Origin of the sequence: Tateyamaria omphalii, assembly GCF_014651375.1 — a bacterium.
GTDB lineage: Bacteria > Pseudomonadota > Alphaproteobacteria > Rhodobacterales > Rhodobacteraceae > Tateyamaria > Tateyamaria omphalii.
In genome coordinates this window covers 460,159-501,244 of the sequence record NZ_BMWT01000004.1, presented here as the reverse complement: position 1 = coordinate 501,244, position 41,086 = coordinate 460,159, and the positions used below count along the sequence as shown (strand labels likewise).

The 41,086-nt window shown below is 54.3% G+C and carries 39 protein-coding genes and 2 pseudogenes (1 of these 41 cut by a window edge); 16 read left to right on the top strand and 25 right to left on the bottom strand.

Translation table 11 applies throughout. From position 1 onward, the window contains the following. Positions 1 to 306 precede the first annotated feature (306 nt). From IE087_RS16385 to IE087_RS16365, 5 genes are all read right to left on the bottom strand, one after another. On the bottom strand, positions 307 to 582 hold the full coding sequence (locus tag IE087_RS16385) for a hypothetical protein (protein WP_189370433.1): 276 nt from the start codon (positions 580 to 582) through the stop codon (positions 307 to 309). A gap of 107 nt (positions 583 to 689) precedes the next feature. Beyond that, a complete protein-coding gene (locus IE087_RS16380) occupies positions 690 to 1,253 on the bottom strand; it encodes a hypothetical protein (RefSeq protein WP_189370432.1) in 564 nt (187 codons plus the stop codon). A gap of 181 nt (positions 1,254 to 1,434) precedes the next feature. Next, entirely contained in the window at positions 1,435 to 2,004 is a 570-nt protein-coding gene (locus IE087_RS16375; protein ID WP_189370431.1) for a TetR/AcrR family transcriptional regulator, read from the bottom strand. Continuing rightward, complete coding sequence (locus IE087_RS16370) at positions 2,001 to 2,522, bottom strand: dihydrofolate reductase family protein (RefSeq protein WP_229801417.1); 522 nt, start codon at positions 2,520 to 2,522, stop codon at positions 2,001 to 2,003. Before IE087_RS16370 ends, IE087_RS16375 begins: the two co-directional genes overlap by 4 nt. Before the next feature lie 263 nt (positions 2,523 to 2,785). Continuing rightward, entirely contained in the window at positions 2,786 to 3,499 is a 714-nt protein-coding gene (locus IE087_RS16365; protein WP_189370429.1) for a helix-turn-helix transcriptional regulator, read from the bottom strand. An 86-nt stretch (positions 3,500 to 3,585) separates the two neighbouring features. On the opposite strand from IE087_RS16365, the gene IE087_RS16360 reads away from it, so the two are divergent. Continuing rightward, positions 3,586 to 4,530 carry an alpha/beta fold hydrolase gene (locus IE087_RS16360; RefSeq protein ID WP_189370428.1) on the top strand — a complete coding sequence of 315 codons (945 nt, stop codon included), beginning with the start codon at positions 3,586 to 3,588 and terminating at the stop codon, positions 4,528 to 4,530. A gap of 120 nt (positions 4,531 to 4,650) precedes the next feature. On the opposite strand, the gene IE087_RS16355 is transcribed toward IE087_RS16360, so the two are convergent. Further along, the gene (locus IE087_RS16355) at positions 4,651 to 5,037 is read right to left on the bottom strand and encodes a RidA family protein (protein WP_189370427.1); all 387 of its coding nucleotides are present in this window, start codon (positions 5,035 to 5,037) and stop codon (positions 4,651 to 4,653) included. Between the two features lie 63 nt (positions 5,038 to 5,100). On the opposite strand from IE087_RS16355, the gene IE087_RS16350 reads away from it, so the two are divergent. Then, entirely contained in the window at positions 5,101 to 6,108 is a 1,008-nt protein-coding gene (locus IE087_RS16350; protein WP_189370426.1) for a GlxA family transcriptional regulator, read from the top strand. Positions 6,109 to 6,184: 76 nt separating this feature from the next. Here the strand turns inward: IE087_RS16350 and IE087_RS16345 are convergent, their stop codons facing one another. The 3 genes from IE087_RS16345 to IE087_RS16335 are packed head-to-tail and all read right to left on the bottom strand — an operon-like array spanning position 6,185 to position 8,143. Continuing rightward, positions 6,185 to 6,583, bottom strand: coding sequence for a CopD family protein (locus IE087_RS16345; RefSeq protein ID WP_189370425.1), 399 nt, complete (start codon positions 6,581 to 6,583; stop codon positions 6,185 to 6,187). Continuing rightward, a complete protein-coding gene (locus IE087_RS16340) occupies positions 6,580 to 6,873 on the bottom strand; it encodes a DUF3817 domain-containing protein (protein WP_189370424.1) in 294 nt (97 codons plus the stop codon). Before IE087_RS16340 ends, IE087_RS16345 begins: the two co-directional genes overlap by 4 nt. Positions 6,874 to 6,919: 46 nt before the next feature. Then, positions 6,920 to 8,143: a multidrug effflux MFS transporter gene (locus IE087_RS16335; RefSeq protein WP_229801428.1), complete on the bottom strand. Its 1,224-nt coding sequence runs from the start codon at positions 8,141 to 8,143 to the stop codon at positions 6,920 to 6,922. A gap of 164 nt (positions 8,144 to 8,307) precedes the next feature. Here IE087_RS16335 and IE087_RS16330 point away from each other — a divergent pair, with 164 nt between their 5' ends. Next, entirely contained in the window at positions 8,308 to 9,195 is an 888-nt protein-coding gene (locus IE087_RS16330) for a LysR family transcriptional regulator (protein ID WP_189370422.1), read from the top strand. Between the two features lie 152 nt (positions 9,196 to 9,347). Here IE087_RS16330 and IE087_RS16325 read toward each other — a convergent pair whose 3' ends face one another. From IE087_RS16325 to IE087_RS16315, 3 genes are all read right to left on the bottom strand, one after another. Beyond that, positions 9,348 to 10,376, bottom strand: a complete 1,029-nt coding sequence (locus IE087_RS16325) for a zinc-binding dehydrogenase (RefSeq protein WP_189370421.1) — start codon at positions 10,374 to 10,376, stop codon at positions 9,348 to 9,350. After that, entirely contained in the window at positions 10,373 to 11,119 is a 747-nt protein-coding gene (locus IE087_RS16320; protein WP_189370420.1) for a DUF1499 domain-containing protein, read from the bottom strand. The genes IE087_RS16325 and IE087_RS16320 overlap by 4 nt, the downstream gene beginning before the upstream one ends. Before the next feature lie 62 nt (positions 11,120 to 11,181). After that, positions 11,182 to 12,069, bottom strand: a complete 888-nt coding sequence (locus IE087_RS16315; protein WP_189370419.1) for a LysR family transcriptional regulator — start codon at positions 12,067 to 12,069, stop codon at positions 11,182 to 11,184. Positions 12,070 to 12,973: 904 nt separating this feature from the next. Here IE087_RS16315 and IE087_RS16310 point away from each other — a divergent pair. The 7 genes from IE087_RS16310 to IE087_RS16280 all read left to right on the top strand — a co-directional run bounded on the left by IE087_RS16310 (position 12,974) and on the right by IE087_RS16280 (position 21,452). After that, complete coding sequence (locus IE087_RS16310; protein ID WP_189370418.1) at positions 12,974 to 14,509, top strand: hypothetical protein; 1,536 nt, start codon at positions 12,974 to 12,976, stop codon at positions 14,507 to 14,509. A 37-nt stretch (positions 14,510 to 14,546) separates the two neighbouring features. Further along, positions 14,547 to 15,509 (top strand): phosphatase PAP2 family protein, encoded by a 963-nt coding sequence (locus IE087_RS16305; RefSeq protein ID WP_189370417.1) that lies wholly within the window; start codon positions 14,547 to 14,549, stop codon positions 15,507 to 15,509. Between the two features lie 5 nt (positions 15,510 to 15,514). Next, positions 15,515 to 17,209: a S8/S53 family peptidase gene (locus IE087_RS16300; protein WP_189370416.1), complete on the top strand. Its 1,695-nt coding sequence runs from the start codon at positions 15,515 to 15,517 to the stop codon at positions 17,207 to 17,209. 255 nt (positions 17,210 to 17,464) lie between these two features. Further along, positions 17,465 to 17,932, top strand: coding sequence for a hypothetical protein (locus IE087_RS16295; protein ID WP_189370415.1), 468 nt, complete (start codon positions 17,465 to 17,467; stop codon positions 17,930 to 17,932). 220 nt (positions 17,933 to 18,152) lie between these two features. Next, positions 18,153 to 20,117, top strand: coding sequence for a phosphatase PAP2 family protein (locus IE087_RS16290; RefSeq protein WP_189370414.1), 1,965 nt, complete (start codon positions 18,153 to 18,155; stop codon positions 20,115 to 20,117). Positions 20,118 to 20,133: 16 nt separating this feature from the next. Next, a complete protein-coding gene (locus tag IE087_RS16285) occupies positions 20,134 to 20,454 on the top strand; it encodes a hypothetical protein (RefSeq protein ID WP_189370413.1) in 321 nt (106 codons plus the stop codon). Between the two features lie 137 nt (positions 20,455 to 20,591). Next, positions 20,592 to 21,452, top strand: coding sequence for a hypothetical protein (locus IE087_RS16280; RefSeq protein WP_189370412.1), 861 nt, complete (start codon positions 20,592 to 20,594; stop codon positions 21,450 to 21,452). A gap of 344 nt (positions 21,453 to 21,796) precedes the next feature. Here IE087_RS16280 and IE087_RS16275 read toward each other — a convergent pair whose 3' ends face one another. The 3 genes and pseudogenes from IE087_RS16275 to IE087_RS23580 form a co-directional block, all read right to left on the bottom strand. Continuing rightward, positions 21,797 to 22,693, bottom strand: a complete 897-nt coding sequence (locus IE087_RS16275; protein ID WP_189370411.1) for a DMT family transporter — start codon at positions 22,691 to 22,693, stop codon at positions 21,797 to 21,799. 185 nt (positions 22,694 to 22,878) lie between these two features. Beyond that, positions 22,879 to 23,409, bottom strand: a pseudogene (locus tag IE087_RS16270) (MOSC domain-containing protein); the annotation flags it as partial. A gap of 27 nt (positions 23,410 to 23,436) precedes the next feature. Further along, positions 23,437 to 23,577 (bottom strand): hypothetical protein, encoded by a 141-nt coding sequence (locus tag IE087_RS23580; RefSeq protein ID WP_229801416.1) that lies wholly within the window; start codon positions 23,575 to 23,577, stop codon positions 23,437 to 23,439. Between the two features lie 211 nt (positions 23,578 to 23,788). On the opposite strand from IE087_RS23580, the pseudogene IE087_RS16265 reads away from it, so the two are divergent. Then, positions 23,789 to 24,420, top strand: a pseudogene (locus IE087_RS16265) (tyrosine-type recombinase/integrase). Positions 24,421 to 24,549: 129 nt separating this feature from the next. On the opposite strand, the gene IE087_RS16260 reads toward IE087_RS16265, so the two are convergent. Beyond that, positions 24,550 to 24,840 carry a hypothetical protein gene (locus IE087_RS16260; protein ID WP_189370410.1) on the bottom strand — a complete coding sequence of 97 codons (291 nt, stop codon included), beginning with the start codon at positions 24,838 to 24,840 and terminating at the stop codon, positions 24,550 to 24,552. Beyond that, positions 24,840 to 26,276: a phage minor head protein gene (locus IE087_RS16255; protein ID WP_189370409.1), complete on the bottom strand. Its 1,437-nt coding sequence runs from the start codon at positions 26,274 to 26,276 to the stop codon at positions 24,840 to 24,842. The genes IE087_RS16260 and IE087_RS16255 overlap by 1 nt, the downstream gene beginning before the upstream one ends. A gap of 367 nt (positions 26,277 to 26,643) precedes the next feature. Between IE087_RS16255 and IE087_RS16250 the strand changes: the two genes are divergently transcribed. Continuing rightward, positions 26,644 to 27,276 carry a tyrosine-type recombinase/integrase gene (locus tag IE087_RS16250; protein WP_189370408.1) on the top strand — a complete coding sequence of 211 codons (633 nt, stop codon included), beginning with the start codon at positions 26,644 to 26,646 and terminating at the stop codon, positions 27,274 to 27,276. Between the two features lie 174 nt (positions 27,277 to 27,450). Next, a complete protein-coding gene (locus IE087_RS16245; RefSeq protein WP_189370407.1) occupies positions 27,451 to 28,902 on the top strand; it encodes a GIY-YIG nuclease family protein in 1,452 nt (483 codons plus the stop codon). Positions 28,903 to 29,249: 347 nt separating this feature from the next. Here the strand turns inward: IE087_RS16245 and IE087_RS16240 are convergent, their stop codons facing one another. The 8 genes from IE087_RS16240 to IE087_RS16205 all read right to left on the bottom strand — a co-directional run bounded on the left by IE087_RS16240 (position 29,250) and on the right by IE087_RS16205 (position 37,343). After that, a complete protein-coding gene (locus IE087_RS16240; RefSeq protein WP_189370406.1) occupies positions 29,250 to 29,966 on the bottom strand; it encodes a hypothetical protein in 717 nt (238 codons plus the stop codon). A gap of 1 nt (position 29,967) precedes the next feature. Further along, the gene (locus IE087_RS16235; protein WP_189370405.1) at positions 29,968 to 31,902 is read right to left on the bottom strand and encodes an AAA family ATPase; all 1,935 of its coding nucleotides are present in this window, start codon (positions 31,900 to 31,902) and stop codon (positions 29,968 to 29,970) included. Continuing rightward, the gene (locus IE087_RS16230) at positions 31,889 to 32,413 is read right to left on the bottom strand and encodes an ABC-three component system middle component 5 (RefSeq protein ID WP_189370404.1); all 525 of its coding nucleotides are present in this window, start codon (positions 32,411 to 32,413) and stop codon (positions 31,889 to 31,891) included. Before IE087_RS16230 ends, IE087_RS16235 begins: the two co-directional genes overlap by 14 nt. After that, complete coding sequence (locus IE087_RS16225) at positions 32,401 to 32,820, bottom strand: ABC-three component system protein (RefSeq protein WP_189370403.1); 420 nt, start codon at positions 32,818 to 32,820, stop codon at positions 32,401 to 32,403. The genes IE087_RS16230 and IE087_RS16225 overlap by 13 nt, the downstream gene beginning before the upstream one ends. 377 nt (positions 32,821 to 33,197) lie before the next feature. Further along, complete coding sequence (locus IE087_RS16220) at positions 33,198 to 34,394, bottom strand: CaiB/BaiF CoA transferase family protein (protein WP_189370402.1); 1,197 nt, start codon at positions 34,392 to 34,394, stop codon at positions 33,198 to 33,200. Then, positions 34,394 to 35,902: a tripartite tricarboxylate transporter permease gene (locus IE087_RS16215; protein WP_189370401.1), complete on the bottom strand. Its 1,509-nt coding sequence runs from the start codon at positions 35,900 to 35,902 to the stop codon at positions 34,394 to 34,396. The genes IE087_RS16220 and IE087_RS16215 overlap by 1 nt, the downstream gene beginning before the upstream one ends. A gap of 3 nt (positions 35,903 to 35,905) precedes the next feature. After that, on the bottom strand, positions 35,906 to 36,376 hold the full coding sequence (locus tag IE087_RS16210; RefSeq protein WP_189370400.1) for a tripartite tricarboxylate transporter TctB family protein: 471 nt from the start codon (positions 36,374 to 36,376) through the stop codon (positions 35,906 to 35,908). 4 nt (positions 36,377 to 36,380) lie between these two features. After that, a complete protein-coding gene (locus IE087_RS16205) occupies positions 36,381 to 37,343 on the bottom strand; it encodes a tripartite tricarboxylate transporter substrate binding protein (protein WP_189370399.1) in 963 nt (320 codons plus the stop codon). Positions 37,344 to 37,469: 126 nt separating this feature from the next. On the opposite strand from IE087_RS16205, the gene IE087_RS16200 reads away from it, so the two are divergent. The 3 genes from IE087_RS16200 to IE087_RS16190 all read left to right on the top strand — a co-directional run. After that, positions 37,470 to 38,360, top strand: coding sequence for a LysR family transcriptional regulator (locus IE087_RS16200; RefSeq protein WP_189370398.1), 891 nt, complete (start codon positions 37,470 to 37,472; stop codon positions 38,358 to 38,360). 436 nt (positions 38,361 to 38,796) lie between these two features. Next, complete coding sequence (locus IE087_RS16195) at positions 38,797 to 40,686, top strand: SLC13 family permease (RefSeq protein ID WP_189370397.1); 1,890 nt, start codon at positions 38,797 to 38,799, stop codon at positions 40,684 to 40,686. Between the two features lie 326 nt (positions 40,687 to 41,012). Beyond that, positions 41,013 to 41,086 carry the start of a beta strand repeat-containing protein gene (locus IE087_RS16190; RefSeq protein ID WP_189370396.1) on the top strand. The gene runs 3,637 nt beyond the window's last position, so the window shows 74 of its 3,711 coding nt (coding positions 1–74); it begins with the start codon at positions 41,013 to 41,015; its stop codon lies off the right edge, out of view.

Genomic DNA, 41,086 nt, shown 5'->3' with positions numbered 1-41,086 from the left:
GTTCGCAGAAATAGGCAAAGCCTAACCTGCTGGGTGAAGCAGCCGGTACATCCCATTACCAGACATTGGCCGAGGTATCTCGATGCTGCGGTGCGGCCCGTCGAACCAGCCGTTCGCTGCACAGGCAAAATCAGTTGATGGGCGAACTCACGATTTGCGGACGAATTGGGCTTTCGCTGCAGCTGCGCGAAAGGCGGCTTCCGGTTGGCAGGACAGAAACGTGTGCGTTTTCCGCTGAGCTTTTTGTCGCTTCTAAGGTTGCTCTGACCAAACCTTGTAGTCGAACAAGGCACCGTCTTCCTTCGCTTATCGTACAGTTTCGCGAACATATTCAGCCGAACGCTGAGGATCGAAATGATTAAGCCAGTGCTCTGGCTCGGCGCCCAACGGGGCAGGCAAGATGCCGTAACCGAAGTTTCGCCGTACAGTCCCACCTTCAGCACGCATCACTTCCATTCGAGAAACGCCAAGTCCGCGCGTTGCAAGATAATCATTGAAAGCAAGCAGCTCAGCTTCGGAAATCCATTCCGTGCCTTTTCCAAATTGTGCTTGGGAAATGAGGTTTTTGAATCTAGCGTTCATGGTCACTCCAGCGGTCGGATGATTTTATCCGGTTCGTTCTCTTCCTGCCCGAGCGGCAGGTTACGATTGCTTACAGCAACGACTTTTTCATTGGGGTCCAGAACAACCTAATAGCCATCTTGGTCCGTCAGTAAGGTCATTTCTTGGCCGTTGTATCGACCCCGCCCCTCGACAATGCCGCTTAAGTCTGAGCATGGATTGGCAATAGTGTTGTCGATCTGCTCCACATCGTGGCCTTTGAGGCTAATGTATTCTTGACCGTTCCCTTTCGAGCCATGGGGCAGAATGCTGTTGCCGTCAGGTGTCGTTGTGTTTCCCGGCCGGGCTTCAACGATATTCGGCCCTGTTTCTTCTGGGATTGGGATTGAAATGATGTTGTCAGTCGGATCATCAGGGATAGGTGATCCCGTGTCGGCAGGCAGGCCCAGCTCTTCAACAGGATAGGTTTCAAGCCATTGCTCGACCCGTTCTGGGGTGAAGTCCGGCAGTTTTCTCAAACGGCGCTCGTCCTCCGTCAACTGAGGAAAAACATCGACCCGGCCGTTTGCCCAATCCTCGGGTGTGGGCTGCAACCATCCCGCCTGGAATACCTCGATAGCTTGCTCAACAAACTGTGCGATTTCGGCGCTTGCCTCAGCATCGAGACCCGTTGTCGAACCGGGGCGATACATCGCAAACAACGCCGCCGCTTGCCCGGCTATTTCAGCAGTTTCCCGGGTTCTCAGGGCGACAAAGGGCGCCAATCCGCGAAAAACGGTGTTGAAGCAATTTTGGTGTGCCCGCGCCGCAAGGTCCCCTCTTTGCTGGAGATGTCGAGCCCAAGGCGAGATGCTGCCTCTGTGGCACCGTCCGCTAGTCTTCTGTCCCATTCTGCATGCGAACTAAAATCCACTCAATACCGCGAAGGTAGTCCTTGATTGTCAACGGGTTGTTTTCACCGCTGCTCGCCGAGAAGACGAAACCGTGTGTGTAGTCAATCAGGAGGTGGAGGAGGACATTGCTCTCATCACCGTTCTCGAGCTGTTGTGTGCATGTCTGCAACTCATTGGTGATCTGAGCGAGATCTTCACTCATGAGCGAAACGTCCTCAAGAACTGCCCGCAGTAGATTGGCGTTCAGCAAGGCGCGTTGGCAGTACGCACGCAGAATTGCGTGTGCTCTCTGGGATGGGCTTTCCTCCGTTACGTTCTTTAGAGTGTCCCTGAATGCAAGGCTAACAAGGTCCGCCAGAAGCTGTCGCTTGTTTCCGGTGTGGTAGGTCACTGCCATCGGGGTGACCTTCAGTTTCTCGGCCAGTAGACGAAATGAGAGCGCGTCTGCGCCATGCTCTTGAACAATTGGCAGCGCAGTTTGCAGCACAAGCTGCTTTGAAAGACGCTGCGTTGACTTTGGGGGCCGTCCGACCGGTGACGAATTGGTCATGAAGCTTTTAACTTGTAGACCAGATCAACCATACCTGACGGAAACGGTGCAGCCGAGACCAACTCGAGATCAACGTCACAGGCCGTTTCGCCGAAGATGCGAATTCCACCTCCCAGCAGAATGGGAACCATGGTGATCTTCATATCCTGAACCAATCCCGCATTGAGAAATGACCGAATGACTGCTCCACCATCTACATAGATGCGTTTATAGCCGGCTTCGCTGAAGACTTCCCACAACTCTTGAGGACTGGCCCTCGAAAACTCCACCTTGTCTCGCAGATGCTCGGGCAACTCCTGTTTTGTCATGGAACGGCTGAGGACAACGACGGGTTTTACATAGGGCCATTCGCAAAATCCGAGAACGGTTTTCAGCGATCCACTGCCCATGACAAGAGCATCCACGCTGTCCATGAAGTCGAAAAACCCGTGGTCTTCGTTCTGAGTGGGCTGCTTGTTCAACCAATCGAGCGAATGATTTTTTCTGGCAACATAACCGTCGAGGCTCATTGCCATCATAATGTGTCCTGTGGGCATGAGATTCCCTTTCCCAAGTTATTATACATTGTATAAATACTTACCAGCCAAGTGGCGGCAGGACAACGCCAGATACAGCGCTTTGCCGAGAACACGCGGACATTCGTTTCACCCGCAGCATTTGGAGCAATGGGCTCGAAGTTGCCGCATACCAAAAAAAGCAAGCACCTTGGCCCTGGTGGCATGGCGGCGACACACCTCTCTGAGCCCAAAGTGTCGCATGCTACACGAAACTCAAATACCCTTTAAGCGTAGCGAACGGGCTGCACGCCCGCGTCGAATGTGATCCGCCGTTGTCGAAATTGCGGACTCTCAAGAACTTTGGGGCGGCTTATCCTGTCCATTCGAAAATGCCGGACATCCTCGCGACTTGTGTCCCACGCAACCAAATACCAAAGCGGCGGCAAGATGAGCATCGCCTGAGGCTCAACTCGACGCTCGGTCTTGGCGCCCTTTGCATCTGTGTAGGTGAAGACCATATGCGAACGGTCGAGAAATGCCCGCTCAAAAGCCGGGAGCAAGTCGCCGTCGACCTGCCCGACATTCGAGACATCAACTTGAGGGGCCAATGGCCCGACATAGAGGCTATCCAACAGTGTCCGGAGATCTCGCAGGTCGTGAGGTGGCAGAGCCTTCTCGATCTTGGAGAGCCCACTGTCAGCGAGGCTTGCGAAGGGGAGCGATCCTTCGGCGCGCATGCTAGCGATGCCAATTATCAAAGCGAAAACCTCTGGGACCGAGAGTCTGGCCGTGGTCTGCATTGATCCTGGGTCGAGATACAAGCCGCCCCCACGACCTTGTTCGGCGATGATAACGTAACCCTCATCCCGAAGGCTTGAAAGGTCCCGAAAGACAGTGCTGCGCGATGCACCAACCTCTTGGCTGAGGCTTTCGATGGTCGCAGACCCGCTGCGGCGGAGGCTACGAATGATGATGTTTTGTCTGGCGCGGCTCCTCATTCTCCAAACATAGAGCAGAAACGTGTCAAGATTTGACACCTTTTAGGATTAGCCAATACCGGACGAACCAAACCGGAAAAACTGATATGACCAGCATCGCTAACTTTCCCGAACCCAAGCTCATCGCGCTTAACGACGTCGACCTGGAGGTCTTTGAATTAAGGCAGGAAAATAAAGGCTATCCGATCGTGCTGTGCCATGGATGGCCCGAACATGCCTTTTCCTGGCGCTACCAGATGCCCGCTCTCGCGGCGGCAGGCTACCACGTCATCGTTCCGAACCAGCGTGGTTACGGCAATTCCTCTTGCCTGGGGGATGTGATGGAATACGACATCGCTCATCTCACTGATGATCTTGCCGCGCTTTTGGATCATTTCGGCTACGATGATGCTGTCTTTGTTGGCCACGACTGGGGTGCAAACGTTGTGTGGAGTATGGCCCTCTTGCATCCAACCCGCGTGAAGAAACTCGTCAATCTCGCGCTGCCATATCAGGTTCGAACGCCTGAGCCTTGGATCGAGTTTATGGAGGCCGTGTTTGGAGAGGACAACTATCTCGTGCACTTCAACCGCAAACCTGGCGTTGCGGATGTTATCTTGGATGAGAACACCGGGCCATTCTTATGCAACTTGTTCCGAAAGAACTTACCAGCCGTACCGCCGGAACCAGGCATGATGATGATCAACCTTGCGCTGGCCGAAAAGCCCTTGGGTGAGCCTTTAATGAGCAAAGCGGATATTGGCATCTTCGTGTCTTCCTTTGAAGAAACTGGCTTCACCGGGAGCATCAACTGGTACAGAAACATAGACCGAAATTGGAGCATTTTGGCGGATGTCGATCCAATCGTTCGGCAGCCTGCGTTGATGATCTACGGCACGCAGGACGTGATACCGCCCTCTGAAAACCTCCAGGAGTTCGTGCCTAATGTGGAAGTGGTTAACCTCGATTGTGGCCACTGGATCCAGCAGGAGAAGCCACAGGAAACAACCGATGCGATGCTTGATTGGTTGGCGCTCAAGCAAGCCATCTAAAACTATCCGTTGTCAGAGTTCTCCGAAGAACTGGAGCCGTCTCGCAATGAGGGGTCTTGTTCGGCTTCTGTTTCAGTTTAGGCGGCAACGCTTCTGTTCCGAAAGGCCGCTTTCCAGCCATCAAACACCGTCTTTCATGGCGATTGCCTGGATCTTGACTTTCGCACCAAAGGGCAGTTTTGCAGCCTCATAAACGGTCCTTGCCGGAAACTGCGAGAACCGCGTGCGACAGACTTCGTTTACGTCTGCCAGGTCGCGTTCAATATCGGCAAATGCGATATCGACATAGACGATCTCGTCCGCACCGAAACCCGCAGCGTCAGCGACCTTGAACACGAGATCAAAGGCCCGTGCGGCCTCTTCGCTTGCGGTGCCGGGTCGATATCCATCATCGTATACGGCCAATTGGCCCGAGATGTGGCACGTGTTTCCGACGACGACAGCATTGGAGATTGGAGATGGTGACGCGGGTACGCCCGGGACAGCCGTGATAAATGTTCGTGACATATGAAGGCACTCGCTTTGTGGGACTTGTTGACAGCAGCTTACGTGTCATGACTGATGTCGGGAATGAGTGCCAACCTTCAAAATCAGACAAAACGCCTTCAATCTGTTCTCATCATAGGCTTTGATGGCGTCCTGCTCATGGATGTGGCCGGTCCCACCCAAGTTTTTGCGTCAACAAACAAGATTCTGGGTTGGAAGGCGTACGAGATGTCTGTTGTCAGTGAGGACGGCAGAGATGTTGTGACAGACACCGGTTTGGCCCTACGCGCCGATGCTTCGTTTGCAGCGGTAGCGTGCGCAAACATCTTTATTGTTCCTGGTGGCCCTGGAGTCGATCAACGGCTTGATGATCCTTTACTTCAACGTTTCCTGAAGAGGGTGGAGCCTCATATGGCGCGTTTCGTATCGATCTGCTCTGGTAGTCTTCTCTCTGCTTCTGCTGGACTCTTAAACGGCAGGAAAGCCACCACACATTGGGATCGCATTGACCTTGCTCACGAGCGATTTTCAAAGGTTGACTGGCATCTGGACGAGATTTTCACCCATGACGGAAAGTTTCATTGTTCAGCGGGTGTTACAACGGGCATCGACCTAGCCCTTTCGTTTGTTGAAGAGGATCACGGAAGGAGTGTTGCGCTTGGCGTCGCTCGGGAAATGGTGGTGTTCATGCAAAGGCAGGGAGGACAATCTCAATACTCGGAACCGCTTAAGGCACAGGCGACATCAAGTAAGCGCATGAGCGAACTCTACAGTCTTATTGAACAAGACCCGACGGCGCCATGGAGCGTATCAAGGATGGCTGAGATTGCTGGGGCGACTGAACGCACACTGCATCGCGACTTCACGCAAGAATTTGGCCAAACCCCTTCGCGTTTTGTTGAAGAACGACGGCTTACGATTGCACGGCTGTATTTGGAAGGCAGCAGGAAGCCCATAAAGGAAATCGCGTCACTCTCCGGGTTCGTTACCGAACAGAAAATGCGTAGAAGTTTCATGAAGCTGCTAGGTATCCTTCCCAAGGACTATCGTGAACGTTTTGGGCTTGCGCGCGTGCGCGTCGACCCGGAATGACACCACGTCAATGAGCTATCGGTCGATCTTTGCCGAGCGCGACCTGACACGGCCTCGAACAAAACTGGCACCCGCCCTACAATGGCTTGGTCACCACCAACACGACAACAGTCGCGACTGAGAACCAGCCAATCAAAAGTCCGCGTACAGGAAAACCGCTGTGGACAACCGACGCATCTGGCGTGCGTCGCCGAAGACGCCCCGAGACTACACCATGGAAACCGGACAGACACAGCACGATAGCAATTTTTGCCCACAGCCAACCGTTGCCCAACCATCCGCCCTGTACTGCGAGTGCAAGTCCCAGGAACCAAGTGAGGATCATGGCTGGTGTGGTGACCTTGCTATCAAAAGACTTCATGCCTTGGAGGCTGTCCGACCGCGCCAGCGCGATCCCGCAATACACTACGGCCATGCTTGATAACCAAGTTAAAACAGCGATGAGATGCGCTGCTTTGATCAGCTCGTAGTTCAAGGGCCCTCTCCGTCTTCCGCCCGGGACCGCAACCACCGTTCATTGAAAAAACCGCCAAACGGCAGCAATGCTCCAGCGAACAGCTTAAGAGCTTCACGTCCGGTCACCACATCTCTCGCCCACTCTCTGAACACGGACCAGGCGAAAACCGTAAATGCGAGGCCATGAACCGGACCAACGATGGAGGTGGCGACAGCAAATCCCCCGAGATACTTCAACGGCACAGCGACAAACAAGAGCAGCAGCAACGTGATCGCTTCCGCGATGGCTGTTGTAAGGAGTAGCTTCATTGGCAGGACGCCTCCACAACAGATGAGCATTGGACCGCCTTGCTCACTACGTCTTCCCCGAAGTTCTCGGGAAGCCTACTGTTAGAGATGAGAGCCCTCCCAGCACAGCAAAACCAGCTACGAGCGAAAAAACCGTACCGTCCAGCTGAGACCCGATGAAGGATGCCAACGGGAGCGACATGAAGAGGGAAATTGAACCAATAAAGGCCGACGCAGTCCCCGCAACATGGCCAAGAGGTTCAAGTGCCAGTGTTTGCAAATTGCTGTAGATCAACCCAAGGCAGAAAAACACCAACATCAGCCAAAACATGAAAAGCCAAAGCTGTGGAACACCTTCGAAAAATAATGCAACCGCAAGGAACCCAGCCGAAAAGATGGTCAACCCGGCCAAAGCGAATCTGGTTAAACTGAGTAAGTGCAGTCTTGTGACCAAACGCGAATTCAACATCGCCGCGGCGCCGAGGGAGGCTGCCGAGAGTCCAAAATACAATGGGAACAGGTCTCCGACTTCGAAAATGTCAACGAAGACCTGCTGGGCTGTGCCGAGATAGGCCACAAATGCACCAGTTATGAGGCCCGTCGAAATCGTGTACCGAATTGCCGAAGCCGTACGGAAGATCTCGCTCAATACTGAAACGGCTTGCCCGAAACCTCGACCACTGCGACGCGACGGCGGCAAGGTTTCAGGTTGCCTCAAGGCGAACCAAATGGCCACAAGTATCGAGAGAGAGGCCAGTGCGACATGCACTGCACGCCATCCGCTAAAAAAGACCACTCCCTGGCCAATGGCAGGAGCGATGATCGGAACAAGGATGAAAACGGCCATGGAAACTGACAAAACACGGGCCATCTCCGGGCCCTCATACTCATCGCGAACAATTGCGAGAGAGATCACGCGCGGCGCAGCCGCTCCAAGACCTTGCAGAAACCTGCCGGCCAAAAGCGATGACCAATCCGGTGCGACAACGGACAGCACACAGCCGATCAAAAACACACAATAGCCAAAGTACACTATCGGCTTTCTTCCAAATTGATCAGACATTGGACCGACGATTAACTGCCCGATTGCCATTCCAAAGAAGAAGCTCACAAGGACGTATTGCACATCGCCAGGGTTTGGCAGGACAAACTCATCGCTGATTTGGCTAAGCCCGGGCAACAAAATGTCTGTTCCGAGGGCGGAGATCGCGCTCAATGATGTGATGAGCAATACATATTCGCGCGTAATTGGCCGTCTGACTACAATTGAGGACGATGCACGAGTACTCATCTTCCTTGATCGTGTTGATTGCAACTTGTTTCCTAACGTGTCGGTCCGACGTTGTTTACGTTCAAGACGAGCGGGTCTTGATTTTGGATGACACTAGTGCGTAATTGATTTCAGGATAATAATGATAAAATGGCAGACACAATGCCAATTTTTGGGACACTCTTATGAACCTGGAACGCGAACTCGAAGTGTTCGTGACTGTCGCCGAGGAAGGCAGCTTGGTCTCCGCGGCGCGCAGGCTTAAGATACCAACAAGCACCTTAAGCCGCTACCTGAAGACCTTGGAAGACTGGTGTGGAGCTTCGCTCTTTGTCAGAACAACGAGGGCAGTCTCGCTGACGCCCTTTGGCGAAGCACAACTGGATCGCGCAAGATCCATTCTCTCACTCACAAGCGAATTTCAGAACAGTGGTTCTTCAAGTGGAAGCGCTCCATTGAAAGGCAAGCTTCGGGTGACTGCACCGGATTTTGTATTTCGACGGGTTCTTACGGATGTCATCACAGAGTTTTCGATCGAGCATCCCGATCTCAAGCTAGAATTCGTTGCGACTGATCGAGCAGTTGACCTCGTCAGGGAGGGCTTCGATGCAGCACTTCGAATTGGTCCAATGAAAGACTCTTCGATGAAAGCAAAAAAGCTGCTGTCTATCAAAACCCGTCTGGTGGCGACACAGGCTTACCTAAATCGTAGATCCACTCCGCACGTCGCCGCAGACCTAAAGCAACACGAATGTATCATCGACACGGCTCCCGGTTACTTCAACAATTGGCCGATCAAGGACACGAGCGCCACGCGTGGTGTAGCAGTATCTGGCCAGTTTGTTGTCAACGACGGAGAGCTCGCTGCTGAGCTTGCTCGCGCAGGAAGGGGAATTGCTCTTCTGCCTGAAACAATAGTTGAAAAAGACCTGGGATCTGGACAACTCGTTAGTGTTCTTGACGGTGCATCGAGGCCTGAAAGCGACCTGCACTTCGTATTTCCGGCTTCCCGACATATCGACCCAAAGGTCAAAGCGTTCAAAGACGCCTGCGTGACTGCTCTTTGCTTGTAGCAGTGTTGCTAAAATCGATCTGTTCGAGAAGCGCATCTAGGTGGGCCTCTTGCCAGGCACCCAGCACGAAATTGGACCTTTTGGGAACGAACACGATTGCTGCTGCGGCGCCGGTCCCGCTGCTTTTGCAGCCTTCATTGGAGGCTTGCCGATCAAGTTGGATTGGTTAACACAACTTTGCCCACCAGCCCACCCTCGCCCAGCATTGCATGAGCTTCCGATGCTTGTGCAATGGGCACCTCAGCTGCAATAGCTGGCTTGAGACAACCGGTAGCAGTTTTCTCCAGCAAGTCAGACAGCGTATTCCGGTACCAATCCAGGTTTTCAGCCGGATAGCTCAACATGCTGGGCGACATGGGCACACGTATGCCATTCGGGAAGAGTGCAACCAGGCCCGCTGTAATCAAGCTTAATGGAATGACCGCGGCTCCATTCTTGTTGATTGATGTCATTCCCAGCATCACCAATCGTCCCCCGCGCTTAAGGCAACGACTGGACCGCCAAAGCTGACGAGGTCCGCCTATCACATCGAAAACAATGTCCAACCCGTCGTCAGTCAGGGCACTGATGCGACGTACAAAATTCTCGGTCCTGTAGTTGACCGGAATGGCACCATTTTCGGAAATGAACTTTGTCGACTTCGCACTTCCCGTTCCGTAGACATTCAAACCTGCCAAACTACTCAGCTGCAAAAGTGCAGAACCCAGGCCGCCCGCTGCTCCGTGAACAAGGACGCTCTCGCCACGCTGAGCTTTAGCGGTTTTCCCTAACGTCAGAGATGCAGTGAGATAGTTCGTCACAATCGCCGCGGCGGTTACCGGATCAAGTCCATCGGGCACCGGAACCAGTGTCTCAACCGGGCGGACGATAGCTTCGGAGTAGCCGCCACCGTGCCCGAACGTCCAGCCAGCCACCCTCTGCCCAATGCTGAAACTGGTAACATCCGGGCCAATGGCGTCTACGATACCCACTAGATCTTCGCCGGGCGTATATGGAGTTTTGGTGAACCCCAAAAACCAATGGCCGCGTATCATGAGATCGTATCCGGAGACACCAGCCGCCTCCACACGGATCCGCACTTCCCCAGCACCCGGAGTGCGCACTTCAACCGGTTTCCAGGACAAAACATCGGGACTGCCGCGCCGCTGCACTACGATGTGGTGGAATTTGATCGGGATCATGACATCGCTCCTCTTTGCATACTGGTCGGTCGTAGAGTGGCTGCTTTGTCCTGATCATCGGCGCGGTAACGCTCGTTGCCCCGGAGCAAATCTGTGAGAAACGCTTCAATGCGCTTGGCATTCTTTCCCGCGTCCACCAGCCCTTCACGGGACTTGGAGCGCATATCGACACGAGTCATCCCACCTTGCTCTGAAACCTGAATGATCACGTCATCGACAAAGCCCAAGAAGGGGGTTGTGGCCTCCACCTCAACAGTTTTCCGTACCCTATCTTGATGGATCTTGCGCCATCCGCGTTGGCAGTTTGCAGATTGAACGACCCTGTCAAAGACCTGATCCGCGGGCTCAGTCATTTTAAGCGGTTGTATGAAGGGATAGGCTTTCCGAACCTTCGACTTGAAGCTTTCCGGGTAGGCCATGTCCCGTTCGGCGTTTTCGACGACGCCAAGCGCGGCTTCAAACATGACAGGGCTGTCCACGTCGGTCGCCACATCATTGATGGCCGGATAGCTCAAGTCCCTGATCACCATGATAAGGACAATGACAAATGGAGAGGATGATAAGGCAATCAGATACCAAGATGGCGTTTGTTCGATGGAAACAAACGTGATGGCAACGGCAAGCCCGCTTAGGGCGCCGATCATGCACATCCCCCACACACGCATGGCAGGACGCCAACCCATTTGTCCAAGAGTAAGGCCAATTCCGATGATCAGGTAAGGTAAGACAGCAGCAAAGTGCATAGCAAAGGCCCCTTTCGGTTTGTCGGTAACGGGTGATTGGATCGTCGATTTGGTCTGCCAGCCTAGCGCGACAGGCAGTCCGTCAAGAGATCGAAAACCAAACGGATGCGCCTGCTCGACTGCAACTCGCGATGCGCGACCAGCCACGTGGGGATGGTGAAGGGGTCAATTTCGGTCAGCACGGGTTCAAATTCAGGAAACTCGCAGGCAATCCGATCCGTCATGATCGCTACGCCATGTCCCTGACGCGCAATCTCCCACTCTACAACCTGAGAATGCGACGCGTATCTGAAGTTCTGTTTTGTTAGCGTTAGCCCAAGCGACGTAAGATGCCCGAGCATACCTTCGATATCACCGAAGCTGACGAACTGATGCTGCGAATGATCGTCCTTCAGGCTGGGTTGACCGTAAACCTCAATGTACTTGGCGACTGCATAAAACCTTGCGCGGTCTTCGCAGACGAGCTTCGCAAATAGGTCCGGCTGTTCAGGCCGGGCATGCCGCAGTGCAATGTCGGCCTCCCGGACAAGCAAATCACTCACTGTGTTTTCCGAGAGGATGTCCAGCTCAAGGTTTGGTGCAAGGTCCTTCAGCTGATCCAACATGGGTGGAAGCACATATGCTGCGGTCATATCTGCGGCCGAAATACGTACCAAACCTTCGATGGCTTGAGCTTGGCCGGAAGCTGCAAGCGACACCATGTTCGCGCCACGGGCCATAGCCCGCACATGGTCAATAAGGTTCAGGCCGACAGGAGTAAGGGACACTGATCGTCCCGCACGCTCGAACAGCACGACTTTCAGTTCTTTTTCGAGCGCCGCAATTTGCCGGCTGATTGTTGGCTGCGTTACCCCCAGAACTTCTGCGGCGGCAGACAAGGACCGCTCTTCAGCGACAGCAAGAAATGCCCGGGCTTGGTTCCAGTCGAATGATAGAGAACTCCAATTCATGGGCAGAGTTATACAGTCAACACCTACACAAAAAACCAACGTCTTTGCGTGGTATGCTTATGAAAAACGCATACTTGACGCCCCTTCCCAAGGCTCGGCTCCAATGACCCACAGTGCCCAGAGGTAAAGATGAGCCCTGCCCCGCCCGGAGTCTCAGCGCCTAGTGCTGGTGTCGCAGTCGCTCATGCCGTCAAAAGTCAAACTCACAGTTCGCGGGGCAGAGTTGTCGGTCGATAAATTCTGTTTGCAGACATCCACGGAACTTAATTCCGATCTAGTCGGAGGTAACCTTTTGCGGCGATTCTGACGGGCGGATAAAAAGCGAACTATCTCGGTGCCGGGCATTCGTTAGCTTTTGGGCGTCCGCAACCCATAGCAGATTTCCTAGGAACGCGACACGCTGTGCATCGCTGATTACTGATCACATTGAGATTGATATCAATTAATAAATATCAGTCATGCATTGCCCCAAATGCCCGAAACCCGGTTGGAGGGGTTTACCTTGGTGAAACAGATTCGATCATCTCGTGCAATTTCCGCCAGACCGCGGAACGAGTGAAAACCTAAAATCTCACGCTCCGGCTGTAAGCCAGACACGGGGAACATACTTAAATCATTGATTTTACTTATTGAGCCAAAGATAGCGTAATTAAAGTGTGAAAACGTCGGGCTGCTCCTTAAAAAACGCCAATTTCTTTCAAAAAAGTGTTAGTTTGATAAGCAAAGCTAAGCAATTTTCAAGCCCGAAACGCAAGTGTCCCGCGAATTCTATCTTAAACTCCTTGGCCCAATTCAGTTGATCGACCCGAACGGTAGGGATCGACTTCCAGAGACCTGCGGCGAAAAGACGAAAGGGTTGCTTGCTCTTTTGGCGGTTTTGGGGGACCGGCCATGCTCTCGCGCAATGCTTCAAGACAAGCTTTGGAGCGATCGTGGGCAGAAACAAGGCCGCAACAGCCTGAAGCAAGCGCTGACCCAGCTACGAAAGGCGTTTGGTGCCGACGCGCATACGGCAATCCAATCAAATGGTGGCCCCATTTATCTGGATAGACAGAATCTTAAGATCGACATTTTCGAGAATGGCTCGGAGAGGGCAGGCAACACCATTTATCCCAAACGGGAATTTCTTGAGGGAATCGACATCGCCGATCCTCAATTCAATCATTGGCTTGTCGAGATGCGCACCAACCTGGCAGAACCCAGTTTGGAACAGAGCATTGCCGTTTCAGACATTCAGGCGGCCGCCAATGCGGCGCCCGTGAGCATCGGCCTGTTTCCTTCGGCGACAGACAGCTCTGACCTCAAAGCGCAGATCACAGCAGGCATAATCGTGGACCGGATCGCGACCGGTTTACGCTACTATGAATTGGTGGATGTCCATGACTTTCGCGAAATCGACGGTGAGGGGGATCGTGGATGCGACCTTCTTTTCTCCTGTAAAGCTGTGTCGCTTGCGGATGTCGTCTCACTTTCCTTTTCATTGCGGCGTGTCGGCGATCAAATGTTGGTCTGGTCGCGTCAGGTCAACCTCGAGCTGGCCAGCCTTCAGTCGTTTCGAGTGTCACAGGTGACGGCGGACCTTGTGGAACAGATTATCGATCGATCCTTTAAGCCAGATATCGGGATACAGTCGGAACTACACCAGGCCGCGCGCAACCTTCTTGGTGGAATAGACCGGTTGCTGCGCCGGTCGGAGCCGACGGTGGACGAAGCCATCAATCAACTGATTGTGGCGTCCGAGCTTCACCAGACAAGCTCTGCCTTTGCTTGGCGCGCTTATGCGCTGGCCCACCGCTTGGAAGCTGGGTCAAGTTGCGTGCAAGAGTTGAGAGAGCAGGCCGACGCACTGGCGGCCAAAGCGATCGAGACGGATCCCTATAGCCCGCTTTCAAGGACGTTGCTGACCCATGTCTACGGTTTCGTGGTCCGGGATTTTGATCGCGCCTCTTCGCTGATTGACCCCCTCAGACATGATGAGCCGGATCTTCCGCTTTATCATTACGTAAAGGGCTTTCTTCACGTCTACATGGGGGAATATGCGTCTGCCCGTTCGTCGGGCGAAAATGCTATGCGCCTGGGACGCAGTCATCCTTACAACTACCTTTTTAGCTGCCTGTCCCTCGCTGCAAACGCCCTGAGTGGTGATTTTCAGACCGCCATTCGGATTGGCAAGCAATCGCTCAAGCAACAATCACCGGGGACCTTCGCGTTTCCTCCAACATTGCGATATCTGGCAGCCAGCCATTCGAATGCAGGCGATGAGAGGGCTGCGGCCGAATTGTTTGGCCGCGTCCTGAAACGAAATCCTGACTTCTCGTTGGAACGAATGGACGAGCTTGGCGCTCCGTTCCCTTCGGATGACGTGCGCCAGTTTTTACGGGACAGCCTATCGGGCGCGCAACGATCATATGTGCGGTTTGGCGGCCTCATTCGGACGTAAATTTATTGGATAAAACGACAGAAAAGGGGGAATCCAGATGTCGGAGGGTTTAGACTCAAATCTTAGGCTGTCTCGTCATGGCGACCTATTGCGGGTTGAAGCAGACGACGATGCAAACGTGGTCAAATACGTGGCGCGCGTGTACAGCGGTGTCTCGAGTGGTCCGCGGGCCAACGCAAACGCCAATGCAAATGCCAACGCAAATGCGAATGCCAATGCGAACGCCAATGCGAACACTGCACCGGGATTTGCCGCAGGTCCGATGGCCTTGTCCGGCGATCGCGTGTTGCCATTCGGCAATCAGGTCATCTCTACCTGGAGCGAGGTAAGAGATCTCAGCCGGTTCGTTCGCGAAAGCCCTGACAAAGACGGCGCATCGGACGACGTCCTGCCCTATGCCTACGAAATGCTGCCCATGGATCCGCCGCCAGCGATGGAGGGCGAGGATGGAACGACAAAAGAGATAGAGGCACTTCGGGACAAGCAGAACACCCTTCGCGACGACCGGCATCGGCAAGAAGAGATCATTCGTCAGATCGCATCCAACGACCCGATGGACGTGCTGCGCAGGCTCGGAAGCGAGGAGCTGACAGGTCTGAGCGCGACGCGCGTGCTGATCTCAACAGTTCTGCAACTGTCCGAGCGCGTCGGCTATGTCTACAAGGCCGTCTACAACCGGGCGCGGCCCAGCGCGATAGATCCGCGACTGAGGCCTTTCATCGCCATCCCGCCGCACCCAGCCTATCCATCGAACCATTCCTTTCAAAATCATTGTGTTGCGTTGGTCCTGGCCCGGACGATCCCGGAATATAAAGTCACAACCGAGCTGTTTCATGTGGCCCAGCGGATTGGCGAGAACCGCGAATACGCCGGCCTTCATTACAAGAGCGACACAGAAGCAGGCCGCGCGCTGGCCGAGAAATTCGCGCCATACCTTTACTACGTCTGCCGCTACAAAATGCGCGCGGTGCAAAAGGAATGGTACGAGGGTGGGGAGTAAACGACATGGCAAATAACCAAGCCAAGGCGGCAAACGGCCAAGAGAACGACAAAACCGATGCAGGGCTGCACTATCTTTGGCACCTGCAAGCCATCGACCTGATCTCCAATGACGGGGACAAAACGCTTGTTGATGTTCCGGCGCCTGATCCGAATCCGGAAATCAGGGTCGCGATCATCGACAATGGCTGCGCCGGATTCCGAAAGGACGGTAAAGCATTCAACGCGTTCGAGCACCCCAATCTGCAAGGCACACGCTTGGTCGACCCGATTGATTTCTCAGCCTACGTGCAGGGGTTGAGATATATGGGTCAGGACAAAGACGACTGGTCGCCAGTTGGCGAAGGCCTGGTCCGGTTGGGGGACACTGCCGCGCTTGAGACGCTTTTTGCAGACGCCCAAAAAAAGGTCCGCGAAAGCCTCAAGGACCTGATCAACCAGCTCTTGAACCCGAAAAAGCAAGCCGCCAAAATGGATGTTGATGACGAAAAAAGCAGGACGGCACTGGAGACTGCCTGGTACCCGGAACTGCCCGATCCATCGGACCGCTTCGCCGCACACGGAACGTGTTGCGCGGGGCTTGTGGCGGCGAGCGCAGACGAACATGATGCGCCGACCGCGCCAAACCAGAATCCAAACGCGATCGCCTATCGGGGCGTCAATCCCGCGGCGCACATCATTCCGATCTCGACCGTCTACAATCAGGAATATTGGCCGCTGATCTGCGCGCTGTTGTGGGCCGTTGTAAAGGGGGCGGACGTTATCCTGATCCCACGCGGGATGGAGGAGATGGGGTCCAGAAACAAAGAGGCGCTAGGCCCGGAGGACCCGGATCTGCAAAACGACCTTCGAACAACGCGCTTTGTGTCTAATCCGACCAGATTTGCCGAAAAGAGACTTTTTGAGGCATTGCTCAAACATGTCTCGGACCGGATTCCTGTCGTGATGGCGGCGGGCAATGACGGCAGCACGCTTCTCAGTTACCCGGCAAGTTTGAAATTCCGTAGCAATTCCAGCGCCGCAACGATGAAAAACCTTGTTGTTGCAGGTGCCGTCACCGCGCGCGGCGAATATGCCAGTTATACGTCCGGTCTTGGCGAAAGTAAGGACGCGGTCCTGTACGCGCCCTCCGATGATGCCGAGGAAATTTCCGATCGCATGACCCGTTTCGATGACACGTCGTGGCGCGCGCGCCATCTGCCCGCGTTGAAGGAACTTAAGAAAAAGAACTGCTATTCGCCCTATGGCGTTTTGGCAATCGACATCCCTGGGCAGTATGGCTACGTGGCCGACCCCGGATCCACAAAGGACTTTGGCGAACTGCACTCGGATTTGGGGTCGGTTCTGACCGCAGACTCAGCTGCCGAACGTGCGTCAGGGGAGTCCAGTGTAGTCTACAAGAAACAGAACCTGCCACGCGCACTTTATACAACCTTTGGAGGCACATCGGCTGCGGCCTCCATCCTCGCAGGGATCATTTCCTTGTATATTCAGTATGCGCGTTTGAAAGGGGAGACGGTGTCGCCCAATGATCTTGTGCGAAAATTGGAAGACGCTCAGGTGCCCGCGCCGAACCTCGAGGATGACAGCGAGAATAGCAAAACAGCAAAAATCGTATCGGTCAAAAAGCTACTGGACAAATTTGCTCCGAGAGTTGTTGAGACACCGGACGACAAACGGCCCGACGCACCCATCGCGTAGCCTGCGGTCACGGTTTGGCGCCCGAGCGCCTAACCGCGTATCGCAGCGTCATCTCGACACAACAGCCTGCCGGGCCGCAATGAATGCGCCCGGCAGAATTGTTTCATGAGCCCTGCAGATGCACTTGGAAACATCCTGAATCACACGTGTTCACACCCTTTTTCCCGTTTATTCACAGCCTGTTAGATGCCGCATTGACACTGAGGTGTGTAGATTGAAACCGCGTGAACAACACGCGAGACAACGGAGGAAAACATGTCTGGAAAATTGAAATTTGGACGCACCTACGCGGACTTCGGCAAAGATGTACGCGGCTTTGAAAAGACGCCCGAGGTGATCGCGGTCGTCGAAGAGTTCATGGAACTCTGGGGCTATTCGCTGCTTGACCTGCTGGGGGCCGAGTTCAGCGCGCAATGGCTGCGGGCAGGCGAAAGCCCAATGAACTCCGAGGATACGCTGGATCTGATCTTTGAGATCGAAAGCCAGGGCTTCTTTGAGATCGTGCTGCGCGACGGTGATGGCACTGCATTCTATGGTGGCTACCTGTCCGGGGTCCAACACGTGCGGTTCACAGAAACCATCGTGAACGGCTACCGGACGCTGGTGACAACGGCGGGTGATGGTGCTGAAACGCTCCATGAATACACGCCCGGCATCGGATACCGGCCTGTGTTTGCAGAAGGCGTCATGCCACTGAGCGTTGCGCGCCGCTTGCGCGCGTAACAAGCAATTTCCAAAAGCCCGGGCCAATGCTGGCCCGGGACAACCCGCCTGAAATCAAGAACAGCGTTCGAACAGCGTCCAAGCTGCCGCTTGGAGGCTTGGTCGGGCTTTGTTCCAGCGCCAGATCAACGATCTGATGTGTCATGTGCACGTGCCAACGAACAGAGCCATTGTCGGCCTTTCGAACGCTGCGCTTCCAGCTTTCTATCGGAGAACTCTGATGACGAACTCATCTTTGCCCAACACTGAAGACCGCCGCGCCGATGCCAACGCGCGCCGCTCGGTCGCCGCTGAGCGATCAGGCGACTTGCCGTATCTGTCCGCCAAGGACAATGACGACGAAAACCGCTATCCTCACAGCCAGCCCGCCAGCTTCACCAAGGGCTTGCATCACGACGATTACGGACTTGTGTCAAAAACCCACTACGCGGCCTTGCGCGAGGCTCTTGTCACTGGCGACAGGCACATGGGCGGGCTGTCGATCGCGGCCGGGCCAGATCAACGTAAGTGGGAAAGCCCACTGGCCGGCAATTACTTCAACGACATCGGCGCTGATTCCGATGCGGTTGCAATGGCGCCTGCGCCCAAGCTTGGCCGCAGCGAATTGTGCGCGGAAATGGCCACCGTCTATGCGATGGCGCTGACGCGTGATATGTCCTTCGAGGATTTGCAGGACAAAAACACAGTCATTCCCGGTCTCAATACCAACGGGAACCTGGTCAAAATCCAGGACCTCGTGGAAGAGTTGCGTAAGCTCAGTTGGTTCGATACGGCGGGCAGCCCGGTGGGCTATCGCGGCAAGTCATTGACGGCGCATGAAAAGCGCCGGCGCCAGGCAGCATGGGAATCCCCGCACGAGGGCCTGACTGTGAATACACTGTTTCGTGGCTCGACCAATGGGGCAAAGCAAGGCTCATACCTGTCGCAGTTCATGCTACTGGGCACCAATGACCTGACCAAAGCAGGCGGTCGGGGCGGCGATCCCCTAAACGGCAATATCAGCTATGGTCTGCAAACCACGACCCAGGCGCAACATGTACCCGAGGCGGGCAGAGACTACATGACTGACTGGCAAAGCTGGCTGGAGGTCCAGCAAGGCACCGCATACGATCAACCCGCGCACAAGGTGTCACGGCGGATCCACACACCGCGTGATCTTGCCGGTTACGTTCACTTCGATGCGCTGTACCAGGCCTATCTGAACGCCTGTCTGATCCTGTTGGCGAACGCCGGTGAGGCAGCGAGCAATGTCAAGGTCGACCTGGGCAATCCCATTGCATCTGCGCGCGCGGTCAACAGCATGGGCTTTGCCACCTGGGGCGGGCCCCATATCCTGAGCCTGATAACCGAGGTCGCAACGCGCGGACTGCGCGCTGCACGTAGGACAAAGTTCCAGGTCCACCGCCGTGCGCGCCCAGAAGTGATCGCCGCGCGCCTGGCGCAGGTGGCCAACGACCACCACAAGGGTATGGATCCGAGCGCCGTCAAGCAGATCGAAAACATGCTGCGAGAGTTGGGTTTTGATCCTGCGACCAAGGCACTGCGAAAGGGATCGATCCTGGACTGGATCCAGCAAAGCAACTTGACCACCAACGGTGCTGGTGACGGGACATCGCCGCTTGCTGATGATCGGAACTTCCTCTTGCCGATGGCATTTATCGAGGGCTCTCCCATGCATCCGGCCTACGGCGCGGGCCATGCCACAGTCGCTGGGGCCTGCGTCACGGTCCTCAAGGCGTTCTTTGAATGTGAAGACAAGATCAGCCAGGTGATCAAAGGCGCAACTGCCCTTTATACGGTTGATGCAAAGGACAAGCTGAAGGTTTCCAAGCACGGAAACGGCGCGGACCCGACCATCGCAGAAGAGCTCGACAAGCTTGCGGCCAACATCTCGATCGGGCGCAACATGGCCGGCGTTCACTACAACTCGGACTATTACGACAGCTTGCGCATGGGCGAGCGTATCGCGATCAGCATCCTGGAGGAACAGATGTTCACCTATGATGAACCGCTTTCGCTTTCACTGACCAGCTTCGACGGGGATTTGATCGAGCTTGGCACGAATGGCCGCGCTGCGCCGAACTCTGTACGGCTTAGGATTGCAGATCCTGCCGGAAAGCCGGTTTCCAGACACGACTGGTGGACCCGCGACGTCGTTGACTATGACATCGTCGACGAAGCCTAGAGCTCGGAGTTGAAAAATGGAAAATCTCAAAGGCATACGAACCATAGGCGAATTGGTTACTCGGATCGACGCGAACGACAAGCTGGCGGCTACCTTTGGCGAAAAACCCACAGAGGTTCTGCGGGCGGCGGATATGGAGATCCGTGAAAACGCGCCATCTGTGCCGAATAACTTCGTCTACCAGGCGGCGGTTGTCTTCGTCGGGGCGACCCTCTTGGTTACGGTGATTGGTGCGTTTCTGCTGTTGGACAGTGAAGCGATCACAGAGGCGCCTGAGTGGGTCATCGCGCTCACATCAGCAGGCATTGGCGCTCTGGCAGGCATGCTCAGAGCCTGATCAGCCATCGACCCGGGTCCGTCACGCGACCGCGCCCGGGCACATATTCTTCACCAAAAAACGTTCATGCAGGACGATCCGATTGCTGGCCAACACCAGGATCAGTGATGTCCGGCTTCAAGACAGGAGCGAATAACATGACTTATCAAACCAAACGCGTGAGGCTGGGCCTCGCGGTACTTTCTATCTTGCTCTTGGCGGGCTGCGCAGACGTGTTCCTTCAAGCGGCACGGAAATCCGGACCGTTAAAGGATCAAGACCTGCGCAACTACACACAGATGCGCGCGATCGCACAGTGCCCAACGAACCCGCAAACTTGCTTTATTGATGGGGCGATCAGGATTGCGTTTTACCAGGCCGACGCCTTTGCCGCCGCCGCGCGCAATACGCAGACCGCCCAGGACCTCTTGTCCTTCGGTCTGCTTCGGGCTGCCGGCCTCGTTGCCAGCGGTGCTGCAGCGGGCGCTTCTGACGAAGTGCTGGTGGAGCGCGCAATAAGTGCCGTGGGCGTTCAGCAAATGGCGGAGCGCTACACGCCAAGATCAGCGGTCCAGGCATTGTACACAGGCGCGTCACGGATGAACTGTATCGCGCTGGCTGGTTCTCTTTACGAAGAGGTCAATCTGGCGGACCTGAGCGCCACAGACCAAGCGAATACAGTTCCTGTCCGCCTGGCATCTTTCACGATGGTCCTGGCGATGCGTGAGGTGGAATACCGGACACTTTACGGAACAAGCCGGAACGTCGAGGATTTCTCAAATCTGATTTCGGCGTTCGAAGCTGCTGTGGAAAGCGCCATGCAAATTGATACGGGGGTAGAACCGCCCTCAGATGACAATGTGGCTGGTGAGGATCTCACCACTCTCCGCACCGGCACAGGTCAACCGGCCGCGACCTCTACAGCGCTTAGGCAAAATCCGGCGCTTGAGCGGTTCTTCCGTGTTGTAAGCGGTTGCCTCGGCAATGCCGACATTCAACCAGACCTAGCCGATCCATGAACAGCCAAACAAGAGTGTGGTGCGGTCTGAGCGCTTGCCGATGCAATCGTTGTCTTTACCTTGGTTGCTTTGGCAAGTCGATGAATGAATCCTTGATCTTTGTAGAGCCATGGCGCTCAAATACCCGCTTTGTTGGCCGCACAGCGGCGCAAATCACTTTGCTGGTACAGAAGAACTGATGCTGCGTTCGCGCGTAGCGAAGAAACTCAAGCACCGGTTTTGGGCTCAGAGCAGACCTTGGGTTGTGTGCAAATCTGATCTAGCCTTGGGTCGACAAAAAGGAGCGTTGAACGTCGCCCGCGCGGGACTTTCTTGCCGTTCATTTTCCGCGCAGCTGTCCACGATCATCCTGCATTGACGATTAACGCTACCCCCGCAACCGCGCAAATCGCGCCGATCCAGGCCAACCCTGGAGGCCGTGCTTTGCCAAGGATCCAGATCATGGGCAGGATGATCAAAGGGGTCGTTGCCGTTAGCATGGCCACGACGCCAACCGGACCACTTCCCAATGCGTAGAGTTGCAAGGTCATTCCCAGCCCGGTGCCAATCGCTGCGCTCAGGAACACCTGACGCGCGACAGGTTTCGGCATTGTCCTAATCTGCGCCTTCCTTTCCGCGGACAGTACTATTGGAAGCAACAAACTGACTGATCCGGCCAGAGACCGAACGAACGTCGCTGATATCAGATCAGCGCCGTCAAGCATGACGGGTGATGCGACGAGAACGCTTCCTGCCTGTGAGAGCGCTGATGCTAACCCAAAAAGGACGCCGCTCGCCACGCTGCTGCTTTCTCCGGAAAAACGTGCTAAGGCATCTGAGTTCCGCGCAAAAATGGCTAGGACAAGACCACCGAATACGATGGCTGTGCCGAGCAAAGCAAGCTCGCTCACGACCTGCCCCAAAACAAGAAACCCAAGTACCAACGTACATGGCGCAGTAGTCGTGTTCAGCAGCGATTGAAGGGAAGGTCCAATGCGGGCCAATGACGAGTAACGCAATGTGTCCGCAAGAAAGACACCTAAAACGCCCGACACAACCAGCAGCGAAATGTCCAAGACATCGAGAGACGGATCAAAACCCGAAAAAAGAACCAGTATAGCGAAGCCGGTAGCAACAATCGACATTCGCACAAAGCTGAACACCAGCGCACCCAGGGTCCTGGCGGCATCGTAGGCAAGAAGGCTCGAAACCGCGAAACACGCCGCTGTTCCGATAGCTGCAAATATCCAGAGTGATGCCAAGAGAGTGAGCCCTGAATTAACTGTTCAGGGTCAGCTTGGAATCTCAACCTAACTTGAGGTCAAGGAGAATCTCGCTCGTTAAGATATCATTCAATGATGGTGGGTCCGGGCTCAGACCGGACCTTTAGCTAACCGTCCATCCAATGTAGTGTCAGGCTAACAAAAAGGAGCGTCTGTGATCACAGCTATATCCTGCTTCCGGCGAGCCTATCGCTCGTATCTTCTTGTCTGTTGCCCTCTGCAATCTTTGCAAAGGCTGTTTGCCATCCATCAGCGAGTTCGGGCAGTACCGCCAGTATCTCTGCATCATGTGGCGAAAAACGCTTGGTGAGACGGGGGGACGTGACGCGCGCGACGCTCCAATCCGGCTGGGTTCGCTCAAGAAGTGTGACATGATCGCCTACGCAAGCAATACCAGGTTCCAATACGCGGTAGTACCACCCCGTGCGCGATGTCTTTTGAAAAAGAGCAGCCAACCTCTTGTTTTTTATGTGTTCGTTCACTTTCCAACATGGCTGTCGTCCCTGGCTGATTTGAACAACCGCCGTACCAAGGCGTAACTTGTCACCAATGCAAACATCCCACTCCGTGATGCCGAGTGTTGCGATGTTTTCACCAAACGCCGCCGGGACTGTTCCGACTGGCAATTCGCCTTCAGATATCCAAGCTTGGTAGTGATCAGATGCGTAGTGATGAATGGCTTTATCAACCCCGCCGCGGTACTGTAGGTCCGCTTGTTCATCCTATAGGAATCCAAACTGGTCGATTTCTTGCGGACCCGGAACAAGCGATTTGCCGATGGCCGAGGGCGCCCGCCCTTCCCAACGGTTCTCGGCCTTGCCCACGAAAAGGCCGTTAATACTGCTTGAGATACTGGCAGACATTCTGCTGCTCTCCATTTTTTGGGAATTTTCTTTCTTTCGGCGTGAGATAGGCTTTCCGAAAGACGCGCGCAACACTTCCAGTCCACTGTGTGAGAATGTCCGAAAAGGGCTCACACCGGACCTCGGAGGCAGCGCAGCAATCACGTGATATGCTGCCTCGTCAACATCGGGGTGTCGTTGTGGGAGGGCATGGTGGATCAGAGGATCAGTCATGGAAACACCAAACTTACCAGCAATTCGCGCACTTCGTCCTGCATGGAACAAAGGCCGCATCGTCGGTCAGAAGCGGCCGCTGAAGCCAAAGCATGTCTGGGCAATCCGTGTACGACTTGAACGGCAGAAAACCATCGCGACCTCGCACTGTTCAATATGGCGATCGACAGTGAATTACGCGGCTGTGACCTGGTGAAGATGAAAGTCGTCGATGTAATGGCATCAGGTCAGATCAAAGAGCGCGCCTCTGTCCTGCAAAGCAAAACGCAGAAGCCCGTGCGCTTTGAGATAACCGAAGGCACGAGAGCTTCTGTCGAGAAGTAGATGGAAGATGAACTTATGGTCGGCTCAGAGTACCTTTGGCCAGGTCGCTTTCACGAGCGTTTGCACATCTCCACCCGCCAGTATGCGCGGATTGTTCGCGATTGGGTCACCTCAATCGGCCTAGAGGCGAGTGCATATGGCACGCATTCGGTGAGGCGAACAAAGGTAACCCAGATCTACAAGAAGACAGGCAACCTGCGTGCTGTTCAGCTCTTGCTGGGCCACACCAAGATGAACAGTACAGTTAGGTACCTGGGTGTTGAACTTGAGGATGCCCTCGCAATCGCCGAAGCCATTGAAATCTAGCATTTTCGGGCCGCTCCCAAAAGCGGCCCAATGCGGTGGTTGAAGTGGCTCCTTAGATGGTGCAGTTGCATCCCGCATAGCGGACATTCGCTTAGGCTAGTGCCATGCTCTCGTCACGAGCCAATGCCTTCAATTCCATTCCGGGAACGGGCCATCCTCAAAAACATAAGCGTACAACCGCTTAAGGTAACCGTAGAGCTGGTCGTCACTTGCAAACTCAATATCGACCTTCTCTTCGTAGTCCAAAGCACTTAGCTGTCGCGCGTTTAGGACGTACTCAAAGTTGCGTTTCAAGCGTTCGGACCACTCGGATTTTTCTGCGATGACCTGTCGTAGTTTCCCTGGGTCATATGTGTTGCCTCCGCAATACAGCCCTATATCCTTCAGCCACGCTTCGGTCCTAAGATCAATTCGGGTCATCAGGTTCTCCCAATCGGAAATAGTGTAACCAAAACAGGCTCCCCGTTTGGAGTAAGTTCATAGACAGCTTTCACCTGCCCACCATTAAAATCAATCGGCACGATTCCTTGGGGGTTGTTGAAACTACCTAACCTTCTTACCCCTTCGACTGCGCTCACATAGTCAGGGCCAAAAATATCCTCGATAGGTAGGACAACTTCAAATCTTGGTCGACCACGGCCGACCAGAGAAAACGCCGCATCTCTTGAAGACCGATACTCTGACGATCTACGAATAAACGCTTCAGCAACAACGAAATCTGCTTCGCTGGTTATTCTTGTTGCTCTGCCGCTCAAGGGATGAGTGCCGCCGGTCACGCCATCTGTCCTGCTTCCTGTCATCGGATCGAAACCACGCATGACCCGATCCTCAAGCATCTGGCGTGTCACCGCTCCTTCGTGCCGTTGTGGCCCGTGCCCCTGTGCCTCCAGCTCTGCAAAACGGCTCGCAACGAGTGTATCGACCTCGCGGCGGCGCGTGTTGATCATATTGTCCAACCGCGTGCGACCGGCACGCAAGGCATTCAGAGCCGCAGTTGGTCGCAGGCGGGTTAGATTGATCCCGAGCTTTGCCGCACCCGCCGTGAACGCCGTGCCACCAAGAAGAACTGACGCATCGAGGTGGGCTACGTCTTCATAGGCGCGCAGCAAGGCTTCTTCATTGGTCAGGCCCAGGCGGTCTTCAAGGTCAAGCAAGCGGAGCTCTGCGTGCTGCGCCTCGAAATAGGCGACTGCTTCCTCAGCGATCTGCTCGGCCATTTCTCGGTCCAGTTCCGCCAGGCGCTCCAGCGCATCAAGGATATTCTGGCGCGCGGTCAGCCGCTCCTGTTCTTCCTCTTCCGTGATGACACCAAACAGACGCCTATATCCGAGATAGGAAAATCGAAGCAGATCGTAGAGGCCGGTGACGGTGCCAACCAATGCGTCCTCACCGGCGCGCGCAAGTCCCCTGCCTTGTGCTTCCGATATGCGATCCGCCAGGTCCGGCGACACCGGAGGGCCTGTCAGAATAATCTGGCCATTGACGATGGCAGGTTCCGCGTAGCACCGGCAGTTATGCGCTTCACCCGGCAAACCATCCGGAAATCCGTGATCCCACGGAAAAACGCGGTCATCCCGTTCGGCATGGCTGGACCTGACCTTTGAATCGTCAGCAGATCGCCAGATGTAATGCGTGACCCCCGCTGCCCGTTGTCGCGTCTCATTCAATTCGTTCTTAAATCGCCGCAACAACCAGGCTTCGGTCGCTGCGATGTCCACTTCGATCAGCGATGCTATCTCGGCTCTGTCACGGCCTTCGCGGTCATAGACAGCCAGCGTCGCGATAAGGCGGGTCTCAAATTCATCATAGAAACGCTGCTTCAGAGGCCCTGCATTGTAACCGTCAGCGTCGCCCAAACGGTCACCCAGAAACGCAGCATTGTCCGCATCGACGTCTTCCAGAAGCTCCAGAAATCTCTGGAACTGCGGTTCCAGATTGAAGGATGTATCCTTCCGCTCAGGCGCTCGGTTCAGTCGATGTAGACTGACCGTGAATTATGATTTGCCGCCAGAACGAAGGAAACGAACAAAAGGTATATCAAGCGCCATAACCAGCCTCTGATGGAGATACGCTGATCTTCACAATTTGCAGTTATTTTTTTGGAAATGTGCCGAACGGTGCGGTGCTAACTGGCAATTCTGAGGAATTGAACTCTGATGTTAAGTTGCCGTGTCAGCGTTGGGTTGTCGTTTTGGGAGGGAAAGGCGGATCGGAGGATCAGTCATGGAAACACCAAACTTACCTGCCATTCGCGCGCTTCGCCCTGCCTGGAACAAGGGCCGTATAGTTGGTCAGAAACGCCCGCTCAAACCAAAGCATGTCTGGGCGATCCGTGTACGACTGGAGCTTGCTGAGAACCATCGCGATCTGGCGCTATTCAATATGGCAATCGACAGCAAACTCCGAGGTTGCGACCTGGTTAAGATGAAGGTCGTAGACGTGATGGCTTCGGGTCAAATCAAAGAGCGCGCGTCCGTTCTGCAAAGCAAAACCCAGAAACCGGTACGCTTCGAGATTTCGGAAGGTACCCGCGCTTCGGTAGAGAAGTGGATGGAAGACGAGCTGATGGTTGGATCCGAGTATCTTTGGCCAGGCCGCTTCCACGAGCGGTTGCACATCTCTACACGCCAGTATGCGCGGATCGTCCGGGATTGGGTCACATCGATCGGACTGGAAGCAAGCGCCTATGGGACCCATTCGATGCGACGGACCAAAGTTACTCAGATATACAGGAAGACGGGCAATCTACGTGCTGTGCAGCTCCTGCTAGGCCACACCAAGATGGACAGCACGGTCAGATACCTCGGCGTCGAACTTGAGGATGCCCTGGCCATCGCCGAAGCCATTGAAATCTAGCAACTTCGGGTCGCCTTCACTGGCGGCCCAAAGGAGACTTTGAACCCGTTCGGCAGATGCTGCGGTTGCAGCACGCATTGCGGACGTTAGCATCTTGAAGTGCTATGGTTGCTGATCAGGGCTTAACGGAAAACATTCCTGTAAACACTTAGCGAACAAGACCAAGCGGACACCATGTCGGAGTTGAAGCCACATCACCTAGAATGGTTGAAAATAGACTGGGTGATGGTCCTGGACGCGAAGTTATTGACGAGGCTCGAGTTCAACCAGCTGTTTCAGATCCGAGGTGCTTTGAATGAACGTAAGTACTACACCTACATTCTGTGGCGAAGCGATTTGGGAAAACCTGTTCCCTTTTACGTTGGGAAGGGAGTCAATCGACGAGCGGCGCAACACACCGCACCATCCGAAAACAATAACAGCCGCAAATGGAACATCCTTAAGCGTCACAAAGCTCACGGGGTCGAAGTATTTACATCGATTGCTGACACATTCGGCATTGAGGAGGATGCATATGACGCCGAAGCAGAATTGATCGACCTAATTGGGCGGAAGGATCTTGGTGCGGGCCCTTTGGCAAATCGAACTGACGGCGGGGATGGAACCCGAGGTCACATTGCTAAACGCGGTGGAGAGAGCGCTTCTGCCCGCCCGGTGGTTATCGAGGGAATATCCTATGGAAGCTTGACTGAAGCCGAAGATGCTACCGGTGTGACGGGAGGCGCACTGGCGCAGAGGATAAGATTTGGCTGGCCTGGTCATTTCTTTCAAGACGAAGGTCAGCAACCCACAGAAGAGGGCCTGCTTTTCCGCTATAAAAAGCGCGTACGTGTTCCAGAAGGCGAATTTGAGTCACTTTCAGCGGCCGCTGAGACAACTGGCGAGCCATTCAGAAGGATCTACAAACGCATCAACTACGGCTGGCCAGGCTACTATTATACCGAGGAAGGACAACGTCCGAGAGTAAGTCGCTTCAAGCCGTGTCGCGTTGACGGCAAAGACTTTCATAGCCATCAGGCTGCAGCCCAGTCTTTAGACATCTCGACCGCAGCTTTCGCAGTGCGGATTAGAAGTACCAACTATCCAGACTATTTGGATTCGACTGGAACGATTCCCAAAACTGCTCGGAACCCTTTGAACCACGTGAGAACGTGGATCGCTGGTGAGGAGTTCGACACAGCGAGCGAAGCTGCTAGGCATCTCGGTATTGAACCCGGAACTCTGATTTATCAGCTCAAGTCTTCGAACTTTCCGGATCGCATCGGTGAAGGCGTTACGAAGCACAACAGGAACGCGGCATTAGCCAAACTTGCTGTGCCTGTGACTATTCGCGGTGTCTCATATGATACTCTATCAGAAGCTAGCCGAGCTGATGGAATTGACATTAACACGCTCAAAAAGAAATGCAGAAGCCTTTCGGAACCTGAGTATTCATCCCCTGATCCCGACTTGGATTTTGTCCAACCGAAGGATGGACGGCCCGCAAAAATCCAAGTCATTGTCGATGGCGTCATATACAAATCGGTGAACGCAGCGTTCCAAGCTACCGGTATTGCTCGGGCCGAGATCAAGAAGCGCATCGACGACGACGCCTGGCCGAACTTTAAGCGCTTATATGAGCTATAGAATTCATATAGATGGACTACAAACACAGACTGACGCCACCTACATCGCCTATGCGCCTGAAAGCTGCGACTGCGGTATGGCAGATTGCTCCGAAAATCGGCAGAGAATCCAACGATGCGGACGGCCCAAAGCTGACTTTGAGCGGCGGCTTTGAATGCTAAGCTTGCAGCCCACATTGCCGACATTCGTGGCAGTTGCGGTATCTGGGCCTTCAACCCGGCTCTGCGAAACTGCTGCAACGCAGTCTGATAATCCTGTTTACAGTCGCAGGAGGATGACTTCCAGGAGTGGAAGCTCATGTTGGGTGGTAGAGTATCGCCGGTGCCCTATGCCATCCGAAATTGAGACTATGTACTGCCTTGCACACCACCCCCGGAAAACACGGTACAAAGAACCCGAACCGTGAACGCTCCCGAAGGGATGGCCAAAAGTACAGCGCCACTAACTAAGAGAAAGAAACACAAAAAGACGGCCCACCTTCTGAAGTGCCTATCTTGGGCCTGAAAGAAAGTACGCATAAGATCAAGGACGACATCTTCATTTTTGTTGTTGGCAAATTCGACAGATGCTTTGGCGATGGGGACGTTCGCAGTCAGCCAACTCGCCCGATCGCAAAGCTCCTCACCGATCCTGTTCCTCCGAAAGTTCACGGTCCGATACATGGAACGCACTCGTCTAGCAGACAAATTACTGCGTTCCCGGTCGATGAAGTCATTGCTATCGGAGTAAAGCTTGAGTTCCCTGGGTGCAGCAGTCCTAAAGACAAGAGCTGACGTTCCAAGAGCAAAAAGACCACAGTACAGCAGGTTCAATCTTTGAAAGCTTGAAATATATTGGGGGCAACTGCGTCCTGCCGGTTGCTGGCTGAGAAGCCCGCCAAAGTCACCAAACAAACCCTGCAATTCCGAATTATACAGGATGATGTACCCGACAAATGGCATCAGAACCGATATGGAAGCGACCTTTGAGGCTCCAAACCCGCGAAGAAGCATCCAATTCACATTCTCCTGCAAGAATGTTTCGTCTTGCCCTGTCACTCGAAACATTTTTTCCAGTCCGAACATCTTAGCGTGCTACTATGTTGAGTGTTCGGTTTTCATGTGAATAGTGCTTCCCAATCACGAACTCGGGGCTATCTAGCTCGGGGGCGATCATTGACGTTGCGATGATTAGCTGATGCTCTGAGTTCGCTTCCCTTGATTTTTCGGCTAGCAGCATTTGGAAGTGCCTGCTCCGATCCTGCTCCATTCCCTTATCCTCGATCGTATCCATAAGGAGAAATCGTGGGTGACCAAAGCCTGGATCGGTGGCAGCCGCAAAATGAAATGCAGCCAAAAAGCTATTTCTCAGATATACCATCGAACTGGCCGAGAAGAAGCTTTCATCGTTCACGGCGAGCCTATCACCCTCAAAATCAAATGAAACTCTATCAGCTAATTTGAATGTAGATTGTCTTTCAAGATCACGGTGCAGGAACTCAAGGACCACGTTTTCAATCATGCTTCTAGCGTGTGACTTCCGATCTATGTTTCGCTGCTTCTCACTTTCAATGGCAGCAGACAGAGCTTCGATTTCGGAAACCAGTTGGACTCTCTGGCTCTCCAGAAGTTTCATCTCCTCAACTATATTTCTTTTTGAAGAAATTTCCTCCAATTGCCGGTGCTTGTACCCTGATTGCCGGTTCAAGTCTCGCAGTTCGGACCGAAGCGAAGAAGTCGGCGTTCGTAAAGAGATCGTATAATATCGACTTGCATCTTCCCATTGCAACTTCTTTTCTTGCAACTCAGCTGCCAGTTTGTCGCGCGTTGCTTTACGATCTTTCTGAATTGCGAAAGAGCGATCTCTTTGCCGGATTGCTTCGTTCAACATTTTTGCAGACCTATCAACAACAGTTTGCTGTTGGAACGGCTGCTTACAAAGCGAACAACCGCCATCAACTTGATGGTTTTCTACGATACCCATGCAAGCGGGGCACATATCAAAGTCAAGATATTCGAACTCTTGCACGACAGTGCTGGCATTTGTCAGGTCATTGACCTTGCGCTCCATCGCTTTGATGAAGTCTCCTGCCTCAGAAATTTCCAGCTCCACCTCGTTCAGTTGTTCCGAAATAGCACCAATTTCTGTCTGAGCCTTAACAACTCGACGATAAGTTTCCTTTTGGTCATTGAGCGTAAGCCGATCGTCAAATTGCTCAGAGAATATCTGATTTTCCAACGTAGCGATTTCGTTAGCGATGATGTCAATTTCATGCTTCAACTTATTTGTTTCAGCGTCCAACCACTGTTCCGTCAGTGGTTGACCGTCTATCTGGTATCTGTCCCTCAAGGCTCGGATGCGCGTATGTACGTCCTTCTGTTCGTCCTGGGCATCCTTCAGCCGCAGCGTAGCGGAATAGAACTTGTCGCTGTAAGCGCCCATTAGAATATCACCGATGGTCGAACGTGTAACAGCGTCGTCCGGAGTTTGAAATCTAAAGATTCTTTCAGTGGATGTCAGCTGATCCGAATACAGAATGCGGAGTAGTTGATGCATTGTAATTTTGACATTCTGTTCATCTATGCGCACTTCAGGCAGCCCAAGAAGTCTAAAGAGAACTTGGCTGAAGCTCTCCTTATCGCTACTTCCTCCTCCACGTGAATACGGGTACTTACTCCACTGGTGTCGAGGCGCAGTTACAGCAGTGTCGTGATCGCCAAAGAAGATTTCCATGGGCCTCATGCGTTTCTGTTCGATTTCACGAGATAGCGATATGTGATGCCCGTTCATTTCCACGCCAAGAACCACTCGATCACAAAGCAAGGAAGTCTCTCTCCATTGGTTTTCTGTCAAATCACCGCCCAAACCAAAAAATAAGAAATCCATAATGCTGGACTTCCCGGAGCTGTTCTCACCGCTGATTATGTTTAAGCCAGAATGAAAAGCCTCAGAAAACACGGTGTGTTCACCCCGAAAAACGGTAAGATGATTAACCTTTAGGAATGGTTCATACGATGTCATATCGGAACTCTCCAAGACCACTGCGGTCCTTAAGCCCGCCGGGTCCAAATATTGGTACAGAGATTAGCTTGTTGCCTAGGAAGCCTAATAGCGTGTTGTTTTCAGAGTTGTATCGTCTAATTGCTTCCATCATTTCGCTGTTGAAAGCGGGACGTGTGACCGCCTCAATACTCTCCTCGGAAGCGGTCCAGCTGCCTGATTGAACCAGAGCTGTTCTAGCTGCGAACTGTGAGGCAAGCATTCGACGGAAAACCAGTCTTTTGTCTGGCAGCCTGTCAAACCTTGTTTGTGGGTACTTCTTGACGATAGCGTTCTTGTCTTTAAGGAAGCCGGGCATCTTAGCATACGCTGAAAAATCTCTCAGAAGCCAAGGAAATGCATGATAAAAATCTGCAATCCTCAAACTCTCAAAATCGACCACGCTGCCCTCCTCAACGTGTTCAAACAACGCCACAAAACGAAAAACGGTATGATAGGGATCATAAGCAGCAGAATACGTTAGGCTGAACATTTGCTATCCCATCTAACAAAACACTTATCAGCCAAGAAGTAGATCATGCCGCGCACGTGGCGTCGTGTCAAAGTGAAGTGTTCGAAACCAAGCCCCATGTCAGCGATGATTTTATCTACTATTTTGGATTGAATAATGCTGTCGATTTCGTCGTCTGCAATACCCTTGTGGACGATCTGGTAGCAAAAGACATCATGAATTTGCGCTAAGAAAAGTCCCAATAACTTCTGCCCAGAAGGGAAGTGTTGATAGGTCTCCAAGAGCATCTCGAACTGTTCAAGTGCGGCCGGTGCGATCAGAAGCTCTTCTGTTCGATTGGAAGAAGTAAGTTTGGTATCCAGATCGTCAGGATCGTTAGGATCGCGAGTATGAACATAGGTGTATAAGTCACCGATGAATTTCGTCATCTCTTGCCGTTTTTCGCTGTTGATCTCTGATGACAGTAGATTCAGAAGAGTTGTTACTTGGTTCATTGTCACCAAAAATGCGCTAAATATGGGTATACGACCTAGGAAATGGCCTAGATATCCGCTGTACGATAGACTCTTATGCGATGCGAGCACAACTATATGTTGCGACTGGATGATCGCTTTCGTGCCTAGACTCTGTTGTGTTTGCAAAAGCAGCGAAGGACCGGTTTCCGCCCGACGTGCTAGAGGCAGGACCTGTCACCTCACAAAACGAATAGCCGGTTTGGGCTGGGGGACGGCGTTGAAACGAGACGCGACGAAGGTTAGCAGTGAGCCCATACTGACTGAGGCTGCACGACGCACGAATGTCTGCGTCAGATGTTATTACTCTCTCCAACAACGCCTCCAATCAGCATTTCATTGATCTCCGCATCACCAAAACCAAGCTCAATTAAGACTGACCGCGTATCCGCCCCCAATTCACGCGGCGCAGCGTCTGGTGCCTCTGTGCCTGCCATATAGGGTAACCCTGGGTATCCGGCCGGACCGCGTGTCGCAAAGCGCCGCTCCAACGCAGGCGGCAGATCAAGCGCCTCGGGCAACTGGCGCAATCGCGCACAAGGTACACCGACCGCCAACAGCATATCTTCCCAGTCGGAAGCAGATTTTGTTAGCAAGACCGCAGACAGTTCACCGACAAGCGCCGATCGGTTCACGTTGCGCGCCTCGGGTGACGCAAAATCCGGGTTTCTGAGCCAATCCGCTTTGCCAACGGCATTGGCAAGCGCATGAAATTGAGCCTCTTCGTTCACGCCAAGACTGATATGCCCATCCAGACAGGGGAACGTCCCGGCAGATGGCGATCGGCTGTTGGCCGCATTCCCACGTGGTCGCGGGTTGGTCCCAGTAAGGCTGTAGTCGGTTATTGTGGACGACATTAGTGCAAATGCAGTCTCCAGCATGGACACATCGACGAAACCACCATCACCTGTCTGGCTGCGCATCATCAGAGAAGACATGACACCCAAGGCTCCGGCCAGCCCTGTGGCATAATCTATGATAGGCGCACCAGTTCGGATTGGTCCTGTGTCTGCGGTCCCGGTAAGCGCCATCAAGCCGCTGATCGCTTGAATATTGACGTCATAGGCCGGTGAATCCGACATTGCGTTATTACGACCGTAACCCGTCATCGCACAATGAATTAACCGGGAGTTGATCGCCCGCGTATGACGCTCCGTAAGTTTCAGTCGCTCCAGGGTTAAGGGGCGATGGTTCTCGACCAGTACATCTGCCGAGCATAGCAACCGTTCGAAAACTTCGCGGCCTGCGGGACTGTCCAGATCCACGGCCAGATAGCGTTTTCCTGCTCCCTGCGTCATGAATGCGGTGCTCATTCCAGCAGACACGCGGTTGTGGTCACTGCCACCCCGGTAACGCATTGCATCCCCACGACCCGGCCGCTCGATTTTGATGACCTCGGCCCCCATCTGACCGAGATAGTAGGCGCAGGCTGGTCCAGCGAGAACATGGGTCCAGTCGATCACCCGAATGCCTTTTAAAGGTGCATGCATCACGCATCCCTCAGCGCAACTGCGCGCGCCTGTTTGTTCACGCTGCGCACCCGCGCGACCATCGCGGCAATCCCGATCAGAATAAAAGCCAACGCGATCGGCCGAGTGACAAAGATCATCAACCCGGTATCACTGAGCAACAAGGCCTGTCGAAACGCCTCTTCGGCTCCTCCGGCCAACACAAAGGAAATGACGAAGGCGGCGGGATTGAACTGCAACTTGTGCATCGCCCACCCGGCAAAGCCAGCAGCCACCATCACATAGACATCGAACAGGTTGCCACGCGAGGTGTAGGCCGCCACGAACGAAGTAAGAAAGATAATGGGATAGAGTACCTGTGTCGGAATGCGCGTGATGAACCGTCCGACGTAGGCGGCTCCATAGTAGCCGATCACACCATACATCACGATACCGATCAGTCCGCAGGCGAACAGTGCAAAGACCAGCTCGCGGCTGGTTAGAAACATCGTTGGGCCGATCTGGATTCCGTGAATCAGGAACACCCCGATCAGGATCGCGCCGATGGTCGAGCCAGGAATGCCAAGCGTGAGTAGCGGCGCCATGGACGGCCCGCTGACGGCATTGTTCGCAGCCTCCGGTGCCGCGATCCCTTCGAGCGCGCCCTTGCCCCAGTCATGCGGGTTCTTCGCCCGCCGTTTGCCCTCTCCATATGCAACAAAGGCCGCTATGGCCGACCCCAACCCCGGCAGCATGCCAATGAAAGACCCGATGAAGGACGACCGGACAACGTGCGGAAGACAGGGTTTGTATTCGATCCAGGTCAAGCCGTTGCGCGCAGCGTCAGTATCATCCGTCGGCATTATTTCTGCCCTGGTCCCGCGTTCCTCGATCTGCTTAAAGACCTCCCCCAAAACGAAGATGCCGATCATCAACGGCACCAGCGAGATACCGTTGGTCAGATCGAAACTACCGAAGGTGAAGCGCTCGGTCGAACTGATCGGATCCAGTCCGATCATCGCTGCAAGGATGCCAAGTGCCGCCGAAGCCAAGCCCCGTGTCACGGATTTACCGATGACCGAGCCAATGACGATGAAAGCCGCGAAGTAGATCGCAAACAATTCCGGCGGGCCGAGCCTCAGCGCAATGGCGGCGATCCATGCGACGCCCATGATCAACAGGAGTTCGCCGGTGACGTCACCAATCACCGAAGAGATCGTCGCGACTTTCATCGCCTTGCTGGCTTTTCCTTGTCGAGCCAGGGGATAGCCATCCAACTGCGTCGCCGCGGAGGCGGCCGTGCCCGGTGTGTTGAACAAGATCGCGGCGATTGAGCCGCCGTAGCGCCCCGACTTTCCGATGACATAGAGGAACGCCAGCGCCGGTAGTGGCTCCATGTAAAACGTGAGTGGCAACAGCATCGCGATAGCGGCGGAGGCCGTCAGGCCAGGAATAGCGCCGACGATCATACCAACAAGAGCCGCCAGGAACACCCAGGCCAGGAGGATCGGGTCGCCTAACACTGTGGCAAGACCTGCGAAGATATCCATCGCTCAATAGCCTCCGATCACATCAAGTAGGTCGAACCACTGACCAAGTGGAGGGAACACCCCCAGTGCGACAAAAAAAATACCGTGATAGACAGCTGGACACAGCACGGCGGCGACGATCAGTCCAATCGGATTGCGAACGCCGAAGAGATAGAGCGCAAGCGGCGCCGCCAATGCTGTACTGACCAAGTATCCAATGACCGAGATCGACCAGACATAGACAACGGAGAGCACCAGAAGCACGCCGATGGCTGGAAGATGGTGCCGATCCATTGGCTGAGACGGCTTTGCGCCCCAGAATTCGGCGATACCGAGCAAAAACAGGGCGATCGAACCTCCGAGCGGAAAGTATCGCGCGCCCCAACGCCCGAATTGATCCAACCCGATACTCAAACTTGCCACGATGGCGCCGATCCCGACAAGGATCAGCGCCACGCCGACGGCCCGCGAGACGGGAGCGACCTTAGTGGACATCGCCCTAGCCTTGCGACTTAAGAGCGTCGATCACCGGTTGGGTCTCTTTCTGCATCTGACGCAGACGCGCGGTCGTCTCCGCCCCGCTCAGAAACGCAGGAACGTTGCCGCGTTCGCGCATCAGATCCGCAAACTGATCGGTTTCCGTGATGGCCTTCAATGCGGCTTCCATGCCGCTGATGATCTCAGGGTCTGTTCCCTTTGGTGCAAAGAACACAATGGGCGATGAAACGGCAACATAGTCGAAGCCCAGTTCAGCAAGTGTTGGTACATCGTCGCGGATCGCGTCACGCTCCGGCGCAGCAAGCGCCAGCACCCTGAGTTCGTTTTCGAACCCGGCAGCCTGTTGAATGCCGACAAAGGCGAAATCGACTTGCTCGCCGATTACGGCAGCACGTGTCGGGCCACCGCCTTTGAACGGCACATCCTGCGCTTCGAGATCGTTGCGATTAAGGAAGCTTTGGCCCGCGACCTGATGGAACCCACCACGTCCGTTGTGCGCCCAACGCAGCGATCCGGGGTTGGCCTTGGCTGCATCGACCAGATCCTGCACGCTCTGGAACGGGCTGTTGGCCGGTACGATCACCGCCGGGGTCAGGTTGCCGATCTGCGCAATGATCTCAAAGCTGTCGAAGGGATTTACATCGGTGTCGCGCAGCATCGAGGTGAGCAGGAAGGACCCCGAAGAGGTCACCATGACCGTGTTGCCGTCAGGTCTTGCTGCGGCTGCTTCGGTTGCCCCAGTTATGCCAGAAGACCCCGGCTTATTCACGATCACAAGCGGCACCGGAAGGATGCCGTCGGCAGACGCCATCGCCGCACGCGCCAAGGCATCCGTACCACCACCCGCCGAATACGGCAGAATCGCGTTGATCGGGCGTCGTGGCACCCATTCAGCCAGTGCAGGACTCGTTGCCAGAATGGCAGAGGCCGACAAGCCGGTTTTGATGAAGTCGCGTCTTTTCATGATGTCCTCCCACAGACGTCGGCGCACATTTTTGGTGGCGTCGCTCAAAGTCTCGCTGGAACTTAGCAAATGGAATAAAGTATAAAAAACGCAATTAATGCATCTATAAATCGAAAAAATCGAACCATGAATATTCGTTCCCTGCGCATCTTCGTGTACGTCATGGAAGAAGGCACCCTTGCACGAGCTGCGGCCCGCATGCACCTCAGCCAATCCGCCGCGAGTCGGCAACTCGGCCTCTTGGAACAGGAATTTGATGTCAGCTTATTCAGTCGTGACCAGAAGCGGCTGATCCCGACGCCACAGGCCGAAACCTTCTATCCTGAGGCACTGAGTCTCCTTGCACAGATCGATGATTTGCCTGCGGTTTTCGGCCAGATGAAAAGGGATGTTCGCAGCCCGCTCCGCATCGTATCCCAAACACGGATTGCGAATGGCCTCGTTCTTCCGGCCATCGCTGAGTTTGCCGCAACACACCCCGAGCAACCGGTGAAACTGGAGGTCATGCTGCGGCGGGATTTGGGGCGCCGAATCCTGCACCAGCGGTTTGATTTATGTGTTTCGGCGCTACCTTTGCCCGTGGATAAGCCAGACGCCGTGCGGCTGGGAGCAACCACCCTTTGCGTTGCGCTGGCCCATGGACACCACCTCACATCGCAAAGTTCCATCGGAGTGCAAGACTTGCGTGGCGTCCCTTACATTGCGCTTGATGACTCAACTGTGCTGCGCCGTCTCATTGATCGCAAGGTCACCGGGCTGGACGAACCCACATATGAAGTCTCTGTCGGTACTGCAGCCTATCGGCTGGTGCATCAGGGTCTTGGCTTCGCTTTCGCCGATCCTGTATCACTCGACCCCGAACTCTCGGAGGGTATTGTATTGGTTCCGTGGGAGCAGAAACTAACCCTGGAGTTTGGGTACTTCGTGGCGGCGCCACAGGTGACAGAGCAAGCCGCTCACGCTTTTGGCGAAATCCTGAGGCGGCAGTTCACACGCAAGTCTGGCGAATTGAAATAGCTGCGATTGTGGAAATTGGCATTGAATCTCATGCGTTCGGTTGTGCGGCTGATCGACCAGCGTAGGCCAGAGATCAATATCCGGTTTGGGCAAAAAACAGCAATTTGGTCAGATTGCAGACTCCGCTGATATGGGTTTGGAAACAGATATCGGAACAACCGCAGCAAGTCCGTTCACGCACCACTGACTACCGATCGCAGAGTTCAACGCAATGGTATTGCGCGGCAGTTCGGCAACCAGAAAGAGCCAAGTGATCATCCACGCTTCGTTGACAAGAATAATCACAATCTCAGTAGAAGAGCATCGATAGCGATTGCTTTCACTGCCGTTGGGCGAAGAATGGCATTCTGAAACTGACCGCTGGCCGAAAACAAGGGCAGGACTGGACCTATGCGTATCGTGAAACCGCCGCTAAGCTGGGAAGCGGGGAGAAACGATGGAAGCGACGGTTCTGACGTTGGAAATGATGGTAGTCTTAGGGCTGCTGTGTTTCACTGTATTTCTGTTTGTCTCCGAGATCATTCGCATCGACTTGGCCGCAATCCTTGTCATGGTGATCTTGGGCGGATTAAGCACTTTACCCGGGCTGGAAAGCCTCTCAAACCGAGCCGAGCTTTTTTCGGGGTTTTCTTCGAACGCGGTCATCTCGATCGTCGCTGTTATGATTATTGGGGCCGGGCTGGATAAGACTGGCCTTATGTCCAAAGTTGCCACGCTGATATTGAAACGCGGCGGCACGACCGAGCCGCGGATTATCCCGATCGTTTCGGGCACTGTCGGTGTTATCAGTTCTTTTATGCAGAACGTCGGTGCGGCAGCCTTGTTCCTGCCCGTCATCAGCCGCATATCCGCCCGGACAGAAATACCCATGAGCCGTTTGGCCATGCCAATGGGGTTCTGTGCGATCCTTGGCGGAACCATCACTATGGTCGGGTCCTCTCCGCTGATCTTGTTGAACGATTTGCTCATCGCTGCGAACCCCACCTTGCCAGCCGATCAGCAGATGGAGCCATTCGGCCTGTTTTCGGTCACGCCCATCGGCGTGATGTTGGTCCTGACTGGTGTTCTCTACTTTGTGTTTCTGGGCCGATGGATCTTGCCCGGTCGGCGGGGGCGAGGCGAAGACGCAGGTGCCGCGCGGTCGATGCAAACATATGTCGAGAACACCTATGGCCTGCGCGCTGACATGTTCGAAGTGCGCGTGCCCGAAGGGTCAATCCTGATTGGTCAGACTTTGGCCGATATCATGGTCGCGCACCATATCTATATTCTTGGCACGTCTTACCGGGGTCACAAGGTCATCGCCCCAATGGCGGACACCACAATTGAGGCACCCGCGCGCCTGGCCGTTCTGGGCCTGAGGCGGGTGTTGCATGACGAGTTTGCAGACCCCTACGGTTTGGAAATTCTGCCGGGCCTGGACGTGTTCGCTGATGATTTTGCCGCCACAGAATCCGGCGTCGCCGAAGTCGTCATTCCGCCGGGATCGACCGTCATCGGGCAGTCGCCCATCGCACTTCGTCTGCGTCAAACCCACGGTCTGTCCATTCTGGCAATCCACCGCGGCGAAGACACGCTGAGCCATGTTGAAACCGAAGATCATGTCGCCACCCATATCGGTGAAGTAAAGCTCCAGGCAGGCGACACGCTGGTTGTCCACGTCCAATGGGAGCGCCTGACTCGGCTCAAGTCCGATCAGGACTTCGTCGTTGTGACATCGGATTTCCCGCAGGAAGAGTTGCGTCCGCACAAGGTCAACTGGGCGCTCGGTTTCTTTTTGATGACGCTCGGTTTGATCTTGTTCACTGACCTGCTTTTGTCACTTTGTCTGTTGGCAGGTGCAGTGGGTATGATCTTGTCGCGGGTGCTGTCGATTGACGAAGCCTACGATGCGGTCAGTTGGAGTACCGTTTTTCTGCTGGCTTCGCTGATCCCGTTGGGGATTGCGGTACAAAACACCGGAACGGCAGCGTGGATCGCTGATCAAATCTTGTCCCTGCTGGATGGCTGGCCGCTTTGGTCTCTACAGGCTGGTCTGGCGGTGCTGGCGACGATTTTCACACTCGTAATGTCGAACGTTGGTGCGACTGTTTTGCTTGTCCCCTTGGCGATCTCCATTGCGATCTCGGCTGGAGGGGATCCGGCAGTCTTTGCATTAACGGTTGCGATTTCGACCTCAAATTCCTTCCTGATCCCAACACACCAAGTCAATGCGCTCATCATGGGTCCGGCCGGGTACCGCGTTGTGGATTTCGTCCGTTCCGGCGGGATTATGACCGTTTTGTTTCTGATCGTATCCATGGTCGGTCTGACGCTCTTCATCTAGTGCGGTTCATTATCGCGCTCCATGCGTGTCGACTTGGGATCTCCGGTGCGCTTATCCCGGACTTGCTCGATAAACTCCGCAAACAGTTTCGTGAAATGTCGTCACCGACTAACTTGCGTGCGACCAGGCTTCAGCGCAAATTATTGAATTTGTTCAAACTTCGAGCCGCGCACATCACGATAAGCGTGACTATTTCTTATTCTTATACACGCTATTCGGACCAGGAATTTCCAATACATCCACGCATCCGCACTTGGTTGAACAGCGGAGAGGCCACAGTCTCGGTCTGATCTTCGCAGCAACCAAATCTCAAGCGGAGATCACCCATGCTTTCCGAACTACTTGCAAGCCTGCGCGCCAGATTGCTGACGACCTCGTCACTGGCCCAGGAAACTGTTCG

Excerpts from the sequence above, each read along its gene's own strand:
- IE087_RS16385 (WP_189370433.1), bottom strand. The coding sequence starts at position 582 with ATGAACGCTAGATTCAAAAACCTCATTTCCCAAGCACAATTTGGAAAA.
- IE087_RS16380 (WP_189370432.1), bottom strand. The coding sequence starts at position 1,253 with ATGTATCGCCCCGGTTCGACAACGGGTCTCGATGCTGAGGCAAGCGCC.
- IE087_RS16375 (WP_189370431.1), bottom strand. The coding sequence starts at position 2,004 with ATGACCAATTCGTCACCGGTCGGACGGCCCCCAAAGTCAACGCAGCGT.
- IE087_RS16370 (WP_229801417.1), bottom strand. The coding sequence starts at position 2,522 with ATGATGGCAATGAGCCTCGACGGTTATGTTGCCAGAAAAAATCATTCG.
- IE087_RS16365 (WP_189370429.1), bottom strand. The coding sequence starts at position 3,499 with ATGAGGAGCCGCGCCAGACAAAACATCATCATTCGTAGCCTCCGCCGC.
- IE087_RS16360 (WP_189370428.1), top strand. The coding sequence starts at position 3,586 with ATGACCAGCATCGCTAACTTTCCCGAACCCAAGCTCATCGCGCTTAAC.
- IE087_RS16355 (WP_189370427.1), bottom strand. The coding sequence starts at position 5,037 with ATGTCACGAACATTTATCACGGCTGTCCCGGGCGTACCCGCGTCACCA.
- IE087_RS16350 (WP_189370426.1), top strand. The coding sequence starts at position 5,101 with ATGAGTGCCAACCTTCAAAATCAGACAAAACGCCTTCAATCTGTTCTC.
- IE087_RS16340 (WP_189370424.1), bottom strand. The coding sequence starts at position 6,873 with ATGAAGCTACTCCTTACAACAGCCATCGCGGAAGCGATCACGTTGCTG.
- IE087_RS16335 (WP_229801428.1), bottom strand. The coding sequence starts at position 8,143 with ATGAGTACTCGTGCATCGTCCTCAATTGTAGTCAGACGGCCAATTACG.
- IE087_RS16330 (WP_189370422.1), top strand. The coding sequence starts at position 8,308 with ATGAACCTGGAACGCGAACTCGAAGTGTTCGTGACTGTCGCCGAGGAA.
- IE087_RS16325 (WP_189370421.1), bottom strand. The coding sequence starts at position 10,376 with ATGATCCCGATCAAATTCCACCACATCGTAGTGCAGCGGCGCGGCAGT.
- IE087_RS16320 (WP_189370420.1), bottom strand. The coding sequence starts at position 11,119 with ATGCACTTTGCTGCTGTCTTACCTTACCTGATCATCGGAATTGGCCTT.
- IE087_RS16315 (WP_189370419.1), bottom strand. The coding sequence starts at position 12,069 with ATGAATTGGAGTTCTCTATCATTCGACTGGAACCAAGCCCGGGCATTT.
- IE087_RS16310 (WP_189370418.1), top strand. The coding sequence starts at position 12,974 with ATGCTTCAAGACAAGCTTTGGAGCGATCGTGGGCAGAAACAAGGCCGC.
- IE087_RS16305 (WP_189370417.1), top strand. The coding sequence starts at position 14,547 with ATGTCGGAGGGTTTAGACTCAAATCTTAGGCTGTCTCGTCATGGCGAC.
- IE087_RS16300 (WP_189370416.1), top strand. The coding sequence starts at position 15,515 with ATGGCAAATAACCAAGCCAAGGCGGCAAACGGCCAAGAGAACGACAAA.
- IE087_RS16295 (WP_189370415.1), top strand. The coding sequence starts at position 17,465 with ATGTCTGGAAAATTGAAATTTGGACGCACCTACGCGGACTTCGGCAAA.
- IE087_RS16290 (WP_189370414.1), top strand. The coding sequence starts at position 18,153 with ATGACGAACTCATCTTTGCCCAACACTGAAGACCGCCGCGCCGATGCC.
- IE087_RS16285 (WP_189370413.1), top strand. The coding sequence starts at position 20,134 with ATGGAAAATCTCAAAGGCATACGAACCATAGGCGAATTGGTTACTCGG.
- IE087_RS16280 (WP_189370412.1), top strand. The coding sequence starts at position 20,592 with ATGACTTATCAAACCAAACGCGTGAGGCTGGGCCTCGCGGTACTTTCT.
- IE087_RS23580 (WP_229801416.1), bottom strand. The coding sequence starts at position 23,577 with ATGTCTGCCAGTATCTCAAGCAGTATTAACGGCCTTTTCGTGGGCAAG.
- IE087_RS16260 (WP_189370410.1), bottom strand. The coding sequence starts at position 24,840 with ATGACCCGAATTGATCTTAGGACCGAAGCGTGGCTGAAGGATATAGGG.
- IE087_RS16250 (WP_189370408.1), top strand. The coding sequence starts at position 26,644 with ATGGAAACACCAAACTTACCTGCCATTCGCGCGCTTCGCCCTGCCTGG.
- IE087_RS16245 (WP_189370407.1), top strand. The coding sequence starts at position 27,451 with ATGTCGGAGTTGAAGCCACATCACCTAGAATGGTTGAAAATAGACTGG.
- IE087_RS16240 (WP_189370406.1), bottom strand. The coding sequence starts at position 29,966 with ATGTTCGGACTGGAAAAAATGTTTCGAGTGACAGGGCAAGACGAAACA.
- IE087_RS16235 (WP_189370405.1), bottom strand. The coding sequence starts at position 31,902 with ATGACATCGTATGAACCATTCCTAAAGGTTAATCATCTTACCGTTTTT.
- IE087_RS16230 (WP_189370404.1), bottom strand. The coding sequence starts at position 32,413 with ATGTTCAGCCTAACGTATTCTGCTGCTTATGATCCCTATCATACCGTT.
- IE087_RS16225 (WP_189370403.1), bottom strand. The coding sequence starts at position 32,820 with ATGACGAAATTCATCGGTGACTTATACACCTATGTTCATACTCGCGAT.
- IE087_RS16220 (WP_189370402.1), bottom strand. The coding sequence starts at position 34,394 with ATGCATGCACCTTTAAAAGGCATTCGGGTGATCGACTGGACCCATGTT.
- IE087_RS16215 (WP_189370401.1), bottom strand. The coding sequence starts at position 35,902 with ATGGATATCTTCGCAGGTCTTGCCACAGTGTTAGGCGACCCGATCCTC.
- IE087_RS16210 (WP_189370400.1), bottom strand. The coding sequence starts at position 36,376 with ATGTCCACTAAGGTCGCTCCCGTCTCGCGGGCCGTCGGCGTGGCGCTG.
- IE087_RS16205 (WP_189370399.1), bottom strand. The coding sequence starts at position 37,343 with ATGAAAAGACGCGACTTCATCAAAACCGGCTTGTCGGCCTCTGCCATT.
- IE087_RS16200 (WP_189370398.1), top strand. The coding sequence starts at position 37,470 with ATGAATATTCGTTCCCTGCGCATCTTCGTGTACGTCATGGAAGAAGGC.
- IE087_RS16195 (WP_189370397.1), top strand. The coding sequence starts at position 38,797 with ATGGAAGCGACGGTTCTGACGTTGGAAATGATGGTAGTCTTAGGGCTG.